General features: G+C 73.2%; 46 protein-coding genes and 1 tRNA gene (2 of these 47 running past the window's edge). 14 read left to right on the top strand and 33 right to left on the bottom strand.

Annotated elements, in window-relative coordinates; genetic code table 11:
- A protein-coding gene (locus ACQYWQ_RS26810) for a WhiB family transcriptional regulator (RefSeq protein WP_431039362.1) crosses the window boundary here: on the bottom strand, window positions 1-117 show its start. 153 nt of this gene lie to the left of the window's left edge; only the first 117 of its 270 coding nucleotides appear in the window; its start codon is at window positions 115-117; its stop codon lies off the left edge, out of view.
- A gap of 104 nt (window positions 118-221) precedes the next feature.
- A complete protein-coding gene (locus ACQYWQ_RS26805; protein WP_431038169.1) occupies window positions 222-908 on the bottom strand; it encodes an NAD(P)-dependent oxidoreductase in 687 nt (228 codons plus the stop codon).
- A gap of 113 nt (window positions 909-1,021) precedes the next feature.
- Here ACQYWQ_RS26805 and ACQYWQ_RS26800 point away from each other — a divergent pair, with 113 nt between their 5' ends.
- Entirely contained in the window at window positions 1,022-1,426 is a 405-nt protein-coding gene (locus ACQYWQ_RS26800) for a winged helix-turn-helix transcriptional regulator (protein WP_431038167.1), read from the top strand.
- Here ACQYWQ_RS26800 and ACQYWQ_RS26795 read toward each other — a convergent pair.
- From ACQYWQ_RS26795 to ACQYWQ_RS26785, 3 genes are all read right to left on the bottom strand, one after another.
- Window positions 1,423-2,655 carry a cytochrome P450 gene (locus ACQYWQ_RS26795; RefSeq protein WP_431038166.1) on the bottom strand — a complete coding sequence of 411 codons (1,233 nt, stop codon included), beginning with the start codon at window positions 2,653-2,655 and terminating at the stop codon, window positions 1,423-1,425. The two genes, ACQYWQ_RS26800 and ACQYWQ_RS26795, sit on opposite strands and share 4 nt — an antisense overlap.
- A 55-nt stretch (window positions 2,656-2,710) precedes the next feature.
- Window positions 2,711-3,499, bottom strand: coding sequence for a VOC family protein (locus ACQYWQ_RS26790; protein ID WP_431038164.1), 789 nt, complete (start codon window positions 3,497-3,499; stop codon window positions 2,711-2,713).
- A 239-nt stretch (window positions 3,500-3,738) separates the two neighbouring features.
- The gene (locus tag ACQYWQ_RS26785; protein ID WP_431038163.1) at window positions 3,739-4,788 is read right to left on the bottom strand and encodes a multicopper oxidase domain-containing protein; all 1,050 of its coding nucleotides are present in this window, start codon (window positions 4,786-4,788) and stop codon (window positions 3,739-3,741) included.
- A gap of 197 nt (window positions 4,789-4,985) precedes the next feature.
- Between ACQYWQ_RS26785 and ACQYWQ_RS26780 the strand changes: the two genes are divergently transcribed.
- The gene (locus tag ACQYWQ_RS26780) at window positions 4,986-7,544 is read left to right on the top strand and encodes a ThuA domain-containing protein (RefSeq protein WP_431038160.1); all 2,559 of its coding nucleotides are present in this window, start codon (window positions 4,986-4,988) and stop codon (window positions 7,542-7,544) included.
- 3 nt (window positions 7,545-7,547) lie between these two features.
- The gene (locus tag ACQYWQ_RS26775; protein WP_431038158.1) at window positions 7,548-9,818 is read left to right on the top strand and encodes an OmpL47-type beta-barrel domain-containing protein; all 2,271 of its coding nucleotides are present in this window, start codon (window positions 7,548-7,550) and stop codon (window positions 9,816-9,818) included.
- 72 nt (window positions 9,819-9,890) lie between these two features.
- Here ACQYWQ_RS26775 and ACQYWQ_RS26770 read toward each other — a convergent pair whose 3' ends face one another.
- Both ACQYWQ_RS26770 and ligD read right to left on the bottom strand, forming a co-directional pair.
- Window positions 9,891-11,057 (bottom strand): ABC transporter permease, encoded by a 1,167-nt coding sequence (locus ACQYWQ_RS26770; RefSeq protein WP_431038157.1) that lies wholly within the window; start codon window positions 11,055-11,057, stop codon window positions 9,891-9,893.
- Window positions 11,058-11,060: 3 nt separating this feature from the next.
- Window positions 11,061-12,074, bottom strand: a complete 1,014-nt coding sequence (gene ligD / locus ACQYWQ_RS26765) for a non-homologous end-joining DNA ligase (RefSeq protein WP_431038155.1) — start codon at window positions 12,072-12,074, stop codon at window positions 11,061-11,063.
- A 94-nt stretch (window positions 12,075-12,168) separates the two neighbouring features.
- Between ligD and ACQYWQ_RS26760 the strand changes: the two genes are divergently transcribed.
- Window positions 12,169-13,263, top strand: a complete 1,095-nt coding sequence (locus tag ACQYWQ_RS26760; RefSeq protein WP_431038153.1) for an ATP-dependent DNA ligase — start codon at window positions 12,169-12,171, stop codon at window positions 13,261-13,263.
- Window positions 13,264-13,338: 75 nt separating this feature from the next.
- Here ACQYWQ_RS26760 and ACQYWQ_RS26755 read toward each other — a convergent pair whose 3' ends face one another.
- Window positions 13,339-14,505 (bottom strand): PP2C family protein-serine/threonine phosphatase, encoded by a 1,167-nt coding sequence (locus ACQYWQ_RS26755; protein WP_431038151.1) that lies wholly within the window; start codon window positions 14,503-14,505, stop codon window positions 13,339-13,341.
- Window positions 14,506-14,604: 99 nt separating this feature from the next.
- On the opposite strand from ACQYWQ_RS26755, the gene ACQYWQ_RS26750 reads away from it, so the two are divergent.
- Both ACQYWQ_RS26750 and ACQYWQ_RS26745 read left to right on the top strand, forming a co-directional pair.
- Window positions 14,605-15,114 carry a MarR family winged helix-turn-helix transcriptional regulator gene (locus ACQYWQ_RS26750; RefSeq protein ID WP_431039361.1) on the top strand — a complete coding sequence of 170 codons (510 nt, stop codon included), beginning with the start codon at window positions 14,605-14,607 and terminating at the stop codon, window positions 15,112-15,114.
- A gap of 320 nt (window positions 15,115-15,434) precedes the next feature.
- Window positions 15,435-15,800, top strand: coding sequence for an STAS domain-containing protein (locus tag ACQYWQ_RS26745; protein ID WP_431038150.1), 366 nt, complete (start codon window positions 15,435-15,437; stop codon window positions 15,798-15,800).
- Between the two features lie 739 nt (window positions 15,801-16,539).
- Here the strand turns inward: ACQYWQ_RS26745 and ACQYWQ_RS26740 are convergent.
- The 7 genes from ACQYWQ_RS26740 to ACQYWQ_RS26710 all read right to left on the bottom strand — a co-directional run bounded on the left by ACQYWQ_RS26740 (window position 16,540) and on the right by ACQYWQ_RS26710 (window position 24,945).
- The gene (locus ACQYWQ_RS26740) at window positions 16,540-17,769 is read right to left on the bottom strand and encodes a cytochrome P450 family protein (RefSeq protein ID WP_431038149.1); all 1,230 of its coding nucleotides are present in this window, start codon (window positions 17,767-17,769) and stop codon (window positions 16,540-16,542) included.
- Window positions 17,733-19,004, bottom strand: coding sequence for a cytochrome P450 (locus ACQYWQ_RS26735; RefSeq protein WP_431038147.1), 1,272 nt, complete (start codon window positions 19,002-19,004; stop codon window positions 17,733-17,735). The genes ACQYWQ_RS26740 and ACQYWQ_RS26735 overlap by 37 nt, the downstream gene beginning before the upstream one ends.
- Window positions 19,001-19,630, bottom strand: a complete 630-nt coding sequence (locus tag ACQYWQ_RS26730) for a GTP-binding protein (protein WP_431038146.1) — start codon at window positions 19,628-19,630, stop codon at window positions 19,001-19,003. The genes ACQYWQ_RS26735 and ACQYWQ_RS26730 overlap by 4 nt, the downstream gene beginning before the upstream one ends.
- Window positions 19,611-19,961 (bottom strand): DUF742 domain-containing protein, encoded by a 351-nt coding sequence (locus ACQYWQ_RS26725; RefSeq protein ID WP_431038144.1) that lies wholly within the window; start codon window positions 19,959-19,961, stop codon window positions 19,611-19,613. Before ACQYWQ_RS26725 ends, ACQYWQ_RS26730 begins: the two co-directional genes overlap by 20 nt.
- Entirely contained in the window at window positions 19,958-20,398 is a 441-nt protein-coding gene (locus ACQYWQ_RS26720) for a roadblock/LC7 domain-containing protein (protein WP_431038143.1), read from the bottom strand. The genes ACQYWQ_RS26725 and ACQYWQ_RS26720 overlap by 4 nt, the downstream gene beginning before the upstream one ends.
- Window positions 20,395-21,930 carry a histidine kinase gene (locus ACQYWQ_RS26715; protein ID WP_431038141.1) on the bottom strand — a complete coding sequence of 512 codons (1,536 nt, stop codon included), beginning with the start codon at window positions 21,928-21,930 and terminating at the stop codon, window positions 20,395-20,397. The genes ACQYWQ_RS26720 and ACQYWQ_RS26715 overlap by 4 nt, the downstream gene beginning before the upstream one ends.
- A 294-nt stretch (window positions 21,931-22,224) precedes the next feature.
- Window positions 22,225-24,945, bottom strand: a complete 2,721-nt coding sequence (locus tag ACQYWQ_RS26710) for an ATP-binding protein (protein ID WP_431038139.1) — start codon at window positions 24,943-24,945, stop codon at window positions 22,225-22,227.
- Between the two features lie 196 nt (window positions 24,946-25,141).
- Here ACQYWQ_RS26710 and ACQYWQ_RS26705 point away from each other — a divergent pair, with 196 nt between their 5' ends.
- Window positions 25,142-26,335 carry a DUF2510 domain-containing protein gene (locus ACQYWQ_RS26705; protein ID WP_431038138.1) on the top strand — a complete coding sequence of 398 codons (1,194 nt, stop codon included), beginning with the start codon at window positions 25,142-25,144 and terminating at the stop codon, window positions 26,333-26,335.
- A gap of 207 nt (window positions 26,336-26,542) precedes the next feature.
- Here ACQYWQ_RS26705 and ACQYWQ_RS26700 read toward each other — a convergent pair whose 3' ends face one another.
- Window positions 26,543-27,202 (bottom strand): TetR/AcrR family transcriptional regulator, encoded by a 660-nt coding sequence (locus ACQYWQ_RS26700; RefSeq protein ID WP_431038136.1) that lies wholly within the window; start codon window positions 27,200-27,202, stop codon window positions 26,543-26,545.
- Window positions 27,203-27,470: 268 nt separating this feature from the next.
- Between ACQYWQ_RS26700 and ACQYWQ_RS26695 the strand changes: the two genes are divergently transcribed.
- From ACQYWQ_RS26695 to ACQYWQ_RS26680, 4 genes are all read left to right on the top strand, one after another.
- On the top strand, window positions 27,471-28,268 hold the full coding sequence (locus ACQYWQ_RS26695; protein WP_431038135.1) for a phosphatase PAP2 family protein: 798 nt from the start codon (window positions 27,471-27,473) through the stop codon (window positions 28,266-28,268).
- The gene (locus ACQYWQ_RS26690) at window positions 28,265-29,251 is read left to right on the top strand and encodes a DMT family transporter (protein WP_431038133.1); all 987 of its coding nucleotides are present in this window, start codon (window positions 28,265-28,267) and stop codon (window positions 29,249-29,251) included. The genes ACQYWQ_RS26695 and ACQYWQ_RS26690 overlap by 4 nt, the downstream gene beginning before the upstream one ends.
- Window positions 29,252-29,403: 152 nt before the next feature.
- A complete protein-coding gene (locus ACQYWQ_RS26685) occupies window positions 29,404-30,108 on the top strand; it encodes a TMEM175 family protein (protein ID WP_431038132.1) in 705 nt (234 codons plus the stop codon).
- A 179-nt stretch (window positions 30,109-30,287) separates the two neighbouring features.
- Complete coding sequence (locus ACQYWQ_RS26680; protein WP_431038130.1) at window positions 30,288-31,919, top strand: ABC-F family ATP-binding cassette domain-containing protein; 1,632 nt, start codon at window positions 30,288-30,290, stop codon at window positions 31,917-31,919.
- 230 nt (window positions 31,920-32,149) lie between these two features.
- On the opposite strand, the gene ACQYWQ_RS26675 is transcribed toward ACQYWQ_RS26680, so the two are convergent.
- From ACQYWQ_RS26675 to ACQYWQ_RS26595, 17 genes are all read right to left on the bottom strand, one after another.
- Window positions 32,150-32,234 (bottom strand) — tRNA-Leu (locus tag ACQYWQ_RS26675).
- 136 nt (window positions 32,235-32,370) lie between these two features.
- Window positions 32,371-33,453, bottom strand: coding sequence for a sugar phosphate isomerase/epimerase family protein (locus ACQYWQ_RS26670; RefSeq protein WP_431038128.1), 1,083 nt, complete (start codon window positions 33,451-33,453; stop codon window positions 32,371-32,373).
- 63 nt (window positions 33,454-33,516) lie between these two features.
- On the bottom strand, window positions 33,517-34,917 hold the full coding sequence (locus ACQYWQ_RS26665; protein WP_431039360.1) for an alkaline phosphatase family protein: 1,401 nt from the start codon (window positions 34,915-34,917) through the stop codon (window positions 33,517-33,519).
- 17 nt (window positions 34,918-34,934) lie between these two features.
- On the bottom strand, window positions 34,935-36,104 hold the full coding sequence (eboE, locus tag ACQYWQ_RS26660) for a metabolite traffic protein EboE (protein ID WP_431039359.1): 1,170 nt from the start codon (window positions 36,102-36,104) through the stop codon (window positions 34,935-34,937).
- Window position 36,105: 1 nt separating this feature from the next.
- A complete protein-coding gene (locus ACQYWQ_RS26655; RefSeq protein WP_431038127.1) occupies window positions 36,106-36,954 on the bottom strand; it encodes a TatD family hydrolase in 849 nt (282 codons plus the stop codon).
- Window positions 36,954-37,544 carry an EboA domain-containing protein gene (locus tag ACQYWQ_RS26650; RefSeq protein ID WP_431038125.1) on the bottom strand — a complete coding sequence of 197 codons (591 nt, stop codon included), beginning with the start codon at window positions 37,542-37,544 and terminating at the stop codon, window positions 36,954-36,956. Before ACQYWQ_RS26650 ends, ACQYWQ_RS26655 begins: the two co-directional genes overlap by 1 nt.
- Window positions 37,541-38,419 carry a sugar phosphate isomerase/epimerase family protein gene (locus ACQYWQ_RS26645; protein WP_431038123.1) on the bottom strand — a complete coding sequence of 293 codons (879 nt, stop codon included), beginning with the start codon at window positions 38,417-38,419 and terminating at the stop codon, window positions 37,541-37,543. Before ACQYWQ_RS26645 ends, ACQYWQ_RS26650 begins: the two co-directional genes overlap by 4 nt.
- On the bottom strand, window positions 38,416-39,432 hold the full coding sequence (locus ACQYWQ_RS26640; protein ID WP_431038122.1) for an SCO3242 family prenyltransferase: 1,017 nt from the start codon (window positions 39,430-39,432) through the stop codon (window positions 38,416-38,418). The genes ACQYWQ_RS26645 and ACQYWQ_RS26640 overlap by 4 nt, the downstream gene beginning before the upstream one ends.
- Complete coding sequence (locus ACQYWQ_RS26635) at window positions 39,429-40,592, bottom strand: inositol-3-phosphate synthase (RefSeq protein WP_431038121.1); 1,164 nt, start codon at window positions 40,590-40,592, stop codon at window positions 39,429-39,431. Before ACQYWQ_RS26635 ends, ACQYWQ_RS26640 begins: the two co-directional genes overlap by 4 nt.
- A gap of 141 nt (window positions 40,593-40,733) precedes the next feature.
- Window positions 40,734-44,411, bottom strand: coding sequence for a ThuA domain-containing protein (locus ACQYWQ_RS26630; protein ID WP_431038119.1), 3,678 nt, complete (start codon window positions 44,409-44,411; stop codon window positions 40,734-40,736).
- Window positions 44,412-44,789: 378 nt separating this feature from the next.
- Window positions 44,790-45,794 (bottom strand): sugar phosphate isomerase/epimerase family protein, encoded by a 1,005-nt coding sequence (locus ACQYWQ_RS26625; protein WP_431038117.1) that lies wholly within the window; start codon window positions 45,792-45,794, stop codon window positions 44,790-44,792.
- A 13-nt stretch (window positions 45,795-45,807) separates the two neighbouring features.
- A complete protein-coding gene (locus tag ACQYWQ_RS26620; RefSeq protein WP_431038116.1) occupies window positions 45,808-47,028 on the bottom strand; it encodes a Gfo/Idh/MocA family protein in 1,221 nt (406 codons plus the stop codon).
- Between the two features lie 72 nt (window positions 47,029-47,100).
- On the bottom strand, window positions 47,101-48,141 hold the full coding sequence (locus ACQYWQ_RS26615) for a substrate-binding domain-containing protein (RefSeq protein WP_431038114.1): 1,041 nt from the start codon (window positions 48,139-48,141) through the stop codon (window positions 47,101-47,103).
- A gap of 106 nt (window positions 48,142-48,247) precedes the next feature.
- Window positions 48,248-49,291, bottom strand: coding sequence for an ABC transporter permease (locus tag ACQYWQ_RS26610; RefSeq protein ID WP_431038112.1), 1,044 nt, complete (start codon window positions 49,289-49,291; stop codon window positions 48,248-48,250).
- Complete coding sequence (locus ACQYWQ_RS26605; RefSeq protein ID WP_431039358.1) at window positions 49,288-50,775, bottom strand: sugar ABC transporter ATP-binding protein; 1,488 nt, start codon at window positions 50,773-50,775, stop codon at window positions 49,288-49,290. The genes ACQYWQ_RS26610 and ACQYWQ_RS26605 overlap by 4 nt, the downstream gene beginning before the upstream one ends.
- A gap of 363 nt (window positions 50,776-51,138) precedes the next feature.
- Window positions 51,139-52,320, bottom strand: a complete 1,182-nt coding sequence (locus tag ACQYWQ_RS26600; RefSeq protein ID WP_431038110.1) for an ROK family protein — start codon at window positions 52,318-52,320, stop codon at window positions 51,139-51,141.
- A 265-nt stretch (window positions 52,321-52,585) separates the two neighbouring features.
- Window positions 52,586-53,533, bottom strand: a complete 948-nt coding sequence (locus tag ACQYWQ_RS26595) for a beta-ketoacyl-ACP synthase III (protein ID WP_431038108.1) — start codon at window positions 53,531-53,533, stop codon at window positions 52,586-52,588.
- 473 nt (window positions 53,534-54,006) lie between these two features.
- Here ACQYWQ_RS26595 and ACQYWQ_RS26590 point away from each other — a divergent pair, with 473 nt between their 5' ends.
- From ACQYWQ_RS26590 to fdhD, 3 genes are all read left to right on the top strand, one after another.
- The gene (locus tag ACQYWQ_RS26590) at window positions 54,007-54,615 is read left to right on the top strand and encodes a TetR/AcrR family transcriptional regulator (protein ID WP_431038107.1); all 609 of its coding nucleotides are present in this window, start codon (window positions 54,007-54,009) and stop codon (window positions 54,613-54,615) included.
- A gap of 208 nt (window positions 54,616-54,823) precedes the next feature.
- Entirely contained in the window at window positions 54,824-56,323 is a 1,500-nt protein-coding gene (locus tag ACQYWQ_RS26585) for an MFS transporter (RefSeq protein ID WP_431038105.1), read from the top strand.
- 141 nt (window positions 56,324-56,464) lie between these two features.
- Window positions 56,465-56,630, top strand: partial view of a formate dehydrogenase accessory sulfurtransferase FdhD gene (gene fdhD / locus ACQYWQ_RS26580; RefSeq protein WP_431038103.1) — the start only. 686 nt of this gene lie beyond the right edge of the window; the window shows 166 of its 852 coding nt (coding positions 1-166); the start codon lies at window positions 56,465-56,467; its stop codon lies off the right edge, out of view.

Here is a 56,630-nt window from a genome sequence, read left to right as displayed (position 1 = left end):
GCCCGGCTCCGGAAAGAAGAAGTCAGGGCCGATCTGCGCGCACAGGGCCCCCTCCTTCCAGTCCTCGGGCTCCTCGCCCGTGCTCGTGCTGTCCCCGTGATCGTTCATGCCGAGCATGGTGCCGTGCACCCGGAAACAAACGATCGACGAACGATCAACGCGCGTGCGACGCCGGGCCCGGGGCGGCGTGTCGAGGTTGGACACCCGGGGGCGGGGGGGGCTCAGCCCGTCACCGCGACCGCCTGCCGGTGGTACGCCGGCCGCTCCACCTCGTCGAGCAGGGCCAGGGCGAGATCCGCGTACGCGAGCCGTCCTGCCGGGTCCTCGGGGGCCCGTGCGGCGGGGCCCACGCGGTACGTACCGCGCGCGGGGGCCTCGGGGTCGAGGTGCGCGGGCGGGACGAACTGCACCCAGTCCGGGGTGTGCCCGCCCCGTTCCGCGAAGCGGTCGAGACCGGCCTGATGGGCGCGGGCGAAGGGCAGGTACGCGGGCGGGAAGAGGTCGGCCCGGTCGCGTACGTACCCGCCGTCCGCCGTCCGCAGGAGCGCGAAGAGGCCGAGCGTGAGGAGCCGGTCCACGCCTGCCGCGGCGAGTCCTTCGCACAGCACGTCGGCGGTACGGGCGAAGAAGGCGGGGTCCAGGCGGGTGAAGCCCGCCGTCGCCGCCTCCGTCTCGGTCATGGGACTCACCGCGTGCACCGCGGCGACGGCGCCCCTGGCGGTCCCGGCGACCGAGGCCGCGTCGGTGATGTCGCCCCGTACGAGCCGCACTTCCGCCCGCTCCCCCAGTGCGGCGTGCCGGAGCGGGTCCCGCACCACCGCCGTCACCCCGAAGCCGCGCCGCAGCGCCTCGGCCGTCACCGCGCGCCCCGCCCGGCCACCGGCCCCGAAGACCACGATCCGTGTCATGCCCGTCCCCTTCCCGCTCCGTCCGTGTCGTCCCCCGTCAGGAGCCGCACCGTAGCCGCCCGGGTGCCGGTTCCCGCAAGGAAACCAGCGGCGACGCGGGCTAACCTCCCCTCATGACGAGCCCGTTGGAAGCGGACATGTTCGACCCGCGCTGCCCAGGCATCGGCACCCCGCTGCGCGGTGGCGGGAAATGGACCGTCATGGTCCTGCTGTGCCTCGCCGAAGGACCGCGCCGCTTCGGCGAGATGCGGGTACCGCTGCGGCGCGTCACGGCGAAGGTCCTCGCCGAGACCCTCCGCGCGATGGAGCGCGACGGCCTGGTGACCCGCACCGCGTACGAGGAGAACCCCCCGCACGTCAGCTACGCCCTCACGCCGCTCGGCCGCAGCCTCCTCCCGCTCGTGGCGCACGTGCGGGAGTGGACCCTGGCCCACCTCCGGGACCTGGACGCGGCACGGTCCGCGTACGACGGGAGCGAGGCCGTGCACGGGGACCTCGGCGGCCCCGGCGTCCCCTAGACACCCACCGGCAGCGCGGCGAAACCGCGCATCACGAAGTGCGGCCGTCGCCTCGGCTCGCCCGCGAGGTGGAGCCCGGGGGCGCGGTCGAGCAGCGCGGCGAGGGAAGCGGTGAGTTCGAGGCGGGCGAGCGGGGCGCCGACGCAGTAGTGGATGCCCGCGCTGAAGGAGACGTGCGGGTTGGCCCGGCGGGTGAGGTCGAGGCGGGCGGGGTCGGTGAAGGCGGCCGGGTCGTGGTTCGCCGCGCCGAAGAGGAGGGCGAGTTCCGCGCCGCGCGGGATCGTGACGCCGTCGATCTCGATGTCGTCGAGCACCCAGCGTTCGAAGAGCTGCAACGGCGTGTCGTAGCGCAGGAGTTCCTCGACGGCGGAGGGGACGAGGCCGTGGTCCGCGCGGAGGGCGGCGAGCTGGCCGGGGTGGGTGAGGAGCGCGTGCCAGCCGTTGACGGTCGAGCCGACGGTGGCCTCGTGCCCCGCGTTGAGGAGCAGCGCGCAGGTCGCGACGGTCTCCGCCTCGCTGAGCCTGTCCCCCGCCTCGCGCGCGGCGACCAGCGCCGAGACGAGGTCGTCGCCTGGGCGGCGCGCGCGCTCGGCGATGAGGGCGCGCAGGTACGCGGAGAACTCGGCGGAGGCGGTGACCGCGCGCCGTGCCGTCTCCGCGGACGGGTTCAGCTCGTACATCGCGCAGATCGCGGCCGACCAGGGGCGCAGCAGCGGGCGGTCGGCCTCCGGCACGCCGAGGAGTTCGGCGATGACGGCGACCGGCAGCGGTTCGGCGATCTCGGCGAGCAGGTCGCCGCCGCCCCGCTCGACGAGCGCGTCGGCGAGGTCGCGGGCGAGCCCGGTCACGTACGGGCGCAGGGCCTCGACCCTGCGCGGGGTGAAGGCGTGCGAGACGAGGCGGCGGATGCGGGTGTGGTCCGGGGGTTCGCGTTCGAGCATCCCGAGGTCGTTCAGCTCGTGGAAGGGCGCGTGCGCCGCGGGCGGCGCGGTGCGGCCGAACTCCTCGTGCGTGAAGCGGTGCTGGTAGGAGCGGCCGAGCCTGCGGTCGCGCAGGAGCGCGGAGACGTCGGCGTGGTGCGGGACGAGCCACTGGCGGCTCGGCGCGTAGTACAGGACGCGGCCCGCCGCGCGCAGCCGGGCGTAGACCGGGTAGGGGTCGGCGAGGAAGGCGGGGTCGCTGTGGTCGAAGGCGGCGGGCGCGAGAGGGCGCGGAGCGGCGGGTGGCATGGCAGGACGGTAGAGCGCGCCGGGCCCGGTGACCAGGGGCCCTTCCGCGGCCGCCTCAGCTGCGCGGATTCGGCGTCATGACCGCGAAGACCGCCCCGTGCGGGTCCGTGAGGCGGGCCATGCGGCCCACGTCGGGGATGTCGAGCGGCTCCACCTCGGCGCTCGCGCCGCCCGCCACGGCCTTCGCCGCCGTAGCGTCGCAGTCGGCGACGTTGAAGTACGGGAGCCAGTGCGGCCCGCGGTCGCTCGTCGCGGTGTCGAGCGGGGCGATCCCGGCGAACATGTCCTCGGGGGTGCCCCCGGCGGGGTGCGGCATGAGGTAGTCGTTGCCGCCCTCCATGTGCATCGTCGTCGTCTCCCAGCCGAAGACCCTGCCGTAGAAGGTGACGGCGGCCGGGGGCTCGGGGGTCTCCAGTTCGGCCCAGAAGAAGGCGTTCGTGTCGGTGACGAGTTCGAGGCCCTTGTTGGTGCCGGGCTCCCAGACGGCGAAGGCGGCGCCCTGCGGGTCGGTGCAGGCGGCGAGTCTGCCGAGGTCCATGACGTCCGTGGCCGCGGCGGTCACGGTGCCGCCGTTCTGCTCGACGGTCTGCGCGCTCACCGCGGCGTCGGGGGTCTTGAAGTAGAGCGTCCAGGCGGGCGGGACCTTGTCGGCCGGGGCCGGCATGACGGCGGCGACCGTCCTGTCGTGGAGCGTGAACAGCCCGTAATCGCCCATGTCCGGGCCCATGCGCCGGAGCGACCAGCCGAAGAGGCCGGTGTAGAACTCCTCGGCCCGGTCGAGGTCGGGCGTGGACAGTTCGAGCCAGACGGGCTCGCCGTCGGCGTAGCGTGCGCTGTTGAGCATGGCGGACTTCCCTCGCTCGCTTCGTGGCCCGCCGCCGCGGGGTACGGGCACGGCGGACGCCCTCCTTCCGAGTCTGGCACCGGCGCCCGTGAGGCGCGCGACGAGGAGCGGCACGCCCTCGCCGGCCCCCGTCCCCCCGTCGGCCCCGTACGCACCCGTCACGCGCCACCGGCCCCCGCCCGGCCCCAGGCGGCCCCGGGGCGGCCGCACGCGCGGCCCACGTCGTACCGGCCTCGTGCTCAGCCCCCGTGCCCCGCGTGGTCCCCGGCCGCGCTCTTCCCCGGGTCCGCCCCCTTCGCCGTGCCACCGCTCCTCTTCGCCGTGTGGCCCTCGTGTCCCGGTACCGTGCCGTCCTCCTTGGCGACCAGGAACATCCCCGCCATGCCCATGTCGGAGTGCGACTGGACGTGGCAGTGGTACATCCACGCCCCCGCGCCCACGCCCTCGCCCGCGATCACCTGGAAGCCGAAGGAGTCGGCGGGGCCGACGATCTTGTTGTCGATGACGGCGGAGGGGTCGTCGGGCCCGGTGAGCAGGCCCGTGCGGTTGTCCGCCCAGCGGTGACCGTGCATGTGGAAGGTGTGGTAGTACTCGCCGTGCGTGATCATGACGATCTCGACGCGCTCCCCGACGACCGCGTCGAAGTCGGGGCCCTCCTTGAGGTTGTTGATCGTCATGTCGTTGAAGACGATCGTGTGCGTGCGGTCCGGGAGCAGATCGCCCTTGCGGCGCACCACCACTCCCCCGTAGAGCCCGTTGCGGATGCCGCCCGTGCCGTGGTCGGTGCCCACGACGTGGTCGTGGTAGTGCCAGTAGCCCGCGCTGCCCGGCCGGTAGGTGCCGTCGGCGCGGGTGCCCGGCTTGTGGGTGCGCCAGGTGTACGTGCGGTGGCCGCCCGGCGGGACGTGACTGCCGCTCATGCGGGTGCCGTCGCTCGTGATCTCGTAGTCGAGGCCGTGGACGTGGAGACTCGCGTCGACGTCCATCGTGTTCTCGAAGTCGATGTGCAGCGTGTCGCCCTCGTTCAGCTCGATGAGCGGACCGGGGACGCTCGCCCTGCCCTTCTCCAGTCCGTAGCCCATCCGGCCGTCCGCGAGGCGTTCGGCGTACATCGTGACGCGGCGCACCTCACCCCCCGCGGGCGCGGTCGGCGCGGTCACCGCGGCCTGCGCCGTCCCGCTCGTCGCACTCGCGCCCACCACGCCGAGGCCCGCGGCCGCGGCCGCTCCGCCGAGCAGATAGCGCCGTCCGATGCGCCGTCCTCCCGAGCCCTCGTCCGTCGAAGCCATTACGAACTCCTTTGTCGATGCGGGGACTTGCCGGACCACAGGGGCCCCAGGGACGGGCACACGGTAGCCGGGACGCCGTCGTTTATCCACGGTGAGGACAAAGTTTGTGCCATTCAGGTCATAGGTATTGGCCTCCCGTGCAAAGGGGTCTAGCTTCAGCGGCGCTGTTGCTGCGACTGACGAGGGTGGAGGACCACATGCGGTTCACACCGCACCACCGGACACCGGCTCAGGTGTCCGGCACCGAGAGAACAGCCCGACACTCCGCATCCCCGACGACGACCGGCGCCACCAGAACGTCCCCCGCACGCACCCGGGCCCGTCGGCGAGCACGCCTCGCCGGGGCAGCGGTCCTCGCCTCGGCCGCGCTCGCGACCGGGCTGCTCACGGGACCGCCCGCGGGGGCCGCGGGCAAGGCCACGCTCGCCCTGCCCTCACCGCCCGGCGGGGACGAGGTCAAGGTGCTCGTCTACACCGGGAGCACCGCCCCCGAGTCCCCGGCCGTCAACGCGGGGATCGAGGCCATCGAGAAGATCGGCCAGTCCGGGCCGGCCGGCCAGCGCTTCACGATCGAGGCGACCGACAAGGCGAAGGTCTTCACGAACGCGACCAAGCTCGGCAGGACCAACGCGGTCGTCTTCCTCACGGGCCCCGGCGACGTGCTCAACGCCGAGCAGGAGGCCGGACTTGAGTCGTACATCAAGGCCGGGGGCGGCTTCATCGGCCTGAACGACGCGGCCCGCACCGAGCCGTACTCCGACTGGTACACCGGGCTCATCGGGGCACGGCCCGTCGAGGGCAGCGGGACGAAGACCCAGCGCGCCACCGTCGAGGTCGGCGACCGGACCCACCCGGCGACGAAGGACCTGCCGCTGGAGTGGAAGCACCCCGACAGGTGGTTCAACTGGGAGACGAACCCGAGCGGCACGGTGCACACCGTCGCACGGGTCCGCGAGTCCACGTACAGCCCGGGCGAGGGCGCCAACGGCGCCGACCACCCGGTCTCGTGGTGCCGTGACTACGACGGCGGGCGGTCCTTCTACTCCGCGATGGGCGGTACGGCGGAGAGCTTCGCCGAGACCGACTTCCGCGCCCACCTGCGCGGCGCCCTGCTGTGGACGACCCGCCTCGTGCAGGCCGACTGCAAGGCGACGATCGAGTCCAACTACGTCGCCGAGCGGCTCACGCAGGCGAACAAGGCCGGCGAGAACGACCAGATCGGCGAGCCGCACGGCCTCGTCACCGCCCCCGACGGGCGCGTCTTCTACATCGGGCGCGGCGGCAAGGACGCGAGCCAGCCCGTCGTGACCGACTGGAACGACCCCGACGTCGGCAAGGGCGAGGGCGAGATCCACATCTACGACCCGAAGACCGAGCAGGTCACGCTCGCCGGGACGCTCTCCGTCTTCGGCAACAAGGGCGGCGGCGACGAACTCGTCAAGGTCGAGGAGGGGCTGCTCGGCATCGAGCTGGACCCGCGCTTCGAGGACAACGGCTGGGTGTACCTGCACTACACGCCGCACTCCAAGCTCGACCGCGACAAGCAGATGGCGACCCGTCAGGTCTCGCGCTTCACGCTGAACAAGAAGACCAACAAGCTGGACCTCTCCTCCGAGAAGGTCCTGCTCTCCTGGCCGGTGCAGGTGCACTCCTGCTGCCACGCGGGCGGCGGCATGGCCTGGGACTCCCACGACAACCTGTACATCGCCGTGGGCGACAACAACTCCTCGCAGTTCAGCGACGGTTACTCGGGCAACAACCCGGAGCCCAACTACAAGGGCGTCTCCTTCGCCGACGCGCGCCGCACGGCGGGCAACACCAACAACCTCAACGGGAAGATCCTGCGCATCCACCCGGAGCAGGACGGCACCTACACGCTCCCCGAGGGGAACCTCTTCACCGGCGAGGAGACCGCCGAGGGCGGCGGCAAGACACGCGGCGAGATCTACGTCATGGGCGTGCGCAACCCCGCGCGCATCTCCGTCGACAAGAAGACCGACACCCTCTACGCGGGCTGGGTCGGCCCCGACGCGGGCGCCCCGAGCGAGACGTGGGGCCCGGCCAAGTACGACACCTTCGCCGTCATCACGAAGGCGAGCAACCGCGGCTGGCCGTACTGCATGGGCAACAAGCAGCCGTACCGCGACCGCAACCTGCCCGACCCGAGCAAGCCGCTCGGCTGGTACGACTGCGACCACCCGAAGAACGAGTCCCCGAACAACGACGGACTCGTCAACCTGCCGCCCGTCACCGGCAACAACATCTGGTACTCGCCCCAGGGCGGCGGCCCCGACTACCCGCGCGACGCGGACGGAGTGCCCTCCTACAAGGAGAGCGAGGCCACGTACACGCTGCCGTGGCTCAAGGGCGGCGGCCAGGCGACCATGAACGGCCCGGTCTACCGGTACGACGAGAACAACGCCAGCGCCGTCAAGTGGCCCCAGTACTGGGACGGCAAGTGGTTCGTCGGCGACTTCTACGACGACACGCAGCCCCGGCACGCCGTGCTCATGGACCCCAAGACGCAGGGCGACGGCGGGCTGCCCATCCACGCCGAGTCCCTGAAGAAGATCATCCCGGTCGGTGAGGACGGCATCCGCAACCTGATGGACTGGAAGTTCGCCCCGGACGGCTCGCTCTACGTCCTCGACTACGGGCGGGGCTTCTTCACCTCGGACAGCCACTCCGCGCTGTGGCGCGTGACCTACAAGGGCGGGGGCCCCACCCCCGCCGCCGACCAGCTCGTGAGGAGGTAAGCGGTGCGACCACGACGGCGTACGAGAGCGCGGCACCGGGCTCCCCGGCTGCTGCTGACCCTGCTCGCCGCGTTCGGGCTCGTCCTCGGACTGAGCGCGACGAGCGCGACCGGCGACACGGGGGCCAGGACGACGGCCGCCCAGGAATCCGCCAAGCCGGAGAAGGATGCCGCGCCCAGGGCGGCCCAGGTGCTCACCTGGACCGCGGGCGACGACATCACGCACTACGTCTCCGCCCCCGAGAAGGCGGTGGCGGGACCCGCCACGATCGTCTTCGAGAACAGCGCGGCCACCGGCAACACCACCGGGATGCCGCACACCCTGACCTTCGACGTCTCCAGCCCCGACTACAACAACGACGTCAACGTCAACATCCTCGCCAACCCCTCGGACGCCGAGGGCGGCAAGCACAGCGTCGACGTCGTCCTCACCCCGGGCACGTACCGCTTCCACTGCACGATCCCGGGGCACCTCTCGATGGAGGGCACCCTCGTGGTGACCGACGGCGGGGGCGGCGAGGACACCACGGCGCCCACCACGTCGGCGACGGTGAGCGGCGACCAGAACGCCGACGGGGCCTACGTCGGCTCCGCGTCCGTCGCGATCGAGGCGAGCGACGAGGGCTCGGGCGTCGACACCGTCGAGTACGCGCTCGGCGCCGACGGCGCCTGGCAGCCGTACACGGCGCCCGTCGTCGTCGACCAGGTCGGCGAGCACGTCGTGCGCTACCGCGCGACCGACGCGGCGGGCAACGCGGCCGAGGAGAAGTCCGTCACCTTCACCGTCGCCGCCCCGCCGACCGACGACCAGGACGCGCCGGAGACCTCGGCGACCGTCACGGGCGAGCAGGACGACGACGGCGCCTACCTCGGGATGGCGACCGTCACCGTCACCGCCTCCGACACCGGTTCGGGCGTCAACAAGATCGAGTACGCGCTCGGCGCCGAAGGGGCCTGGCAGGAGTACACGGGGCCCGTCATGGTCCACGAGCCGGGCGAACAGGTGGTGCGCTACCGGGCCACCGACAAGGCGGGCAACACGGCGGCCGAGAAGTCCGTCTCGTTCACCGTCGTCGAGCCCCCGGCGGAGGACACCACGGCACCGGTCGTGGGCGCGGAGGTGACCGGTACGAAGAACTCGGACGGCGCCTACCTCGCCTCGGCGAAGCTCACCCTGAACGCGACCGACGAGGAGTCGGGCGTCGACAAGGTCGAGTACTCGCTCGACGCCGGTCCCTACCTCGCGTACAGCGCGCCCGTCGTGATCGACCGCGTCGGACGGCACACCGTCGACTACCGCGCGAGCGACAAGGCGGGCAACACCTCCGAGGCACGGCAGGTGGCCTTCACCGTCGCCGCGGGGGGCGGTGTCCCCGCGCCGGGCTGCGCCGAGTTCGACGAGCGCAAGACCGTCTTCGTCGGCACCGTCGACTCCGGCGTGCCCAACCGCATCACGGAGAACCGCTGCCGGATCAACGAGCGCATCGAGGACGAGAAGGACTGGTCGTCGAACGCCCTGTTCCTCAAGCACGTCACGCAGGTGCTCGACGAGCTGCGGGCGGAGAACGTCATCGACAAGCGCGAGCGCAAGGCGATCAACCAGGCCGCCAAGGCGTCCGGGATCGGCAAGCCGGGGCAGACGACCGGCTACAAGGACCTCATGGACGGCTCGCAGGCCCAGTTCGACAAGTGGGAGCAGGTCGGCGGCGGCAAGTTCGCGCTGAACGACGACGGCTCGATCACCAGCTCCACGGACGTCGACGGCATGGGGATGCTGTGGTTCCCCGAGCGGAAGTTCGACGACTTCTCGCTCAAGCTCCGCTTCCGTGACGACGGCCCCGGCACCACGAACGCCAACGGCGGGGTCTTCGTCCGCTTCCCGAACGTCCACGACCACCCGGAGGAGTCGCGGCCCGAGTGGGTCGCGATCAACTACGGGCACGAGATCCAGATCTTCGACTCGCCCTCGGGCGACATGTACAAGACCGGGTCCGTGTACGGCTTCGACAGGGTCGGCCTCGCCGGAGCCGGGGTCACCGAGAAGGGGACCTGGAACGACTACGAGATCAGGGCCGTCGACCAGCACTTCCAGATCTTCCGCAACGGGGCGCTGATCAACGAGTTCGACAACACGGGCGGCCAGTTCTTCGAGCCGCCCAGGGCCGGTGACCCGGGCACCGACGGGCGGCGCTACGCCTCGGGCTACGTCGGTCTCCAGGTGCACAGCACGTCCGACGTGATCTCCTACCGGGACATCCGCATCCAGGAGCTGTAGCCGCGCGGGCGTCCGGCGGCCCGGATACGCGGCGCGCGACGCCCCGTATCCGGGCACCCGGTGCTCGGCGGTTCAGCCGGGAGCGGTGGCAGTGGCACCCCCACCGCCACCGCTCCCCTTCCCGTGCGTGGCCCGCTCCCCTTCCCGGGCGCGCCCGCCCGGGTGCCGGTGGCGCCAGATCCAGAAGACCGCGCAGGAGACGAGGGCCCACGCGGCGAGCACGAGGTAGGGGAAGAGGTGCTGGTGGCCCCGGAAGTACACCGCGGTGTGCTGCGCGTTGACCGAGGCGCCCGGCGGCAGCCACTGCCCGATGTGCCCGAGCACCGAGGGCAGCAGCGGCCAGGAGACCGCGCCACCGGACGAGGGGTTGCCGAGCAGCACCATGACGCCCCACGTCGGGAGCATCGCCCAGCGCCCGACGAGGGTGTTGAACATCGTGAAGACCATGCCGCACGTGAACATCGTGAGGGCGAGGATGAGCCAGGACTGGGTGAAGGGCAGGTGCAGCGCCCCGAGCCACCAGTCCACGACGGCCGCGATCGTGAACCCGCCGAGCAGCGCGTACCCGGCCGTGCAGGCGATCCGCTCCAGCGGGTCCAGGCCCCGCGCGTGCACGCTGAGCTGGATGGCGCCGACGAAGCCGACGATGACGGCGGCGAGCGAGATGTAGAAGAGCGCGAGGCCGCGCGGGTCCCCGGACTGGAGCGGATTGACGTCCCGTACGGTCACGGGCGTGCCCGTCTCCTCGCCGACCTTCGGCGCGGCCTCGGCGAGCAGCTGCGCGACCGAGGCACCCGAGGCCCCGGAGAGGTCGAGCCGGGCACGCTCCCCGTCGCGGCTCAGCACCGCGAAGACCTTCTGCTCCTCGATCGCCTCGCGCGCCGACCCGTAGTCGCGGTACGTGTGCAGGCTCAGCCCCGCGTCGAGCGCGCGCTCCATGCCGTCCACGAACCGCAGCCCCTGCGGCCAGCGGTGCTCTCCGACGACGGCGACCGGCACGTGGCGGGGCGTCGGCTTCGCCATCTGGTACGTGTACGAGCCGGCGAAGAGTCCGGCGGCGGCGGCGACGATGAGGCACAGCACGAGGGCGGGCCAGTACGCGGAGGTGCGGAAATCGGCCCAGCGCTCGCCGAGGGAGGGGCGGCGGGCGTGGGCGGGGTGGGCGCCCGAGGGGCCCGCGGTGTGCTGGTCCGGGCCTGGGGTTCCCCCGTGAGGCCCTGGGCTGCCGGGGTCCGCCATGACTCAGCCCGTCTCCTTCTTCGCGCGGCTCGGCTGCACCCGCGAGGGCTCCCCCGGCATCTTCGGGTAGTCCGGCGGGTACGGCAGCTCGCCGAGCCCTTCGCCCTCGTCGCGCGCCGCGAGGTCGAGGAGCGGTTCGAGCGAGTAGCGGCGCTCGTCCATGTCCGCGTGCACGTCGCCGCGCTCGCGGTAGCGGCCCACCATCGTGCGCAGGTCGAAGTCGCGCGGGTCGGCGTCGGGGACCTCGTCCCAGGTGAGCGGGGCGGAGACGGGCGCGTGCGGGCGGGCACGCAGCGAGTAGGCGGCGGCGATGGTGCGGTCGCGGGCGTTCTGGTTGTAGTCGAGGAAGATGCGCTCGCCGCGCTCCTCCTTCCACCACTGCGTCGTCACCTTGCCCGGCATCCGGCGTTCCAGCTCGCGCCCCACGGCGATCGCCGCGCGCCGCACCCCGGTGAAGTCCCAGCGCGGCTCGATGGGCACGAAGACGTGCAGTCCGCGCCCGCCCGAGGTCTTCGGGAAGCCGCGCAGGCCCAGCTCGTCGAGGAGTCCGCGCAGCTCGACGGCGACGGCGACGGCCTCGGCGAAGCCGGTGCCGGGCTGCGGGTCGAGGTCGAGGCGCAGTTCGTCCGGGTGGTCGGTGTCCTCGGCCCGTACGGCCCAGGGGTGGAAGACGAGACCGCCCAGGTTCGCCGCCCACAGAATCGCCGCGGGCTCCTCGGGGCACAGCTCGTCGGCGTACCGGCCGCTCGGGAAGGAGATCCGCGCGGTGCGCAGCCAGGAGGGGTGGTTCTTCGGGGCCCGCTTCTGGAAGAAGGAGTCGCCCTCGACGCCCTCCGGGTAGCGCTCCAGGGTCGTGGGCCGGGCGCGCAGGGCGCGCGTCATGCCCTCGCCGACCGTGAGGTAGTACTCCGCGACGTCGCGCTTCGTGTACCCGGGACGCGGATAGTAGATCTTGTCGGGGTGGCTGATCCTGACGGTGCGCCCGCCCGCCGTCAGCTCCTCCGCTTCGTCCGCCATGCCGCCACGGTAGGCGCGGGCGCGTACCTCCGCATATCGGTGCGCACCGGCACTCACCGCGCGCACGACCGGCGGACGGGCACACAATCGGCTCATGCGCCTGCCTGTCATGCCTCCGGTGAAACCGATGCTCGCGAAGGCCGTGCCCGAGATCCCGGCCGGGATGCACTACGAGGCGAAGTGGGACGGCTTCCGCTGTCTCGTCTTCAGGGACGGCGACGAGGTGGTGCTGGGCAGCCGCACGGGCAAGCCGCTCGGGCGGTACTTCCCCGAGCTGGTCGACGCGCTGCGGGAGCGGCTGCCCGAGCGGTGCGTCCTGGATGGGGAGGTCGTCGTGGCGCGCGAGGGGCGGCTCGACTTCGACGCGCTGAGCGAGCGCATCCACCCGGCCGCCTCGCGAGTGCGGCTGCTCGCGGATGCGACGCCGTCCTCGTACATCGCCTTCGACCTGCTCGCCCTCGGCGAGGAGTCATTGACCGACCGCCCGCAGCGCGCCCGCAGGGAACGGCTCGAAGCGGTGCTCGCCGGGGTCTCCGCCCCGGTGTACCTCGCGCCGGCGACGGGGGACCGCGCGGTGGCCGAGCGGTGGTTCGGGCAGTTCGAGGGGGCGGGTCTGGACGGGATCGTCGCGAAGCCGCCCGAGCTGCCGTACCGCGAGAACCAGCGGGTCATGTTCAAGATCAAGCACGAGCGCACCGCCGACTGCGTCGTGGCCGGGCTGCGCTTCCACAAGAGCGGCCCCGTGGTGGGCTCGCTGCTGCTCGGGCTGTACGACGAAGCGGGCGCGCTCCAGCACGTGGGGGTCTGCGCGGCCTTCCCGATGAAGCGGCGCGCCGAGCTGATGGCGGAGCTGGAGCCGCTGCGGATGGACGGCTCCGGCGACGGGTTCGGGGACCACCCGTGGGCGCACTGGGCCGAGGCCGAAGCGCAGGAGGCGGGGCGCCTTCCCGGGGGGCCGAGCCGCTGGACAGGCACGAAGGACCTGTCCTGGGTGCCGCTGCGTCCCGAGCGGGTGTGCGAGGTGGCCTACGACCACATGGAGGGGTCCCCGGCGACGGGCAGGGCCCGCTTCCGGCACACCGCGCGCTGGCGCCGCTGGCGCCCGGACCGCACCCCGGAGAGCTGCACGTACGCGCAGGTCGACGAGCCGGTGCGGTACGCGCTCGGGGCGGTGCTCGGCGGGGCCTGAGCCCCGCCCGTACCGCCGCGCACCGCCCGTACCGCCGCGCACCGCCCCGCCCCCGGGTACGGCTCCGTGCCGCCCCTACAGCTGCTGCCTTCCGTGCCAGTCCAGGCACAGCACCATCGCGTCGTCGTCCTGCGTGACGGTTCCCCGGTGCGCCGCCAGTTCCTTGAGGACGGCGTACGGGACCTGCGCGGGCGGCAGCAGCCGGGTGCCGGTCATCGCGGCGACGAGCGCCCGCCTCCCGTACCGCTCCCCGGTCGGCGACAGCGCCTCGTACACGCCGTCGCTGAAGAAGAAGAGCCGGTCCCCGGGCCTGACCCGGAAGCGCTGGGCGACGTAGACGCTGTCCTCGAACATGCCGAGCGGGAGCTGCGCGTCGAGTTCGATCCGCTCGGTGACCCCGTCGCGCTGGCGCCACAGCTGGGGCGAGCCCGCGTCCACGACGTCGACGTCGCCGCTCGCGAGGTCGAAGCGGAGCAGCAGCGTGGACAGGTGCACGGCGCCCTGGTGGTGGCCGTAGATGGCCTGGTCCGCCAGGGCCGCCTGGTCGGCGAGGCCGAGCCCGGCGCGGCGCGCGTTGCGCAGCGCGTTGACGGCGAGGTTGGTGAGCAGCGCGGCCTCGATGCCCTCGCCCATGCCGTTGGTGACGGAGAGGTGCAGCGTCTCGGCGGAGCCCGACCAGTCGAAGTTGTCGCCGCGGATCGCGTACGCGGGCTCCAGCTGGGCGCCGAGCGCGTACTCGGGGCGCGAGCAGGAGCGCCCGGGGAGCAGCTGCCATTGCAGCTCGGCCGCGAGCGTGAGGCGGCGGGCGCGGCGGGCCTGCTGGTAGAGGTCGGTATCGCGTTCGGCGACGAGGATCTCGTGCCCGAGCACCTCGCCGATCTCGGCCATCTCGCCCGCCATCCCCTCGTCGTAGCCGCCCTCAGGCAGCCGGACGGTGAGGATGCCGAGCCGGTCGCCGCGCACGGTCACGGGGACGTGGACGAGGGTGTAGTCGCCGGAGTTCTCGGCGTACGGCTGCTGGGCGCCGAAGGCGCGTCCCGGGGCTCCCAGATGGGCGGACAGCGGCTCAGGCGGCAGCGGGGGAGGCTCGACGGGCTGGAGTATGGTCATGGCGTAGTCGGCCATGAGCAGATCCACGCCCGCGGCCCCGTAACGGGCCCGCAGCGCCGTGCGCAGCGCGTCGAGCAGAGCGTGGGGCGGGGCCTTGCGCAGGGCGCGTTCCACCGCCGCGAATCTGTCCACCGTACGTGTACCACCTGTCTCGGAGATCGGGAGAAGGGAAGCCGGACCGTCATGCCTCAGCGACTGACAGGAGCCTTGCGAAGTGTCAGAGTCGAGGACATGCATCGCGAGGCGGCGACCCAGGAGAACCGGGCTGCCGCGGCGCGGGTGGCCGGAGAGGTCATCGAGCTGCTGGAAGTGATGTGGCACAAGGGCCGCGACCTGGCGCCGACTGCACCGGTCTCAGTCTCGCAGCTGCGCGTGCTGTACATCCTGGACCGCGGGAACGGGATCAACCTGCGCACCCTCGGCGAGGAGCTGGGGGCCGCGCCGTCCTCGGTGAGCCGGCTGTGCGACCGGCTCCAGGCGCTCGGGTACGTGGAGCGCGCGGCGAGCCAGTCGAGCAGGCGGGAGGTCGAGCTGCGGCTCACCCCGCCGGGCGCCCGGTATCTGGACGAGCTGCGGGCGCGGCGGCAGAGCGCGCTCCTGGAGATCCTGGAGCGGGTGCCGCGGGCCGACAGGGACGCGCTGGCCCGCGGGCTCAGCGGATTCCTCGACGCCGCCGACTGGGGCGAGGCCGATTCCCCGCGCGAGCGGCCCGCGCGGGACGGGACGGCGGACTCCGCCTGAGCACCGCGCCCCGACGCGCGGGAACGGCCCCCTGGACCAGTACACGCTTGTGACCTCCGGTTCGCCTCGGCCCGCACGCCACTGTTCGGGCCGGGCGGTCCTGTCGGGGCTCAGATTGTTTCCTCGGGCGCACTGTTGTCAAACGGCAAGTGTCGCGAAGGCGCGACGGGGACTGACGCCCGGTCAGTGAGCGGGTCGCCGTTCACGATGACATGCGGGTACCCGCTACCGGGCGCCACGACGCTCGGCTAATGTTTGCCGCAAGGCAACAGTTGCCGACGCCGCGCGCCGCGCGTGACGTGACCAGGAAGGGCGCCACCATGCCGGACGAGGCCGTCAGTCACGCGGACACCCCCGGGGCGCGGGTGGTACGGCTGGTGGGAGAGGCGGACCTCGACACGGCGGAGGCACTCGACGCCGCGCTCACCGGGGCCCTGGCCTCCGGGCGGCCGCTCACCGTGGTCGACCTCTCGCGCACGACCTTCGCCGACTCCACGGTGCTCGGGGTCCTGCTCCGGGCGCACGCCCTGCACGAGGAGGCGGGCCTGCGCCTGCTGCTCGCGGGGCCGCTCGACGACGTGCTGCGGCGCCTCTTCGAGGTGACGGGCACCGACGCGCATCTGCGCTTCGCGGCCCATGTGGACCAGGCACTCGACGACGGCGACCGGCACCCGGAGCGGGGCTGAACCACGAGCGCGGGAGGGCGGGGCACGACGCCCGGACAGACCGGGCGACACCGGGCGGCGGGGCGAGGCGGGCCACGTCATCCGGACCTCACCGCCACGTGCCGGGCAGGCACGCGCAGGGGCGCATGGCACGGGGGCGCATGGCATAGGGGCGCACCGGGAACCGGCGCGCGACCGTGGGAGTGCGGAGCGTGCGGCTCAGCGCACCGGAAACCGGCGGCCTCGGCGGGACGGACAGGCGAGCCGGACGGACAGGCTAGCCGGACGGGCCGGGCCTCCGGACGGAGCAGGGAAGCGAAGCGCGCACAGGCGGGAAGTGAAACCCGCACAGGCCGAGCCGACGCGAACACCGAGCAGAGGCCACCCCGGAACCGGCAAGGCGGCCCCGTGAACGCGGAACGGGCGAGCCGGTGCACCAGGAACCGGCGGCCCCGGCGGGACGGGCCAGCGGCACGGGCGGGCCGGGCGGAGCCGGGAAGCGGTGCGCCTGCGGGCCGCGCAGGGGGCGCGAGGGGGCGGGCGCGGTGGGGCGGGCGCGGTGGGGCGGGGGGCGAGCCCGGCGAGGTGCCTGGTGAGCGGGAGCGGAAGGGCGGCGGCCGGGGGCGCCCTGGGGAGGCGAGCCGGTGCAGCAGGGGCGGGGGGACGGCGCGCTTGTACGGCCGCGCGGTCGGGCGGGCCCCGTGCGGGCGGGGACGCGGCGCGGCCGGCGAGCCGGGTGTGGGGCCCCGGCCCGTGTCCGTCAGGCCGTGCGGTAGGCGGGCAGCTCCGCCCAGCCGTGTGCGATGAAGGTCGGCACCTGCTGCGGGTCCGGGTCCGCGAGGCGCAGTTCGGGGAAGCGGGCGAAGAGCGCGGGGAGCGCGACCCCGGCCTCCAGCTGGGCGAGCGGCGCGCCGATGCAGCGGTGCGCGCCGATACCGAAGGCGAGGTGGTCGCCGGAGTCGCGGTGCGCGTCGAAGAGGTGCGCGGTGGGCCCGTAGTGCTCCGGGTCGTGGTTGGCGGCCGCGTACGTCGTGAGGATCGCGCTGCCCTTGGGGATGAGGACGCCACCGGTCTCGGGACCCTGGATGTCCTCGATCGCGAAGCGCATCGGCAGGTTGGCGATGCTCGGCGCCCAGCGCAGGGTCTCGGTGACGACCTGTTCCCAGGGCAGTTCGCCCGCCCGCGCCTGCGCGAGCTGCTCCGGGTGGGTGAGCAGCGCGAACGCGGCGTTGCCGATGAGGTTGACGGTCGTCTCGACCCCCGCGCCGATGACGAGGAGGAGCGTGTCGCGCAGCTCGTCGTCCGAGAGCCGGTCGCCGTCCGTGTCGCGCACGGTGACGAGGTCGCTCGCGAGGTCGTCACCGGGCTCGGTCCGCTTGGTCTCGATGAGTTCGCCGAGCACGGCGTAAAGGCGGGCGAGCGTCGCCATCGCCTCCTCGACCGGGCGGGACGCGTCCATGAAGTCGTCGAGCAGCGTGACGAGTTCGGCCTTGTGTGCCCCGCTCACGCCGAACAGCTCGCAGATGATCTCCATCGGCAGCTGCCGCGCGAAGGCGGAGCGCAGGTCGACGGCCTCGCCCTCGGGCACGGCCTCCATCTCGTCGAGCAGGCGCGTGACGATCTCCTCGACCCTGCCCCGCAGCCGCTCGGTGCGGTGGTGCGTGAAGGAGGGCGCGACGAGCTTGCGCAGCCGGCTGTGGTCGACCCCGTACGTGCTGAGCATGTTGATGACGCCGACCCAGCCGAGTATCCAGCCCCACTCCGGGTTGGACGAGGCCTCGGGCCAGCGTGCCCAGTGCTTGCGCGGGTCCTTGCTGACGCGCGGGTCGAGGATGAGGGTGCGCAGGTTCTCGTACCGCGTGACGGCGAAAGCGGGGATGCCGCCCGGCAGGGTGATCTCCACGACGGGGCCGCGCTCGCGCAGACGCGCGGCCTCGGCCGGGATGTCGGCGCCTACCGGGTCGAGAGTGACGGCTTGGAGCTGGTCCACGGGGTGACTCCTGGCTGATCGGGACGGACGGGGCGGAAGGTGACGGGCAGCGCCGCGAGGGCCCGGTGGAAGGGCCCGGGGCGCCAGGTCAGTTCGGCGAAGGGGACCGCGAGTTCGAGCCCGGGCAGCAGGGTGAGCAGCCGGTCGATGGCGGTCGCCGCGATCAGCAGCGCCGGGTCGGCGGCCGGGCAGCGGTGCTCCCCCGCGCCGAAGCCGAGGTGCGCGCCGCCGTCCGAGCGCTCGTCGGCGTGCGCGGGCAGCCCCGTGGGGTCCGACCCGGCTCCCGCGTACGAGACCAGGACCAGCTCGGCCGGCTGTATCCACGTGCCGTGGAAGTGGACCGGCCGCGTCGCGAAGTACGGGCCGTAGTTCGCCATCGACGGGTCCGTGCGCAGGACCTCGGCGAGCGCCTCGCGGGTGGAGAGCGCGCCGTCCGTGAGCGAGGAGTAGTACCGCTCGTCGGTGAGCATCCGCGCCGTCGTGTTGCTGATGAGGTTCGCCGACGGCTCGTTGCCCGCGCCGAGCGTGAGCACGACGTGCTGCACGACCTCCTCGGGGGCGAGCTGGGCGGGGTGCCCGATGAACCAGGAGGGGAGGTCGTCGCCCGGGCTCTCGTACTTCGCCGTGATGAGTTCGTTCATGTAGCGGCCGAACTCCTCGTTGGCCCCGACCGCTTCGGCGCCCACCGCGTTCGCGAGGGTCGTGAGGATACGGTCCAGGTCGCGGCCCGAGGCGTCGGAGCGCCCGTACAGGCGGTTGATGACACGCGCCATGAGCGGGCGCGCGTACTGCCCGACGAGGTCGGCGCGGCCCTCGGTGGCGAACTCGCGCACGAGGTCGTCGGCGATCTCCGTGACGGTCGCGCGCAGCCGGTGCGGCTGGATCATGCGGAAGCAGTCGCTCACCGCCTGCCGGAAGCGGTCATGGACCTCGCCGTCGGTGAAGAGGGCGTTGGGCCGGTAGCCGATCATGCCGAGCACGCCGTGCGCCTCGGGGGTGTTCGGCAGGGTCGCCTCCCAGGGGCGCGGGTCCTTGGACCAGTGCCCGTCCTGGTCGGTGAGGATCTCCCAGGCAGCGCGGTAGTCGAGGACGAGGTGCGCTCCCACGCCGGGGGCGACCTCGACGGGGGCGACGGCGCCGTGCCGCTCGCGCAGCCGCGCGTAGGCGGCGTGCGGGTCGGCGGCGAACTCGGGCTCGTACAGCGCCGTGGCGCCGGGAACGTATCGGTTGCTCAACTCTCCACCAGCTCACGGATGTGCTCGACGAGCATGATCAGCATGTCCCTGGCCGAGCGCGGATCGCGCGCGTCGCACACCGCGAGCGGCGTGGACTCCTCCAGGTCGAGTGCGGCACGCAGGGCCTCGGGTCCGTGCGCGGGCGAGTCATCGAACTGGTTGACCGCGACGGCGTACGGGATGCCGCGCCGTTCCACGAGGTCGAGCACGTCGAAACTCGCGTCCAGGCGCCGCGTGTCGGCGAGGACGAGGACGCCCATCGCCCCGTACGTCAGCTCCTCCCACAGCAGCCGGAAGCGCTCCTGCCCCGGCGCGCCGAAGAGGTAGAGGACCGCGCCGGGGTGGGCCGAGGGCTCGGGCGGGCGCAGCGTGAGGCGCCCGAAGTCGACGCCGACGGTCGTCGTCGTCTTGCCCCGTACCCCGCTGAGGTCGTCGACGCTCTCACCGGCCTGCGTGAGGACTTCCTCGGTGGTGAGCGGGGCGGTCTCCGATGCGGCGGCGACGAAGGTGGTCTTGCCCACGGCGAAGGGACCCGCGACGACGATCTTCACGGGGATCGGCAGCTCCGGCGCCGTGGGAGCCGGGGTGCCGGGCGCGGGGGCCAGGTCAGAGGGCGCGGAGGCCATGAAGCACCACATCCAGGAGTGCGGGGTCGGGGAGCTGGGCGGGGGCCGGGGGCTCGCGGGTGATGACGGCGCCGCTCGCGGCGAGCGCGGCGGCCATCATGCGGACGACGGCGTAGGGCAGGCCCAGCTGCGCCGCGCACTCGTAGACGGAGAGCATGCCCTCCTCCTCGACGAGCGCGAGGAGCCTGCGTGCCGCCGCGTCGAGCCCCTCGGCGGGGGCGCCGGGCTCGGCGTGCAGCAGCGTCGTGCGCTCCACGCCGATCCGTGCGGGGACTTCGAGCCCGGCGGTCGCGACGTAGTCCGGCACGAGGCGCCTGCGGGGCGGGGTCATGCGCCGGCGGTCCTGCTCTTCGCGGCCTCGCTGAGCGCCGCGACCAGCTTGCCCACCTGTACCTGCACCTCGTACGCGATCCGCCCCAGGTCGGCCTCACGGCCCGCCCACAGGACGAGTCCCGCGCCCTCGCCCGCGGGCGCGACGTAGTAGAGGCCCTGCGGGGTCGAGACGACGACCTCGTCGATCGTGCGGTCGGCGCCCTGCGCCGCGCGGTCCACGAGCGCGCGGACGCTGCCGAGCGTCGAGCTGGTGACCGCGGCGACCGCCTCGCCGTCCTCGGTCGCGATGCCGGGTGCGGCGCCCAGGATGAGGCCGTCCCTGCTGAACACGACGCCGCCCTCCACGTGCGGGAGTTCGAGCAGGGGCTCCAGTACCCACGACAGGTTCCGGGCGAGCGGAGCGCCCTTCACCGGCGGGGTTCCCTGGCTGTTCACAGGTCGTGTCCTCTCTGCTGCGCGGGGGCCGCCGCGGGGGCGCTGCGCGGCCCCTCGTGCGGTGCGCGTTCCGTGGGGGGTACGGGGGTGTCATCGGGCTCTGCCGCCCGCGCGTCCTCGGGCGGGCGGCTGTGGGGGGTCTCCAGGGGGGTGCGGCGGGGTGCCGCTTCGGTGCTCTCGCGCTCGACGGCCTCGACGGCCTCGCGCCCCTTGTCGCGGCCCGCCTGCCAGCCGCCCCAGCGGGCCCTGGCCTCACGGGGTTCCACGCGCGGGAGTTCGGCGACGGGGGCGACGGGCCCTGTGCCGCGCTCGCGGGTCTTGCGGCGCCGGCGCGGCAGCGCGGTGGCCTCCCCGGCCTCGGCGGCGCGGGGCACGCTGCGCACCCCGGCGGGCAGCGGCGGGGCGGCCGCCTCCTGGCCGCGTACGGGCGCGGGCGCGTGCACCGAGGGGGCGTGGCCCTCGGGCATCTCGACGAGGAGGGCGGCGGGAACGCTCACGACGGCGGCGACGCCCCCGTAGCTGCTCTTCTTCAGCGAGACCTGGAAGCCGTACTGCCGCACGAGTGCGCCGATCGCGGCCCAGCCGGTCTGCGGCGGGTCGCCGAGTTCGACGAGCCGCACCGGGTGCGTACCGCTGAGCAGGCGTTCGGCGCGGGCGAACTGCTCCGCGTTGAGGCCGACGCCCGCGTCCTCGACGATGACGCTCGCGCCGGTCTGCGTCTCGTGCAGCGAGACGTCGACCCGGAGGGTGCCGTGCGAGAAGTGGACGGCGTTGGCGAGGAGTTCGGCGAGGACCGCGCGCAGGGGCTCGACGCACTGCGCCATGACGCCGACGGGGCGGGTCAGGTGGTTGACGGGTTCGCCGACGCGCTCCTTGAAGTCGCGGACCCGGCTCGCGGCGCTCACCGCGATGTCCACGAGGTGCGTGTCGTCGCGGAAGAGCATCGGCGTGGAGCCGGTGGCGAGGGCCGGGGTCTGCGCGGCGCGGCCGATCAGCTCGTTGAGCATGTCGAGCGCGAGGATGTCGGCCATGAGCGCGGGCTCGGCGTCCGGGTGGCGGCGCTGGATCTCGCTCAGGCCGTCCTGGAGACGCAGTTGCAGCGCGTGCACGCGGCTCATCGCACCGCGCACCACGGCCCGGCCTGCCTCGTCGACCCGTTCGCCCTCGGCGGCGACGCCTTCCGCGACGGCGTCGAGCAGCGCGCGGTGGAGCCGGTCGACGGGGGTGCCCGCCAGCTCGGGCGCGAGCAGTCCCGGGACGGTGACGTGCGGGGTGCGCAGGTGCGAGAGGAGCGCGGGGAGGCGCTGTTCGAGAAGGTGGCGCGTCTCGCGCTCGACCGTCTCCTCGCCGGTACGTGCCCGCGCGCGCACGGCCTCCGCGTCGGCGAGCGCCGCGTCCCGTGCCGCGTGCGCCTCGCGTATGTCCTCGCCTGCCCGTCTGGCGCGTCGGCGCGCGGCGACGAGAGGGCCTCCGGTCGCCGCAGCGGTGGCCCCGCCGGCGACAACGGCTGCGGCCACGACCTCTATCAGCATGTGGGAAGTCCCTGAATTTCGGTGTGCTTGCGTACCGCGACGCGGCGTGCCGTCGCTCGCCGCACCACCGTAGGCGCAAGATCGTCACATGCCTAGTTCTGACCGGAAGTTGACGGGTTTTTTGATGAATCAGTGATCTTCATGACCGGAGTGCCCACCTTCGGGCAGAACCGGCCACGGAATGCGGGATTCCGCCGATTCCTCCGGGCACACCGGCCCCCTCGACACCGGCCCCCTCGGCACCGGCCCCCTCGGCACCGTCCCCGCCGTACCTCCGGGGGCGCACGGCCCCCGTCAGTAGAGCCCCCTGCCCTCCTCCAGCGTGGTCGCGGCGAGGCGTGCCAGGCCCGTGGCCCCGCAGCTGCGGGCGAGCGTGAGGCCGTGGTCGAGTTCCTTGCGGGAGCGCGTGACGAGCCCGTACTCGACGCGGGCGCGGGCGTGCTCGTAGGAACACGGCGAGTGTTCGAGGTAGGTCACCGCGCGGGCGAGCAGCGAGGCGGCGTGCTGGCCCTCGCTCACCGCGGCGGCCTGGCGCAGCGACTCGCCGACCGCCGTGTCGGTGCCGAAGCGCTCGGCCGAGGCACGCGCGGTGGCCACGAGCGCGGCGGCCCTGTCCGGGTCGTCGGGAGCGACGGCGACGGCGAGTTCGCCGTGCACGGGGGCGAGCACCGTGTTGTGCCAGCCCCGCGAGGTGAGCGAGAGGAGCCCGGCCTCCAGTTCGTCGACGGCCTCCTTGCGGCGCCCGAGCGCGAGCAGCAGCCGTCCCCGTACCGCCGCGGCGTCGGGCAGCACGATGACGTCGGGGTAGGGCGGCCGGAAGGCGTACTGCTCCATCAGTTCCTCGGCCTCGCGCACCTCGCCCTGCGCGAGCAGCGTGTCCGCGAGCATGCACACGATGTCCCAGTGCAGCGGCATCCGCGAGCCCACCCGGTCCGCGAGCCGCAGTGCCTCCTTGAGCATGCCCCGCGCGTCGCGCAACTGCCCGCGCCGCCGCTTCACGTACCCGACGAACGCCTGGGCCACGCCGAGGTGGTTGCCGCTCCAGCCCTGCCGCCTGTAGACGTCGAGCGCCTCGGTGAACAGGCTCGACGCGCGGTCGAGCCGGTCCGAGAAGATGTACGCGCCGCCGAGCATGACGAGGAGTTCGAAGCTCCACTCGGTGTCGGTCCAGCCGAGCCCGGGCGGGAGCTGCCCGTTGACGAGGGCGCGGTCGCACAGCTCCACCGCGTGCTCGGCGTTCTCACCGCGCGCCATGACGTCGAAGGCGCGCAGGATGAGCAGGGCCCGCTCGGAGGTGTCGCGCCCGGTGAGCGGGTCGGCGAGGGCGGCGAGCCGGGCCGAGCGGCCCTCCGCGTCGTCCTCGCGCGCGAAGATGCCCTCCCACATGAAGTGCACGCCCTGGAGCCGCATCCGGTCGGGTCCCTCGCCGAGCAGGGCCGCCTCGCGGTCCACCGCGTCGACGGCCTCGCGCAGCCGGTCGAGGTGTACGAGCGCCTGCGAGAGGCGGCAGACGGCGTCGATCCTGTCCTTGCCCGTCAGCCCGTCGGGCAGTTCGAGCGCCGCGCGCAGATGTCGCACGGTGCTCTCCAGGTCGGTGAGGAGCGTCGCACAGCCCAGTTCGTAACTGACCTGGGCGTGCACGCCGGGCGCGGGCGGCTCGCGCAGCGCGCGCTCCAGACAGAGCCTGGCCGCCTCGGGGGCGCCGACGGCGAGGTGTTCGCGGGCGGCGGCGCGCAGTTGCGCCACGACGTGCGGATCGTCGTCGGGGACGAGCTGGAGCAGGTGGCGCGAGGCGGCGGCGGCTCCGCGTCCTGACTCCGTGAGGAGATCGGCGGCCCGTCCGTGCAGGGCGGTGCGGTGGAAGGGGCGCATCGACTCGTGGACGGCGGTGGCGATGAGCGGGTGGACGAACTGGAGGTCGTCGTCGGGCCCGGTCAGGACGCGCGCCGTACGGAGCCTGGCGAGGTGCGCCGCGGCCTCGTCGAGCGGCATGTCGCTGAGCCGCGCGGCGAGCGGGAGCGTGATGTCGGTGCCGAGCACGGCCGCGGACCAGCTGAGCTTCAGGGCTCCCGCGCCCAGCGCCTCGATCCGCTCGACCAGGCCGACACCGCGCGAGGCCGCGTTGAGCCCGCGCAGCTGCCCGGCCTCGGACTCGACGGCCCTGACGCCGTTCTCGCGCGCCTTGCTGAGCAGTTCGACGGTGTCGTACGGGTTCCCTCCGGTCACCGCCCACACCTCGCGGCAGAAGCCGTCCTCCGCGAGCGAGCCGAAGGCCGCGCGGGTCAGCTCGGCCGCGGCGACGGGGCCGAGGGGCTGGAGCCTGTTGCCCGCCGGGCGCGCCTGGTCCACGAGGCTCTTGAGGTACTGGGCCGTGCGTCCCGTGGCCTCGTCCTCGCGCAGCGCCACGACGAGCAGCACCTTCGTCGAGTCGAGCGTCTTGGCGAAGGCGGCGAGCCAGTCGAGGGTCTCGGGGTCGGCCCAGTGCACGTCGTCGACGAGGACGACGACGGGCCAGTCGGCCTCGACGAGCCGCGTGACGACCGAGACGAGCGAGTCGATGACGCCGCGCGGGTCGGCGGTGCGCCCGCCCGGGTCAGCTATCCCGAGCGCGGGGCCCACGACGTCGTAACGTTCGCCGAGGTAGGCGCGGGCCTCGTCGGGGGTCATGGCGAGCAGGCTGTGCTGGAGCAGCTGCCGTACGAGGTGGAAGGGCACCGAGCTGACGGTCTGCCCGCCGCGCGCGCTCCACACCGCGGCCCGCGCGGTGGCCCGCTTGCGCACCTCCTGGAGCAGCCGGGTCTTGCCGATGCCGGCGACCCCGCTGAAGACGAGGAGGCTGCCGCCGCCCTCGCGGTCCTCGCAGAGGCGCTCGATGGCCTCGTCCACGAGCCGCAGCTCCCGCTCGCGTTCCCACAGCGCCTCACCGCCGTGCGAGCCTTCGCCGCCGCTCGCGGGCAGCTCGCCGTACGGGGAGTCGCCGTGGTCGTGAGCACCCTGCCGCGCGTTCGCCGTCATCCTGCCCGCTCCCTGCCCGTCCGCCGCTGCCAGGACCGGGAGTTGGTCGGCAGTTCGGCCGCCGGGCCCGGTCCGCACGGAGGCGAGCCTAACCGCAGGGCCTGGATATGACACGGATTCAGGCGGCCCCGAGCCCGAACGGCTATCATGCCTGCCTCTCATCCGATTTTCAGCACCACGGCCTAGGGTGAGCCGCATGACCCCACAGACTCCTCCCGGCTGGTACCCCGACCCCGGGCACTCGGGCGAGGGCCCACGCGGCGAGCGCTGGTGGGACGGCACGGCCTGGACCGAAAGGACCCGGCAGGCCGCGCCCGCACAGCCCGCGGACACCGCCCCCGCCGCAGGGACACCCGCCGAAGCGCCCCCCGGGGGCCGGGGCGCGCAGGACCAGGACGGCGCGGCGCAGGACGCGGCGGCGGCGCAGAACACGGCGGCCGCGCAGGCCCCGCCCGTCCCGCCGGGCCCGTACGGCACCCAGCCCCCGTACCCCCCGTACGCTCCCTACGGCGCGAGCGGCCCGTACGGCGCGCCGCTGCCGGGAACGCCCGGCCCGTACGGCGGCTACGGCCCGTACGGAACACCGCCCGCGCCGCAGCGCAAGCGCGGGCGCTGGATCGCCGGGATCTCGGTCGGTGTCGTGCTGCTCGCCGTGCTCGGCGTCGGGAGCTACGCGCTCGTCGCGGGCGACGACGGCGACGACGCGAAGAGCCCGGCCGCCTCCGCGCCCCGCGAGCAGCGCGGCGAGACGCCCTCCGCGCCGCCGCGGCAGCGCGGCGAGGGCGGCGGGAGCGGCGGGAGCGAGGAAGGGAACGGCGGAGGCGGCACGGTGCGTTCCGGCACGGTGCCCGACCTCGTCAACGGCCTGCGCATCCCCGTGCCGAAGGGCTGGGAGGGCCAGAGCGTCAGCACGGGCGCCTCCGTCAACGCGGGTTCCTACGCCTGCCCGGTGCCCGACCCGACCGCGGGCGACGAGGACAGCTGCGTCCACGGCGGCGTCCAGTCGGTGCCCGCCGTCGCCCTCGGCATCACCTCGGGGACCGCGGAGCAGGTGGCGAAGGCAGACATCGAGAAGAACGCCGAGGACTCCTACGGCGGCGGCGCGTACGGGGACATCACCTCGCACAGCGTGGACGAGGCGAAGAGCGTGAAGATCGCGGGCAGCGAGGGCTACCTGGTGCGCTGGAAGGTCGTCACGAGCAAGGGCCCGGACGGCTACGCCGAGACCGTCGCCTTCCTCTCCCCCACCACGAAGCAGATGGTCGTCCTGCGCGTCGGGCTCGACATCAGCGACGACGCGCCGAAGCTCTCGGTGCTCGACACACTGCTCACCGGGATCAAGGCGGGCGCGGCCGGCGCTTCGGGCGGCGGCGCGGGCGAGAACGCCTGAGCCGCGGGACCCGGCGCCCTCGCGCACGCCGCGGGACCCGGCGCCTCGCGCGCCCCGCGAAGGCGCGCGAAACGCGAAAGAGGCCCGGTGGCCCTTCCCACCGCTCATGAGGAAGGGGCACCGGGCCCGGGTGCGCCGCCCCCGTCCCCACGGTGCGGCGCGGGCGCGTCGTCGTCCTTCATCCGCCGGTACGACGACCGCCGGTCTCTAGGGGCTCACGCCCGTTCCCCGCTCCCGCGCCTCTTCCGGGGCCTCCAGGCCGAGCACGGGCAGCAGCACGGCGCGCACGAAGCGCTCCATGTACGCCGTGTCCGCGTGCTTGCCGTCGATGAAGTTCCGCATCCGCAGCACCCCGAGAAGCTGGGAGGCGACGTAGGGGCGGGCGGGGTGATCGGCGCGCAGTTCCCCGCGCGCGACCCCCCGGTCGAGCATGGCGCCGATGGCGGCCAGCTCGGGGTCGACGAGCGTCTCGCGCAGGACCTTCTTCAGGTCCGGGTCGTGGAGCGCCGCCTGGGTCAGCGCCTGGACGAGCAGCGTGTCGCCGAAACCGCCGCTCCCCGCCGCGTGGGCCGCGGCGAGCAGGTCGCCCGACAGGCTTCCCGTGTCGATACCGCTGAAGCGCTCCTTGCTCTGGGCGCGCAGCGCGGCGGCGACGAACTGCTGCTTGGTGCGCCACTGCCGGTAGAGCGTGGACTTGCTGCACCGGGTGCGCAGCGCGATGCCCTCCATCGTCAGTGCCTCGTAGCCGCAGCGCCTGATCTGGTCGAGCACGGCCGCGTAGAACTCCTGCTCGCGCTCGGGCGTGAGCTTGGACCGGCGCGAGGTGGCAGGGGTCTCGCCGGTGACTTCGGCGGCTTCGGCGGTCATCGCGCTCTCCTCGTCCTCCGGCTGCGGTCCCTGGCGGTCGTACGGCGCCACAGGCGTGCTGCGGGACGGCGGGAAAATCCGCTCGTCCGGTACGCCAGTGTACCGGTACGCTAGCGTATCGATACTTCATAGTACCGGTACGCTGGTGTACCGATACGAAAGTGTACCGATACGACGTCGTACCGGTACTATGGCGTACCGCTGGGCTCCAGGGGTCACCCCTGCCCCCGCCGCACCACCAAGTCGTCACGTCAAAGGGGCCCCGGGCATGAGTACCGCCCGTTCCAGGTCCGCGACACGGGAGCCGGACACCACTGCCCGACCGCCCCTCGTCCGCGAACTGCTGCTCGTCGTCGGGCTCTTCCTCCTCTACAAGCTGGGGCGGAAGCTCGCGAACGGGCACATTTCGGAGGCATACCGCAACGCGGATCACATATGGGATCTGGAGCGGTACCTCCACCTTCCGCGCGAGACGGACATACAGGCGCTGCTGCTGCACAGCGACAGCGTCGTGCACATCGCGAACACCTATTACGCGACGGTGCACTTCCCGCTCACGCTCGCCTTCCTCGTCTGGCTGTACTGGAAGAAGCCCGCGCACTACGTGTGGTCGCGCCGCGTCCTCGCGGTCGTGACAGGGATCGCGCTCGCCGGGCACCTGCTCTTCCCGCTCGCGCCGCCGCGGATGCTCGCCGCGACCCACCTCATGGACACCGGGCTCGTCTACGGGCCCTCGGTCTACGGCTCGACACCGCAGACCGACTCGGTCTCCAACCAGTTCGCCGCGATGCCCTCGCTCCACTTCGGCTGGGCCCTCATGGTCGCGATCGGCTTCATCGCCGCGGGCCGCCACCGGGCCCGCTGGCTGTGGCTCCTGCACCCCGCGCTCACCCTCCTGGTGATCGTCGGCACCGCGAATCACTACTGGATGGACGTGCTCGTGGCGAGCGCGCTCCTCGGTCTCGCGCTGCTCGTCGTCCCGCGCCCCTCGGCCCACGTCGCCCGTCCCCGCCCCGTTCCCCGCCCGCCCTTGCGACGGCTCCTCCCGCACGGCGCCAGTCGATGACCGCCACCGTGCTCGCGGTCGCGCTCTCGCTGATCTCGGCCGTCGCCTACGCGGCGGCGGCCGTCGCGCAGGAGCGCCTCGCGGCGCGCACAGCGGCGCAGGGCCACGGCGGCGGGCTGCGTCTGCTCGCCAACGGCGCGTGGTGGGCGGCGGTCGGGCTCAACGCGGGCGGCGCGCTGCTCCACGTCGCCGCGCTGCGGTACGGGACCCTCACCCTCGTCCAGCCGCTCGGCGCGCTGACCCTCGTCGCCGCCGTCCCGCTCGGCGCGCACCGCGCGGGACGCCGGGTGGGGCGCCGCGAGTGGCAGGGCACCGTCCTCACCCTCGCGGGCCTCGCCGTCCTCCTGCTCACCGCTTCGGGTCCGGCCCCCGACGACGCGCTCTCGCTCCCCGAGGCGCTTCTCGTCGCGGGCGCGACCTCCACACTCCTCGCCCTCCTCGCCCGCCCCGGCGGCCGTCCGGGACTGCGCCACGCGACGGCCTCGGGCCTCGCGTCCGGCATCGCCTCGGCCCTCACCCAGACCCTCACCGTCTCGGCGGGCGGGCCGCACCTGCCGCTGTGGCAGGCCGGGATCGTCGCGCTCCTCGTCGCCGTCTTCGCCGCCGGGGGACTGCTCCTCGCGCAGACCGCCTACCGCGGCGGGCTCGGCGCCCCGCTCGCCGTCCTCACGCTCGCCAACCCCGTCGCCGCTGCCGTCGTCGGCCTCAGCCTCCTCGGCGAGCACCTGCGCGGCGGCGCCCCTGGGCTCGGCCTCACCCTCGCGGGGGCGCTCGTCGCCGCCTGGGGCGTCGTCCTCCTGAGCCGCGCGTCGGCCCAGCAACCGGGCACATCGACGGTCGTACGCGGCTCCGCCTCCGTACCGCCCCCACCCGAGGCGGCACCCCTGCGTCACACGCCCCCCGTCCCCGCCGCCCGCGAGCCGGGCCCGCCCCGCCCCGCGGACGAGCCGGCCCGCGCCCGCGGAGGCCCGCGCGCGGCGTAGCGACCGCCGCCACGCCCCCGTACCGGCACCAGGGGCACCCCGCTCACCCGCCCGATGGACCCCCCGGCCCCGGCACCCGCCCGCCGCGCCCCGCGCCCGGCATAGTGCGGCCCGGCCCCGGCGCGCGACCGGGCCCGAGGGGAGCCGCCGGCGTGCCGCACGAGCCGACTCACGGACCGCACGGGCCGGGCCCCGGGGCGCGCGCGGAGCCCGACCCGTCGGCACGCTTCAGGCGCAGCGACACCTCGCGCCTCGAAGCGATCAGCGACGGCGTCTTCGCCGTCGCGCTCACCCTCCTCGTCCTGGAGCTGACCGACCCGCCGCACCGCTCCGACGGGCTCGAACACGCCCTGCTGCACCAGTGGCCCGCCTACGTCGGCTACGTCGCCTCGTTCTCGTACGTGGGCGTGATCTGGCTCAACCACCACCAGGCCTTCGCGCGCATCCGCCGCGTGGACCGTGCCCTCTCGGGCTGGAACCTCGCGCTCGTCGGCATCACCTCCGCGCTCGCCTTCCCCACCTCGGTCGTCTCGGAGACGCTCAGCGAGTCCGTGACCGGGCGCGACGCGCGCACCGCCGTGGCCCTGTACGCGCTCGTCGCCGCGCTCATGTGCACGGCGTGGCTCGTCCTCTACCGCTTCCTGCTCGGCCGCCCCGACCTCATGGAGCCGCACGTCGAGCCCGGCTACCTGCGCCACGGTGTGACGCGCTCGGCTGTCGGGGTCGTCGCGTACGTCCTCGCGGGGCTGCTCGGCGTCCTCGTGACGCCGCTCGTGGCGCTCGGCGTCTTCGTCGTCCTGCCGGTCTTCTACTTCCTCACCACCGAGGGCATGACGAAACGGGGGGCGGCGGGCTGAGCGGGGCTTGTTAGGCTGCCCGGACACGTAGCCGTACGGAGGTTGTGGCGTGGCAGCGGGAGACGACGACATCTCCGGATGAGCCCGGAGCACCGGGCCACCGGCGGCGCGAGGTGCGCCGGGCCGGGTGGCCTCTTCGTCCTGCCCCCGCCGTACCGCGACTCCTTGGTGGTTCCCCCGTGTCCTCCCCCGCTCCCGTCCTGCGCGCCCAGGACCTCGTGCACGTGCTCGGCGGCCGTCGTGTCCTCGACGGCGTCTCGCTCACCGTCGCTCCCGGCCGCCGCCTCGGTGTCATCGGCGAGAACGGCGCGGGCAAATCGACCCTGCTCCGTCTCCTCGCCGGCGCGGACCGTCCCGTGTCCGGCACCGTGGAACGCCCCGCCGACCTGGGCTTCCTCCACCAGGAACTGCCGTTCACGGCACGCGAGACGATCACCGACGTCCTCGAAGCCGCGCTGCGCGAGGCCCGCGCCGACCTCGCGACGCTCGACAGGCTCGGCACGGAGCTCGCCACGACGGACGAGGAGAGCACGGCGTACGCGGACCTGCTCGCCGCGTACGAGCGGACCCTCGCCCGCGCGCAGGCCCGCGAGGTGTGGGACGCCGACCGCCGCGCGGCGCTCGCCCTCGACGGTCTCGGCCTCGGCCACCTCGCACCCGCGCGCACGCTCGGTTCCCTCTCCGGCGGCCAGCGCGGCCGTCTCGCCCTCGCCGCGCTCCTCGTGCGCCGCCCCGCCGCGCTGCTCCTGGACGAGCCGACCAACCACCTGGACGACGCGGCGGCGGCCTTCCTGGAGGAACGCCTGCGCGAACTGCCCGGCGCCGTCGTCCTCGCGAGCCACGACCGCGCCTTCATCGACGCGGTCTGCACCGACCTGCTCGACCTCGACCCGGCCGTCGAAGGCCCTGTCAGGCACGGCGGCACGTACACGGAGTACCGCGCGGTGCGCGCGGCGGCGCGGGCCCGTTGGGAGGAGCGGTACGCGGCCGAGCAGGAGGAGGTGGAGCGGCTGCGCGAGCGCGCCGGGGTCTCCGCGCACCGCGTCGCGCCGAACCGCTGGCGCTCCGACAACGAGAAGATGGGTTACGGGCGCCGGGGCAACCGCGTCGAGCACCAGATCTCGCGCCGGGTGCGCGACGCGCACCGCCGCCTCGCCGAGCTGGAGCGCACCCGGGTCCCCGCTCCCCCGTCCCCGCTGCGTTTCAGGGCCGCGCGCGGGCTCGCCCTCGCGAGCGGGGAAGGCGGCCCCGTGCTCGCCCTGCGCGACATCCGTGTCCCCGGCAGGCTCGCGCTCGACCGGCTCGACGTGGCTTCGGACGAGCGCCTGCTCGTCTCGGGCCCGAACGGCGCGGGCAAGTCCACACTCCTCGCGGTCCTCGCCGGTTACCTGGAGCACGAGGGCACGGCGGAGGCCGCCGAAGGGCTCACCGTGGGACTGCTGCCGCAGGACACCGTCTTCGCGGAGGGCGAGCGCACGGCGGCGGAGTTCTGGGCACGCCGCCTGGGCGAGGCGCGCGCGGAACGCGTACCGCTCACCGCGCTCGGCCTCTTCGCCGCGCGCGACCTGGACACGCCGGTCGCACGCCTCTCGGCGGGCCAGCGCCGCCGCCTCGCGCTCGCCCTCCTCGTCGCGAACCCGCCGGGCCTGCTGCTCCTCGACGAGCCGACCAACCACCTCTCCCCCGCGCTGTGCGACGAACTGGAGGAGGCCCTGGCCCCCGGGCCCGGCGCGATCGTCCTCGCGAGCCATGACCGCTGGCTCCGTCGCCGCTGGACGGGCAGGGAACTGCGGCTGACGCCTGCGGAGTGAGGCGGGTACGGAGCCTGGTACGGGGGGCGGGGCCGGGTACGGGGGGCGGGGCCGGGTACGGGGGGCGGGGCCGGGTACGGGGGGGCGGGGCCGGGTACGGGGGGGGCGGGGCCGGGCGGCGCGCGGCTCCGCCCCAACACCGCCCGAGGAGCACGGTGCCGCGCGGCCGAAAACGCTCGCGCACACGGAAGAGGCCCCTCCAGGATCTCCCCTGGAGGGGCCTCGCTCTGTGTCCGAGGGGGGACTTGAACCCCCACGCCCGATAAAGGGCACTAGCACCTCAAGCTAGCGCGTCTGCCATTCCGCCACCCGGACAAGGTGTCTGTCGTTCTTCCGGCGTTTCCCCCGGCGACATGGATAACTCTACCAGGTCTCCGGGGTGCTCCTCACCTCCATAAGGCGTGGTCAGGCGGGGTGGCCGGGGCGGCCGGGCGGTCGCCCCGGCCGCAGGTCAGCGGTGCTTCTTCTCGCGGAGGGAGTGGAGGTGCGCGGAGGACTTCTGGGCGAAGAGGATGGAGTCCACGGGGTTGTCGTGCTCGACCTGCCAGTGGTGCGCGCGGCGGGCGTCGCGGGTGCGGTGGTTCACGGCGGTGAGGAAGCTTCGGTAGTCGATGTCGCCGTCACCGACGTCCGTCATGTCGTAGCCGTCGCTCGCCTGGTCGTTGTGGGTGCCGTCCTTCACGTGGAAGAGCGGGTAGCGGTGGGGCTGCTTGAGGACGTAGTCCAGCGGCTCGAAGGGGGCGGGCTTGCCGTCGGGGGTCTTCGAGAAGCGGAACTGGCCGGTGTACGCCCAGTAGATGTCCATCTCCAGGAAGACGAGGTCGGGGTCGGTCTCGGCGAGCAGCACGTCATAGAGACGCACGTGCGGCTGGTCGGAGGCGAAACGGAACTCGTCCCCGTGATTGTGCTGGTAGAACTTCAGGCCACGCCTGCGGGCGGCGGCGCCGTACGTGTTGAAGTCGGCGGCCGCGCGCTTCCAGGCGTCGACGGTGTCGCCGTAGCGGAAGGGGCCCGAGGCGGTGCCGATGTGGGGCAGGCCGAGGGTCTGCGCGTCGTCGAGCACCTGCTCCAGGTTCTGGGCGAAGGAGTACGCGTCGGGGTTGTTGTCGTCGTAGTAGTTGACGTGGCTGCCGATGCCCTTGAGGCCGTGGTCGCGGGCGAGGCGGGCGAGCTGGGGCAGCGTGAGCGAGCCGGTGCCCTGCGTGTAGCCCGCGTACTCGACCTCGTCGTAGCCGAAGCGCTCCAGCTCGTCGAAGACCTTGGCGAAGCCGAGCGAGGCGACCTTGTCGCGCAGCGAGTAGAGCTGGATGCCGAGCCGGCCCTTGGGCAGGGCGGGGACGCCGCCGTTGCCGTGCCCGCCGTGCCCATGACCGCCGTGCCCGTGACCGTGGCCGTTGCCGCCGCCGTGCGCGGCGGCCTGCCCGGCGCCGAGACCGAGGAGCGCGGCGGCACCGAGACCTGCGCCGACGCCGAGCATTCCTCGTCTGCTGAGGCGGGCGGAGAGTTCCTCGTCGACTGTCTTCTTGCGGCTCATGCGGGGCTCCCTGGGAGGAAGAGGGGGTGGGGTGGTGGTGCGGTGGCGCCGGAGAGGACGGGGTCAGGACCCGTCCAGACCGGCGAGTCGGAGGAGGAGGGGCTTGACGTCGGTCGCCGCGAGGCGCCCGGTGACCGCCGCCGGGTCCGAGCTGAGCAGGACCGGGCCCTCCTCGTCGTTCTCGGGCAGCCGCCCGTGGCTGCCCCGCACGGGCGCGGCGTCGAGCGGGACGACGGCCATGCGGTAGCGCATTCCGAGCTTCTTGCGGGCGAGGGCGCCCGCCGCCTTGAGGCGGACGTAGGGGTCCTCGGGGTCCATGAACAGCTCGACGGGGTCGTAGCCGGGCTTGCGGTGGATCTCGACGAGCTGGGCGAAGTCGGGGGCGCGCGCGTCGTCGAGCCAGTAGTAGTACGTGAACCAGTGGCCGGGCGCGGCGACGGCGACGAGTTCGCCCGCGCGGGCGTGGTCGATGCCGTGCGCCTTCTTGCCCTCGTCGTCGAGGAGTTCGCCGATGCCCTCGACCCCGGCGAGCGCGGCGCGGGTCGCGTCCAGGTCCTCGGGCCTGCGGACGTAGAGGTGGGCGATCTGGTGGTCGGCGACGGCGAAGGCGCGCGAGGCCATCGGGTCGAGGTACTCCATGCCGTCCTGCGTGTGCACCTCCAGGAGCCCGGCCTCGCGCAGGGCGCGGTTGAGGTGCACGGGGCGGTCGGCCTTGGTGATGCCGTACTCGGAGAGGACGACGACGGTCCGGCCCTCGCGGCGGGCGTCCTCGATCAACGGGGCGAGCGCGATGTCGAGTTCGGCGGCTGCCGCGTGCGAGCGGGGGTCGTCGGGGCCGAAGCGCTGGAGGTCGTAGTCGAGGTGGGGTACGTAGGCGAGGGCGAGGTCGGGCTTGCGGGTCGCGAGGAGGTGGCGGGTCGCGCCGATGATCCAGCGCGAGGAGTCGAGGCCGGCACCCGGGCCCCAGAACTGGAAGAGGGGGAACGTGCCCAGTTTCTCGGTCAGTTCGTCGTGGAGGTCCGGGGGCCTGGTGTAGCAGTCGGGTTCCTTGCGGCCGTCGGCGTAGTAGACGGGGCGCGGGGTGACGGTCCAGTCGGTGTCCGCGCCCATCGCGTACCACCAGCAGATGTTGGCGACGGTGTAGCCGGGGTGGGCGCGGCGCGCGGCGTCCCACAGCTTGTCGCCGGCGACGAGTCCGTTGTGCTGGCGCCACAGGAGGACGTCGCCGAGTTCGCGGAAGTACCAGCCGTTGCCGACGATGCCGTGTTCGGCGGGGAGGGTCCCGGTGAGGAAGGTGGACTGGGCCGCGCAGGTGACGGCGGGCAGCACGGTGCCGAGCGGGGCGCGGCTGCCCGATGCGCCGAGGGCGGCGAGGCGGGGCATGTGGGCGAGGAGGCGGGGGGTGAGCCCGACGACGTCGAGGACGAGGAGGGGGACGGGCTTCTTGCCGGTGGGTTCCGTCATACCGGTCGCTTCGCTGGTCACGGCAGCTCCTTGAGGCCCAGTTCGGTGAGCAGATCGCGGGCGAGGACGAGTTCCCGCGCGATGCCGTCCGCGAGCTGGGCGCGGCTGCGCGGGCGCAGGCCCTCGGGCAGGGCCTGCCAGGTGTACGTCTCGACCTCCAGGTGGCGGGTGCGCGGGTGCTCGCCGCCGACGAGGCGGCGCAGGCAGTCGCGCAGGACGTCGAGCGTGGAGGTGAGGGGGGCCGCGGGCGGGGCGTGGAGGGGGACGTGGAAGTGGGCGCGCCACGGCTGTGCGGCGGGGAGCACGTCGCCGCCGAGGGCTTCGGCGAGGTCGTCGGTGCCGCGCAGCCCGGCGGGCGTGAGGGTGCGGGTCTGGTGCAGGAAGCGGGGTTCGGCGAAGGCGCCGAGTGCTTCGCGCACCTCGGGGCGGTCGGGGTGCTCGGCGTGCAGGGCCGCGCTGAGCTGGGTCTTGATGACGGGGACCCCGGCGGCTTCGAGGGCGTCGAGCGCGGTCGCGGGGTCCTCGAAGGAGGTGGCGAGGTGGCACGTGTCGACGCAGATGCCGATGCGGTCGCGGGCGATCTCGGTGAGCGGGGCGATCGCGTCGGCCGTGGTCTCGACGGTGCACCCCGGTTCGGGTTCGAGGCCGACGCGCAGGGAGCGCCCGGTGGTCTCCTCCAGGGCGTCGAGGCGCTGGGCGAGGGTCGTGAGCGCGGTGCGCGCGGCGCGTGCGGCGTCCTCGTCGTAGGCGGTGCGCCAGGCGAGCGGGAGCGTCGAGATGGACCCTTCGGGCATGTCGTCGGGAAGGAGTCCCGCGAGGAGACGGGCGAGGTCCGTGGTGTGTTCGAGGCGCTGCGGGTCCGCCCAGTCCGGCTTGTACACGCGGTACTTGACCTCGTCGGAGCCGAAGCCCCGGTAGGGGAAGCCGTTGAGCGTGACGACTTCCAGGCCGCGCGCTTCGAGGTCGGCGCGCAGTCCCCGCAGGGCGACGGGGTCGGTGATGAGGGACTTGGCCGCGTCGCGCGCGAGCCACAGGCCGATACCGAGCCGGTCGCGGCCGAGGAGGCGGCGGACGGGTTCGCAGTGGTCGCGGAGCTGGGCGCGGACGCCTTCGAGGGTCTCGGCGGGATGGACGTTGGTGCAGTACGAGAGGTGCAGGACGGAGCCGTCCGGGTGGCGGAAGCGCACCTCACTCACCCCCGCGCAGGATGGAGTTGCCCTCGTGGAGCGCGGCCGGGGCCTCGCGGTCGAGATCGAGGCGGCCCGAGAGCCCGTAGAAGGCGACGGGGTTGCGCCACAGGACCTGGTCGACGTCGTCCTCGGTGAACCCGGCGGCGAGCATCGCCTCGCCCGTCGTGCGGGTGAGCAGCGGGTCGCTTCTCCCCCAGTCCGCCGCCGAGTTCACGAGGACCTTGTCCGTCCCGTACTCCTGGAGGATCGCGACCATGCGGTGCGGGTCCATCTTGGTGTCGGGGTAGATGGAGAAGCCGGTCCAGGCGCCCGAGTCCTTGGCCTCCTTGACGGTGGTCTCGTTGAGGTGGTCGAGGAGGACGCGGTCGGGGGCGAGCGGGGACTCGCGGACGACGTCGATCGTGCGGCGCAGTCCGGCGAGCTTGTCGCGGTGCGGGGTGTGGACGAGCGCGGGGAGGCCGAACTCATGGGCGAGCGTGAGCTGGTGGGCGAGGGCGTGGTCCTCGGCGGGGGTCATGGAGTCGTAGCCGGTCTCGCCGACGGCGACGACGTGGTCCTTCAGGAGGTAGCGCGGCAGCGCGTCGAGCACGGGTGCGCACCGCGGGTCCCCGGCCTCCTTGGGGTTGAGGGCGAGGGTGCAGTGGTGCGCGATGCCGTACTGGGCGGCGCGGAAGGGTTCCCAGCCGAGGAGGGCGTCGAAGTAGTCGTAGAAGCTCTCGGGGCTGGTGCGGGGCTGGCCGAGCCAGAAGGCGGGTTCCACGACGGCGCGCACTCCGGCCGCGTGCATCGCCTCGTAGTCGTCGGTGGTGCGCGAGGTCATGTGGATGTGGGGGTCGAAGATGCGCATCAGTTCTCCTCGCCTTGGGGGGCGCCCGCGGTGGGGGCGGCGGCGGTGTGTGCGAGCACCGTGCGCAGGTCCTCGGGCACGGGGCGCCCGGCGGCGGTGCGTTCGGCCGCGAAGTCGCCGAGCATCCGGGCGAGTTCGGTATCGCCACCGGCGCGGGACGACAGGTCGTGCACGGCGGTGACGGGGACGCCGGTGAAGAGGCACTTGAGGACGGCGTGGCGCCAGGCGTGCGCGTCGAGGTGCCGGGCGGCGTAGGGGCCGAGCGCGGCGGCGACGAGGTGCGTGTCATTGGTGCGCAGGGCGTCCTCGACGAGCGCGAGCGCGGAGCCGTCGGGGACGAGGTCGTCGAGGACGGCGAGCACCGCGCGGCGTTCGGCTCCGGTGCCGTGGCGGTAGACGCGGGCGAGCGCCGCGGTGTCCGGGCGGGCCGCGCGCAGGAGCGCGGCGCGGGCCTCGTCGGCGCGGCCGGGGCCGCAGGCCCGCCCGGCCTCGGCGAGCCTGACCTCCCACAGCGGGAGCCCGCCGGGCCCGGTCGCCGTGGGATCGGCGGCCTCGTCGAGTGCGGTGGCGAGCCAGGTGTCGGTGCTCATGCGGGGACACCTCCTTCGGAGGCCGCGGCGGCACGGCGGGCGGCCTCGCGCAGGAACGGCAGGGAGCGCGCGGCGTGGTGGGGTCCGGCGTGGGAGTGGCGGGGCAGTTCGACGACGGTGAGGCCCTGGTAGCCGGTGGCTTCGAGGGCGGCGAGGACGGGCGGGAAGTCGACCTCGCCGTCCCCGAAGGGCAGGTGCTCGTGCACTCCCCTGCGCATGTCCTCGATCTGTACGTGCCTGAGCCAGGGCGCCGCCTCGGTGACGCAGTCGGCGGGCGACTCGGGTTCGAGGCACTGGCAGTGGCCGATGTCGAGCGTGAGGCCGAGCGGCGCCGGGTCGCCGAGGAGTCGGCGCAGGCGGTGGAAGCCCGCGAGATCACCGACGAGGTGCCCGGGCTCGGGCTCGATCGCGAGGGGCACTCCCGCCGCTTCGGCCGCTTCGAGCACGGGCGTGAGCGCCCCGCGCAGCCGCTCCCAGGCCGCGCCCTCGTCCTGCCCATCGGGGAGCACGCCGCTGAAGCAGTGCACGGCGTGCGCGCCGAGGTCGGCTGCCACGCGCACGGCGGTCAGGAGCAGTCCGGTGCGCAGGGCACGGCGGTCCGCGTCCGGGTCGAGGAGCGAGGGGCCGTGCTTGACGCGCGGGTCGAGGACGTAGCGGGCGCCCGTCTCGACGGTGACGGAGAGGTTCAGCTCCCCGAGCAGTCCGCCCACGCGGGAAGTGCGGGCGGGCAGGTCATCGGCGAGCGGGTCGAGGTGCATGTGGTCGAGGGTGAGGCCGACGCCGTCGTAGCCGAGGTCGGCGAGGAGGCGCAGGGCCTCGGGCAGGCGCACGTCGGTGAGGCCGTTGGTGCCGTATCCGAACCTGAGGGCGCTCATGTCGGGCTCACCCGCCTGGAGAGGGCCTTGGCGAGCGGCGCGAGCGCGGCGGTCGCGAGCGCGCCGCCGAGGGACCCGGTACGGGCGGCGAGGGCGCCTTGCAGCGGGATCATCGCGCGGATGCCGCCGCCCACGGCCCGCCCGGTGAGCTGCGGGGACGGGTTGAGCGCCGCGTGCAGGAGCGGGCGCCCCGCGCTCAGCGCGTACCCGGCGGCGAGCGCGGCCGTGAGGATGGTGCCCGGCGGGCCGGGGGCGGCTGCTGCCACCCGGCCCGCCGGGGGTGCGGGGGGTACGGGACCGCGCGCGCCCGTACGCGGGCGGCCCGCCTGGAGCGGCAGGCCCCTCGTACGGCCGCGTGCGCCCCGTACCAGCGCGCCGCCGAGCGCCGTGCTCGCGGCGAGCGCGGCGAGCGGGGCGCGCACGGAGCCGCCGCGCACTTCGTGGCGCGAGACGGCGGTGACGGCGGTGGTGTGCGCGGTGAGGGTGCTCGCGGCGGCGAGGGCGCTGCGGGTACGGGCCCCGGGTTGCGCCGTCGCGCCGAGGAGTACGTCGAGGCCCCGCGCGGCGCCCATCGCGAGGGGGCCCCACGGGGTGTGCTTGAGCCGCAGGTCGTAGGCCCACACGGTGCCGGCCAGGGCGCTCGCGACGAGCAGCGCGGGGCGGCCCGCGCGGGCGGCGAGCGCGAGCCCGGCCGCCGTGAGCGCGCCTGCCGCGAGGAGCGCCGCGCGCGCGGTGATCCGGCCCGAGGGAAGGGGGCGGTGGGGGCGTTCGGCGGCGTCCTCGGCGCGGTCGGCCCAGTCGTTGAGCGCCATCCCCGCCTCGTACAGGCACAGTGAGCAGCCGATGGCGAGCGCGGTGGTGCGGGGCCTGCCCACGCCGCTCGCGGCGGCGCCCGCGACGGCGTCGCCGGGGACGGTGAACAGCGCGGAGACGCGGAGCAGTTCGGCCCAGGCGCCGAGGCGTTGACGGGTGCCGGCCGCGGGCGCGGGGGGCGGGACGAGCGCGGGGGTCACCGGGTCTCCCCCAGTCGTCCCGCGAAGGCGAGGAGTGCCGTGTACTGCTCGCCGAGCGAGGAGGACCCGCCGTCGGGGTCCTTGAAGAAGAAGCCCAGTTCGGGGCGCGGCCCGCTGAGCCCGGCCTCATGGGCGCGGGCGAGGAGCCGGGCGAGGTCGAGGACGAGGGGCGCCGCGAGGGAGGAGTCGACACCCTGCCAGATCGTCTGGAGGATCATGCGGGTGCCGAGGAAGCCGTCGAAGGCGATGTGGTCCCAGGCGGTCTTGAAGTCGCCCATCGCGGGGACGTCGTCGATGTGCACCTCGCCCTCGGGCGCGGTGCCGAGCGTGTCGGCGAGTACCCGTTCCTTGCCCGCGTTCTTGGCGGCCGCGGCCGCCGGGTCGGCGAGGGCGGCGCCGTCGCCGCCGCCGAGGAGGTTGCTCCCCGACCAGGCGCGCACGGCGAGGGCGCGCTGGTGGAACATCGGGGCGAGCACCGAGCGCAGGAGTGTCTGCCCCGTCTTGCCGTCGCGGCCCGCGTACGGGAGGCCGCTCGCCGCCGCGCGGTCGGCGAGCGCGGGGTGGTGGAGCCCGGTCGACGGGGTGAAGTTGACGTAGGGGCAGCCTGCCGCGAGCGCGGCGGCGGCGTAGAGCGAGCTGGTGGGCAGGCGCGCGGCGCCCGGCTCGGGTGCCGCTTCGGTCGAGGCGACGTTGACGACCACGACGCGGGCGAGACCGTGCCTGTCGCGGAAGGCGGTGAGGTCGGCGGCGAAGGCCGCGATCAGTTCCTCGTCGCTTCTCGTGTCGCCGGGTCCTGGGCCGCCCGGCCTGATGTCCGCGTCGGCGGCGGCGAGTTCGGCGACGAGCGCGGTGGGCAGTCCGTGCGGGAGCACCCCGGCGGCGGCGAGTTGCTCGGCGCGCTTGGGCAGCGGGCACGCGGTGGTGTCGTGCCCGCCGAAGACGAGTGAGGAGAGCGGGGGCAGGCCCGCCGCGGCGAAGGCGGGTGTCTCGGTGACCATGCCGGTGGCCGGGTGGAGTCCCGCGGCGACGGCGGCGGCACCGGTGACGGTGGTGGTGGCGACGGAGCCTCTGGCGCCGATGAGCCAGACACCGGTGCGGGTCCCCGCGGAAGACGGAGGGGTGGGGGGCGTGGTGGGGGTGGGGGTCGGTTCGGCGGACATGGGCAGCCTCCTGTCATACGAACCTGCGGGTGCGCCGGGGTGGTGGGGGGAGCGGTGGGCGGGGGTCCGGCGTCCCCCGCCCACCGCCGTTGCGGGGGGCGGGACGTCAGGCCGCGGGGCGGCCGGGCGTCCCGCCCGTGCTCAGGGAAGTTCCTTGATCTGGATGTTGCGGAAGGACACGTGGTCGGCGTCGCTGTGGTTCTGGATGCCGATGTAGCCGTCCGTGAGGGAGCGCTCGGGGTCCTTGTTGGTGAAGTCGTTGATCTTCGTGCCGTTCAGGTACACCTGGACGCGCTCGCCCTTGACCTTGATCTCGTAGGAGTTCCACTGGCCCGGCGGGCGCAGTGCCTGGTCGCGGAGCTTGATGTTGGCGGATTTGAAGGTGTAGATCGCGCCGGTGGTGCGGTCGGGTGCGTCGGTGGCGTCGATCTGGACCTCGTAGCCCTTGTCCACGGCCGACCAGGGGTCGTCCGACGCGGGGAAGCCGATGAAGACACCGGAGTTGTCGTCACCCCGCATCCGCCAGTCGAGCTTGAGGGAGTAGCTGGTGAACTCCTTGGCCTGGTACCACAGCAGGCCCATGCCGCCCTCGGAGTGCAGGGCGCCGTCGGAGACCGAGAAGGTGCCGGGGCCTGCCTGCTTCCAGCCGTCGAGGGTCTCGCCGTTGAAGAGCGGGCGGTAGTCCTTGTTCGGCTTGCAGTTCGCCTTGACCTGGCCCGTGGCGTACTTCATGCCGCCGAGCAGGTGGGCGCGGAAGTCGGCCTCGGCGTAGGACTCCTTGGTGTGGCCGAGACCGGTGTAGAAGGCGCGCCCGCCCTCGTACGGCTGGCACCAGGCGATCGGGTGGTCGCCCTTCATGGTGCCGCCGCTGTAGCTGGTCTCGTCGAGGCTCGCGAGGACCTTGGCCTGCTCGCGCGGGTTGGTGCGGTAGTTGTACCACTCGTCGGTGCGCTCCCAGGAGTCCTTGAGGCTCTCGGTCGCGGGGTGCTCGTGGTCCTCGACGCGCACGGTGGCCTGCTGGATCTGCGGGTGCGAGTCGAAGTAGGCGCCGACGAGGCCGCCGTAGAACTCCCAGTCGTACTCGGTGTCGGCGGCCGCGTGGACGCCCATGTAGCCGCCGCCGCCCTTGACGTACTCCTCGAAGGCGGCCTGCTGGTCGGCGTTCAGGACGTCACCGGTCGTCGAGAGGAAGGCGACCGCGTCGTACTTGGCGAGGTTGTTCTTGGTGAACTGCCCGGCCTCCTCGGTCGCGTCGACGGTGATCCCTGCCGGGGTGCCGAGTTCCTTGAGCGCCTGGATGCCCTCGGGGATGGAGTCGTGGCGGAAGCCCGCGGTCTTGGAGAAGACCAGGAGCCGCTTGCTGCCCTTGACGACGGCGTCCGAGGTGATCTCGAAGTCGTCGACGTCGAAGAGCGCGCCCTGTCCTGTGGTGCCCTTGAAGACGAGGTAGAGCGAGGTGGTCTTCTTGGGCACCTGGGCGAGCTTCACGTCGACGTTCTGGAAGGTCTCCCAGCCGCCGGTCTTCGGCACGGTGGTGGAGCCGAGGAGGGTGCCGGTGGGCGAGCCCGTACGGACTTCGAGGTAGCCGCCCGCCCCGCCCGAGGCGACGCGCGCGGTGAGCTTCTTGGCACCTGTCAGGTTGTACGGGGTGAAGGCGATCCAGTCCCCGTCGTCGATGTCCCCGACCGTCTTGCCCCCGTTGGCCTGCGCCTTGTCGTAGGTCTTGACGCCCGAGGAGGTGTTGAAGTGCTCGGCCTGGCGGTGCCTGGGCTGGAGCTGGACCTGCGCGTGCCCGGTCAGCTTGGCCTGGCCGCCGCCCCCGTTGTCGGTGTACTCGGCGTCGATGACGCCGAAGATGTTGGCGTTGGGGTCGTGCTCGGCGTCGGCGGGCGCGGTGATGGTGCCCTCGCAGCCGGTCGTCGAGGTGATCGGGTGGCCGTGGCTGTCGTGGCCGAGGATGTAGCGCACGGTGACCTTGGCGCAGTCGATCTGGCCGTCCTCGGGGTCGGTGACGGTCACCTTGAACGGGATCGTGTCGCCGAACTTGAAGAGCGTGCCGTCCGCGGGGGCCTCCAGCTTGACCGTCGGCGCGGTGTTGCCGACGACGACCTCGACGCTCGCGGTCGCGGTGAGCCCGGTGGCGTCGGTCGCCGTCACGGTGGCGGTGTAGGTGCCGTCCGTACGGTAGGTGTGGGCGGCGTCGGCCCCCGCGACCTCCTTGGAGCCGTCGCCGAAGTTCCAGCTGTAGCTGATCGCGTCGCCGTCGCCGTCACTGCCCTTCGCCGAGAAGGCGACGCGCAGCGGGGACTGCCCGGAGGTCTTGTTGGCGCTCGCGTCGACGACGGGGGCGCGGCCGTCGGTGACGTTCTCGATGCGGTAGAGCGCGGAGTTCTCGTCGCCGCCGAACCAGGAGAGGCCGTAGTCGAGGACGTAGAGGGCGCCGTCGGGACCGAAGGCCATGTCCATGACCTGCGTGCCCGACCACGGGAAGTCGTTGATCGACTGGACCGTGCCGTCGGCGTCCTGCTCGATGCGCTTGATCCACTGGCGGCCGAACTCACCGGCGAAGAAGTCCCCGTCGTACTCCTTCGGGAACTTCACGGGCGAGTCCAGGTTCTCGTCGTAGTGGTAGACCGGGCCGCCCATCGGGGACTCGGAGCCGTCACCGAACTCGGGCACGGAGTTGCCGTCGTAGGGAATCCACGCCTCCTGCGCGGGCGGCAGGTCGGTGAGCCCGGTGTTGTTCGGCGAGTCGTTCTTCGGCGCGGCGCAGTCGAAGGTGGCGCCCGACTGCCCGGTGGCGAAGTCGTAGTCGTTGTACGCGTCGTTCTTGCCGGTGCAGTACGGCCAGCCGAAGTTGCCCGCCTCCGTCACGCGGGCGAACTCGACCTGTCCCGCGGGTCCCCTGCTCGACGAGGCGGCACCCGCGTCGGGGCCGTAGTCGCCGACGTAGACGATGCCGGTCTCCTTGTCGACGTTGAGCCGGAAGGGGTTGCGGAAGCCCATCGCGTAGATCTCGGGGCGGGCCTTGTCGGTGCCGGGGGCGAAGAGGTTGCCCTCGGGGATGTCGTAGCTGCCGTCCTCGTGGACCTTGATGCGGAGGATCTTGCCGCGCAGGTCGTTGGTGTTGCCCGCCGAACGCTGGGCGTCGAAGGCGGGGTTGCGGCTCGCGCGCTCGTCGATCGGGGTGTAGCCGTCGGAGGCGAAGGGGTTGGTGTCGTCACCGGTCGACAGGTAGAGGTTGCCGTCGGCGTCGAAGTCGATGTCGCCGCCGACGTGGCAGCAGGTGCCGCGTGAGGTCTTGACGTCGAGGATCTTCTTCTCGCTCGCCGTGTCGAGGGTGCCGTCCTCGTCGAGCGTGAAGCGCGAGAGCTGGTTGATGCCGTCGAAGGGTGCGAAGTCGGCGGCGGTGCCGTTCTCGGGGGCGTCGCCGTCCGGGGTGTCGAGCGGCGGCGCGTAGTACAGGTAGATCGCGCGGTTCTCGGCGAAGTCCGGGTCGACGCCGACGCCTTGCAGGCCCTCCTCGTCGTGCGTGTACACGTCGAGCTTGCCGGCCACCTTGGTCGTGCCGTTCTTGTCGGTCAGGCGCAGCGTGCCGTCCCGCGAGGTGTGCAGGACGCTGCGGTCCGGGAGGACCGCGAGGGACATCGGTTCCCCGGTCTCGGCGGCCCCCTTGGCGAGGGTCACCTGCTGGAACTCGGGGGTCTCGGGCTCGTCGGCGCCCGCGGGCTGCGCGACGAGGGTGAGGGATGCGGCGGTGAGCAGGGTTCCGGTGAAGAGCGCGAGGCTTCTTCGGAACCCCTGACGTTTCCTGTGCACGAGAGTGCCTCCACAGGGGGCCGGTCGTACGGGCGGGTGACCCCGGGCGCGCCGTCGTCCGGGGCGTGCTACGTCGTGCGTACTGCGGGCGGTGCGTACTGCGCGTGGTGCGGGTGGTGCCCTGGTGCGCGTGGTGCGTGGTGCCGTGTGTACCGCGAGGTCCTGTACACGCTCAGGGACGGTAGTAGAGCTTTGTCCGTGCGGCATAGCCCTTGGACACAGGCTAGTTCGTCTTTTTCCCGCCACAGGACAAAGACACGTGCGGGCAGCCCTGACCGGCCCGTGGCGGGTGGGGCCACGGGCCGGGCGGAACCGGGCGTACCGCCGCGGGACACGGTGGCCGGAAGGCCGGGGGTCCGCCGGGCGGTCGTGCCGGGGTCAGTCCTTCGTGCTGAAGGCCGCGTCGAAGGAGGCGGTGGGCCGCTCGTAGTCGTACGCGCGCATGCGGGCCAGCGCCTCGGGGGCGCCCTGGAGCCGGTCCATCCCGGCATCCTCCCACTCGACGGAGATGGGCCCCTCGTAGCCGATGGAGCCGAGCATCCGGAAGACGTCCTCCCAGGGCACGTCGCCGCGTCCGGCCGAGACGAAGTCCCAGCCGCGGCGCGGGTCGCCCCAGGGCAGGTGCGAGCCGAGCCTGCCGTTGCGGCCGTCGAGGCGCTTGCGGGCCTCCTTGCAGTCCACGTGGTAGATCCGGTCGCGGAAGTCGTAGAGGAAGCCGACCGGGTCGAGGTCCTGCCACACGAAGTGGCTCGGGTCGAAGTTGAGGCCGAAGGCCGGGCGGTGGCCGACGGCCTCCAGGGCGCGCACGGTCGTCCAGTAGTCGTAGGCGATCTCGCTCGGGTGCACCTCGTGGGCGAAGCGCACGCCCTCCTGGTCGAAGACGTCCAGGATCGGGTTCCAGCGCGCGGCGAAGTCCTCGTACCCGCGGTCGATCATGCCGTCGGGGACGGGCGGGAACATCGCGACGAGGTGCCAGATCGACGAGCCGGTGAAGCCGATGACGGTGTCGACGCCGAGCGCGGCGGCGGCCCGTGCGGTGTTCTTCATCTCCTCGGCGGCGCGCTGCCGCACGCCCTCGGGCTCGCCGTCGCCCCACACGCGCGCGGGCAGGATGTTCTGGTGCCGCTCGTCGATGGGGTGGTCGCACACGCCCTGCCCGGCCATGTGGTTCGAGACGGCGAAGACCTTGAGCCCGTACTTGTCGAGCAGCGCCTTGCGCGAGGGAATGTAGCCGGGATCGCTGAGGGCCTTGTCCACCTCGAAGTGGTCGCCCCAGCAGGCGAGTTCGAGGCCGTCGTAGCCGAAGTCCCGGGCCAGCTCGCAGACCTTCTCCAGGGGCAGGTCCGCCCACTGGCCGGTGAAGAGGGTGTAGTCACGTGACATGCGGGGCCCTTTCTCAGGAGGTCTGCTGCGGTACGGGGGTGTAGACGGAGTTCTTCGCCGCGCTCTCCTCCACCGCGGCGAGCACCCGCTGCACCTGGAGCCCGTCCTCGAAGGTGGGCACCGGCTGCTCGCCGCTCGCGAGGGCGTGCACGAGGTCGCGGGCCTGGTGGACGAAGGTGTGCTCGTAGCCGAGGCCGTGGCCCGGCGGCCACCAGGCGTGCAGGTAGGGGTGTTCCGGCTCGGTGACGAGGATGCGGCGGAAGCCGCTCGTGGGGGCCGGTTCGGTGTGGTCGTGGAAGGACAGCTCGTTGAGCCGCTCCAGGTCGAAGGAGAGCGAGCCCTTGGAGCCGTTGAGTTCGAGCGTCAGCGCGTTCTTGCGCCCGGCGGCGACGCGTGTCGCCTCGAAGGAGGCGAGGGCCCCCGAGGCGGTGCGGCCGATGAAGAGCGCGGCGTCGTCCACGGTGACGGGGCCGAGGCGCCCGCCCGAGCCCGTACTGCCGAGCCAGGCCCCGGCGCCTTCGGGCACGGGGCGCTCGGTCGTGAAGGTCTCGGTGAGCGCGGAGACGCCGACGAGGGGTTCGCCCGTGAGGTACTGCGCGAGGTCCACGACGTGCGCGCCGAGGTCGCCGAGCGCGCCCGAGCCGGCCTTGCTCTTGTCCAGGCGCCAGGTGAGCGGGGACGAAGGGTCGGTCAGCCAGTCCTGGAGGTAGGTGACACGGACGTGCCGCAGGGTGCCGATGCGGCCCTCGGCGACGAGCTGCCGGGCGAACGCCGCGGCGGGCACACGGCGGTAGTTGAAGCCGACCATCGCGAGCTGACCGCGGGCGCGGGCCGCGCGGGCGGCTTCGGCCATCGCCTCGGCCTCGGCGACCGTATTGGCGAGCGGCTTCTCGCACAGCACGTGCTTGCCGGCCTCCAGGGCCGCGACGGCGATCTCGGCGTGGCTGTCGCCCGGGGTGCAGATGTCGACGAGGTCCACGTCCTCGCGGGCGATCAGCGCCCGCCAGTCGGTCTCGGCCGCCGCCCAGCCCAGTTGCCCGGCCGCCTTCCTCACGGCTGCCTCGTCGCGGCCGCACAGGGCGGCGAGTTCGGGCCGGAGCGGGAGCGCGAAGACCCGCCCCGCGGTGCGCCAGCCCTGGGAGTGGGCGGCGCCCATGAAGGCGTAGCCGACCATTCCCACGCCGAGGCGCGGCGGGCTCGTGGCCGACTCGTCCTCGTGCTCCGTAGTGCTCATGCGGTCATTCCTCCTTGGCGAGATACGGGTGGGGGTTGGCCCCCGCCGGGGCCAACCCCCCGCTGCGGCGGCCTACTTGAAGCCGCTCGACAGGTACTGGTCGATGTTGGTCTTGTCGACCACCGCCGAGTACAGGGTCAGCTGGGTGGGGATCTCGGACTCCGAGAGGCCGGAGATCCCCTTGCCCTGACCGAGGGCGCGGGCGAGATCGATCGCGGACGCCGCCATCGTCGGCGGGTAGAGGACGGTGGCCTTCAGCACGCCGTCGTCCGCCTTGATGTGGTCCATCGCGGAGCGGGCACCGGCGCCGCCGACCATGATGAAGCCGTCGCGACCCGCCTGCTCGATGGCCTGGAGGGCGCCGACGCCCTGGTCGTCGTCGTGGTTCCAGCAGGCGTCGAAGGACTTCTGCGCCTGGAGGAGCTGGGCCATCTTGGCCTGGCCCGACTCGACGGTGAACTCGGCGGCCTGGCGGGCGACCTTCTTGATGTTCGGGTAGTTCTTGAGGGCGTCGTCGAAGCCCTTGGTGCGCTGCCGGGTCAGTTCCAGGCTGTCGGTGCCCGCGAGTTCGATGACCTTCGCGTTCTTCTTGTCCTTGAGCTGTTCGCCGATCCAGTGCCCGGCGTTGAGGCCCATCCCGTAGTTGTCGCCGCCGACCCAGCAGCGGTACGCCTGCGGGGTGTCGAAGATGCGGTCGAGGTTGACGACGGGGATTCCGGCGCGCATCGCCTTGAGCCCGGCCTGTGTGAGGGCCTTGCCGTCGGCGGGGAGGATGACGAGAACGTCGACCTTCTTGTTGATGAGGGTGTCGATCTGGCCGATCTGGGTGGCCGTGTCGTTGGAGCCCTCGGTCTTCTCGAAGGTGATGTCGGAGTACTTCTTCGCCCGCTCGTTGGCCTGGACGTTGATGGCGTTGAGCCAGCCGTGGTCGGCCTGCGGCCCGGCGAAGCCGATCGTGACGTGCTTGCCGGTCTCCTCGGCCGCCGGGGCCGCTTCGGTCTTCTCCTCCTTGGCCTCGGCCGGCTCGTTGCTGGTGCAGGCGGCGAGCAGCGCGGTCGCGCCGACCGCGGCACCGCCGAAGAGGAGTCCTCTGCGGCTCGTGGCGTGTGACATGGCGGTGACCCTTCCCGTAGGGCGTGTACTGCGAGGGTGGTGGGGTGGTGCGGGACGGTGCGAGGGGAGTGGGGGGTGGCTGCCGGGGCGCGGGGGTCCGCGGGGCTCAGGTGTCGCGTGCGTCGCGGCGCTGGACGAGGACGGCGATGACGATGATGGCGCCCTTGGCGATCTGCTGAACGTCCGTCTGGAGGTTGTTGAGCGCGAAGATGTTGTTGATCGTGGTGAAGATCAGCACGCCGAGCACGGAGCCGACGATCGTGCCGCGTCCGCCGCTGAGCAGGGTGCCGCCGATGATCGCGGCGGCGATGGCGTCGAGTTCGTACAGGTTGCCGTTGGTGCTCTGGCCCGAGCCCACCAGGATGACGAGCAGGAAGGCGGCGATGCCGCAGCACAGCCCGGAGAGCAGGTAGAGGTAGAGACGCTGGCGGCGGACGTCGATCCCGGCGAGGCGGGCCGCCTCGGGGTTGGAGCCGACCGCGACGCTGCGCCGCCCGAAGGTGGTGCGGTTCAGGAGGAGCCAGCCGATGACCACGACGGCGAGGAAGACGAGGACCAGGGGCGGGATGCCGAGCACGTAGTTCTCGCGGCGGCCGAGGTCGAGCACGGACGTGACGGAGACGATCTGCGTCTGGCCGTCGGTGATCTGGAGGGCGAGCCCGCGCGCGGAGGCGAGCATCGCGAGCGTCGCGATGAACGGGACGAGCCGCCCGTACGCGACGAGTACGCCGTTGATGAGCCCGCAGGCGAGGCCGACGAGGAGCGCGGTGAACAGGATGCCCCAGAAGCCGTACTCCTGTGTCGCCACGGTCGTCGCCCACACCGAGGCGAGCGCGACGATCGCGCCGACCGAGAGGTCGATGCCGCCGGAGATGATGACGAAGGTGACGCCGACGACGACGACCCCGATGACCGAGGACTGGGTCAGGATCAGCTGGAGGTTCGAGGTCGCGATGAACTGGTCGGGCTTGGTGATCGCGCCCACCAGGGCGAGCGCGGCGAGGACGCCGACGAGCGTGAGGGTACGCCCGTCCCAGCGGACCAGGCGCTTGGCGGGGACGGTCTTCGGGGACGTCCCCGGGGACTTCTCGGGGGGTGCGGCCGTGGTTCCCGCACCGTCTTCGCGCGCGGGTGAGGCGGGCTGCGTCATGACGTCGGGCTCCCTTCCATGACGAGGTCGAGTACGCGGGATTCGTCCAGTTCCTGGGCGGGCGCCGTGTGCACCACGGTGCCTTCGCGCAGGACGAGGACACGGTCGGCGAGCCCCAGGACCTCGGGGACCTCGCTGGAGACGAGCAGGACGGCGAGACCGTCGTCGGCGAGCCTGCGGATGACGGCGTACAGCTCGGCGCGCGCCCCGACGTCGACGCCGCGCGTCGGTTCGTCGAGCAGCAGCACCTTGCAGCCGCGCAGCAACCACCGTGCCAGGACGGCCTTTTGCTGATTGCCGCCGGAGAGGGTGCGCACCTGCGCGTCGGGGTTGTCGGGGCGCAGCGACAGCTCGCGGGTCGCCGCGCGGGCCGCCGCACGCTCCTTGCCACGCTCGATCCAGCCGCCCTTCGAGAAGCGTGAGAGCGTCGAGACCGAGACGTTGCGCGTGACGGATTCGAGGCCGAGGAGCGCCTGCGCCTTGCGCTCCTCGGGCGCGAGCCCGATCCCCGCGCGTACGGCGGAGCGCACGCTGCCCGGGCGCAGGGCCTGTCCGTCGACGGTGACGCTGCCGCTCGTGGCCTTGCGCGCCCCGTACACCGTCTCCAGGATCTCCGAGCGGCCGGAGCCGACGAGGCCCGCGAGACCGACGATCTCACCGGCCCGCACCTCGAAGTCGACGGGTGCGAACTCCCCTTCCCTGCTGAGGTTTTCGACCTTGAGGACGGCGGCCCCCGGGGCGACGGCCGGGCGCTCGGGGAAGACGTACTCGACCTTGCGGCCCGTCATGAGCGAGACGACCTCGCTCGTCGGCGTGGACTCGGCGGGCAGTCCGCCCGCGACCGCGCGGCCGTCCTTGAGCACGGTGACGCGGTCACCGATGCGGCGGATCTCCTCCAGGCGGTGCGAGATGTAGACCACGGCGACGCCGTCGGCGGTGAGGTCGGCGACGATGCGGAAGAGGTTCTCGACCTCGTCGGGGTCGAGCGCTGCCGAGGGCTCGTCCATGACGATGAGCCGTACGTCGTGCGAGAGCGCGCGGGCCATCGAGACGATCTGCTGGTGTGCGGCGGAGAGCTTGCCGACGAGGACGCCCGGGTCGATCTCGGGGTGCCCGAGGCGCGCGAGGAGTGCGCTCGCCTCGGCACGGGCGGAGCCGGGGCGCACCACGAAACCGGCGCTCGTGCGTTCGTGGCCGAGGAAGATGTTCTCCGCGACCGAGAGGTGCTCGACGAGGTCCAGTTCCTGGTAGATCGTGGCAATTCCCAGCGCCATAGCGGCACTTGGGGACCTGAGGACCACGTCCTCGCCGCGCCAGGCAATGGTCCCCTCGTCGGGCTGGTGGGCGCCGGCGAGCACTTTGATGAGGGTGGACTTGCCCGCGCCGTTCTGGCCGAGCAGGCAGTGCACCTCGCCCGGGCGTACGTCGAGGTCGACGCCGTCGAGTGCGCGGACGCCGGGGAAGGCCTTGGTGATCCCGGTCATCGTGAGGAGCGCCTGCGGCGGGCTCTCGGGTGGGTGGTGCGCTTGTGCCATGACGGTCCCCTTGGGTGACGTGCCGCTGCCGGGGCCCCCGGGCCCCGGATGCGTGGGGCTCCGCCCCGCGCCCCGCTCCGCGAACGCCGGAGGGGCCGGCTCCTCCCGGCGCGGGCGGATGTCGGGGTGCGGGTGTTGCGGGGTGCGGCAGGTTTCAGGCGTGCGGCAGGTTTTGGGCGTGACTGATTGCGGCGCGGCTCTTGCGGTGGTGCGGGTCGTGCGGCTCGTGCAGTCGTGCGGCTCGTGCGGTGGTGCCGGTGCTCGTGCTGTCGAACGGGTGGCGCTGTACGTGCGGAGGCGGGCCTATGCGGGTCAGGCCGGGGAGAAGAGGTGGTCGCTGATGAGGCGGGCGCCACCGATGACTCCGGAGGCCGGGCCCAGCTCGCCCAGGACGATGGGCAGATTGCCCGTGGCGAGGGGCAGGGACTGGCGGTACACCTGGGTCCTGATGGCGGCGAGCAGGGTGTGGCCGAGGCCGGTGACCCCGCCGCCGATCACCACGAGTCCCGGGTTGAAGAAGCTGACGAGCGAGGCGATCACCTGTCCGGTGCGGTTGCCCCCGGAGCGGATGAGGTCGAGGGCAGCGGGATCGCCCGCCGCCGCTGCCGCCGCCACGTCGGCCGCGCTGAGCGCGCCCTGCGTGCCGAGGCGTTCGGCGAGCACGGCCGAGCGGCCCTCACGGGCGGCGTCCTCCGCGTCCCGGGCGAGCGCCGCACCGCTGAAGTGGGCTTCCAGGCACCCCTTGTTGCCGCAGGCGCAGGACCTGCCGTCGGGCTCGACCTGGATGTGCCCTATGTCGCCCGCGCTGCCGGTGGTGCCCCGGTAGACCTCGCCGCCGACGACGATCCCGCACCCTATGCCGGTGCCGATCTTGACGCACAGGAAGTCGCCTGCCGAACGGGCCACCCCGGCGTGCTGCTCACCGAGCGCCATGAGGTTCACGTCGTTGTCGACCATGACGGGGCAGCCGAGTTCCTGGCTCAGGACCTCGCGGACGGGGTAGCCGTCCCAGCCGGGCATGATCGGCGGCGCCACGGGGACGCCTTCGGGGAAGCGGACCGGCCCAGGGACGCCGATCCCGGCGCCGTCGAAGCCCTCGGCGAAGCCCGATGCCCGCAACTTCGCCGCCATAGCGAGGACTTGCTCGAAGACCGCGACGGGCCCCTCGCGGACGTCCATCGGGTGCGTGATGTGCCCGAGGATCTCCAGCTCGGCGTTGGTCACGGCGACGTCTATCGAGGTGGCCCCGATGTCGACGCCGAGGAAACGGAGTTCGGGCGCGAGCCGGATGTTGTGCGAGCGCCGGCCGCCCCGCGAGGCGGCGAGCCCGTCGGCCACCACGAGCCCGGTCTCCAGGAGCCGGTCCACCTCGACGGCCAGTTTGGAACGCGAGAGGTCGACCTGATCACCCAGCTGCGCGCGGGAGTTGGGTCCTCCGTCGCGCAGCAGTCGCAGCAACCGGGCCTGATGCGTGTTGGCGGGTCGTGCCGTCATGCGTCTCACGCGCCCCTCCCCGCCTCACCGGCCGTCCGATTCCTCGCGCCGCCGCCCGCCGCCGTGCCCCGCTTGCGGCGGGTCGCGGCGTTTTCGCGCTCACGGGCGTTCGCGCTTTCGACGTGGAACGTAGCAGTGGGGTACGGGAAGGGGAAGGACTTGCGCGGGAATTGGCCCCTACTTTCTCCCGGCTCAGGACAAAGGAGCGGGCGGCAGGGGTCAATGAGCGCGCGGGGCGGGCGGATCGCCCCGGTAGCAGCCGGTTTCAGGGGCAGCGGACGACCTGGCCCCCGTACGAGAGGTTTCCGCCGAAGCCGAAGAGGAGCACCGGGTCGCCGCTGCTCAGCTCGCCGCGCTCGACGAGCTTCGAGAAGGCGAGCGGGATGCTCGCGGCCGAGGTGTTGCCGGAGTCCACGACGTCCTTGGCGATCACGGCGTTGACGGCGCCGAGGCGGCGTACGACCGGTTCCACGATGCGCAGGTTGGCCTGGTGGAGCACGACGCCCGCGAGGTCCTCGGGGGTGAGCCCGGCGCGCTCGCACACCTGCCGGGCGATGGCGGGCAGCTGGGTCGTGGCCCAGCGGTAGACGGTCTGCCCCTCCTGCGCGAAGCGCGCCGGGGTGCCCTCGATGCGTACCGCGTTGCCCATCGCCGGGTTCGAGCCCCACAGCACGGGGCCGATGCCCTGCTCCTCACCCTCCGGGGTGGCCCCGACGACGGCGGCGCCCGCCCCGTCCCCGACGAGGACGCACGAGCTGCGGTCGGTCCAGTCGGTGACCGCGGACATCTTGTCGGCGCCGATGACGAGGGCCTGCCGGGCGGTGCCCGCGCGGACGGTCGCGTCGGCGAGGGCGAGGGCGTGCGTGAATCCGGCGCAGACGACATTGACGTCGAGCACGGCGGGCGAGGGCATCCCGAGCCGCGCGGCGACGCGCGCGGCGGTGTTGGGCGAGCGGTCGACGGCCGTGGAAGTCGCGACGATCACCATGTCGACGGAGCCGGGGGCGAGCCCGGCGGCGGCGAGTGCCTTGGCGCCCGCGTAGGCGGCCAGCTCGTCGACCGGTTCGTCGTCACCCGCGATGTGCCTGGTCCTGATGCCGACGCGGGACCTGATCCACGCGTCGTTGGTGTCGACCATCTCGGCGAGGTCCTCGTTGGTGAGCACCCGGCCGGGCTGGTAGTGACCGAGCGCGACGATCCGTGAACCGTTCATGGGGGTCTTGCCCTCCGTAGCCGTGTTCCGTTGTCGAGAGACGGATTGTTCCAGCGTGATCACTTACCGACGGGTACGGAGGTGGGTAAAGCGACAGGATTCGGGCGGCGGGCTTGGAGAGTTCACCCAGAACCACGGGGCGCCAGGGGCGCGCGAGGCGAAAGGGGGGCGCCAAGGAGCGCGGAACACCTCCGGCGACGGGAGGCGACGGGGCCACGGGGAGACGACGGGGGTCGCGGCGAAGCGACGGGGCCGGGGCGAACCGGTGAGGCCGTGGAGAACCGGTGAGGCCGTGGAGAACCGGTGGCGGCCGCGGGGAGCCGGTAGCGGTCGACAGGGGCCTCGGCAGCCGCGTCCGGTGCGAACGGACCGGTTGGGAAACGTTTGCGTTTTTCCCGCGCCACGGGCTACGGTACGTCCGGTAAAAACGTTACCGTTTCTCCCGCGCGGGAGGTGTCGGCGGGGAGGCCGTGGTGACCGGAGAGCCGGAGCAGGACGCGACGGGGCGCAAACCCGTACGCCGTCCCCGGCTGACCCCGGCGCGCGAGTCGGAGTTCCTGCGGGCCACTCTCGACGTCCTGCGGACCGCCGGGTACGAGGCCCTGAGCATGGAGGCCGTCGCCGCGCGCGCCCAGTGCAGCAAGGCGACGCTCTACCGGCTCCACGGGACCAAGCAGCGCCTCGTGGCCGCCGCGGTCTCCAGCCAGCGCCCGCACAGGGACACCCCGCTCGACACCGGTTCGCTCCGGGGCGACCTGCTCGCGCACGCGCAGCGGGACGCCGCGGCCGTCGAGGACTCGGCCGCCGTGTTCTGGGCAGTGGCGCACGCCTCGCTGCACGACGCCGAGCTGCGGGCCGCGCTGCACACCGTCTTCATCGACCCGGAGACCGCCGAGCTGGACGCCGCCGTCGAGCGGGCCGTGGCCAGGGGCGAGCTGCCCCGGCGCCCCGCAGCCGCCGCGCACATCGGGCGCCTCGCCTTCGGCTCGGTCCTGGCCCGCAGCCTGGAAGGCCAGATCCCGCCCACGTACCTCGCCTCGCTCGTCGACGAGGTCCTGCTGCCCGCGCTGCGGCACAGCTGACCCCGGCGGCGGTACGGGCCCGGGCGGCAGGGACACCCGGGCGGCAGGGACAAGGGTGTCCCCGCCGCGCCCGGCCCCGTACCGGCACGTACGCCCCACCCCCACCGGCGCCTGGCGTGCCGGTCCGTTCCGGCGCCTCCGCGCGCCCCGCTCCACCCGGCGCCCCCGCGCGCCTCCTATCGACTCGACGCAAGGAAGTAAGCACCGCATGTCATCCCCCACCACCGACGCCGCTCCGGCGCGGGCCGGAACCGCCCCGGGGCCCGTGCCGCACCGCTGGCTGATCATGGTCTTCATCGCCGTGGCCCAGCTCATGGTGGTCCTCGACGCGACGATCGTGAACATCGCGCTGCCCACCGCGCAGATCGACCTCGGCTTCTCCGACGCGGACCGCCAGTGGGTCGTCACGGCCTACTCGCTCGCGTTCGGTTCGCTGCTGCTGCTCGGCGGCCGCGTCGCCGACCTCTTCGGCCGCAAGAACGCCTTCCTCATAGGGCTCGTCGGCTTCGCGCTCGCCTCCGCGCTCGGCGGCGCGGCCGGGAGCTTCGAGGTCCTGATCATCGCGCGCGCCGTGCAGGGCCTCTTCGGCGCGCTCCTCGCGCCCGCCGCGCTCTCGCTGCTCACGACGACCTTCACCGACCCCGCCGAGCGCGGCCGCGCCTTCGGCATCTTCGGCGCGGTCGCGGGCTCGGGCGCGGCGCTCGGGCTGCTGCTCGGCGGCATCCTGACCGAGCACCTCGACTGGCGCTGGACGCTCTACGTCAACATCGCCTTCGCCGCGATCGCCTTCGTCGGCGGCCTGCTCCTGCTGCGCCGCACCGCCCGCGACCGTACGAAGAGGCTCGACGTGCCGGGGACGCTGCTCGCGAGCGCGGGGCTCTTCTGCCTCGTCTACGGCTTCGCGAACGCCGAGACGCACGCGTGGTCGTCCGTCAGCACGTGGGGCTTCCTCGTCGCGAGCGCCCTGCTGCTCGCGGCCTTCTGCTCCTGGCAGACGCGTACCGCGCACCCGCTCCTGCCGCTGCGCATCCTCCTGCACCGCGACCGGGGCGCCGCGTACGTCGCGATGCTCATCGCGGGTGCGGCGATCTTCGGCATCAGCCTCTTCCTGACGTACTACCTCCAGCAGGTCCTGGGGCTGTCCCCGGTGCGGACCGGGCTCGCGTTCCTGCCGATGAGCTTCGCCATCATGGTCACGGCGACGACCGGGGCGAGCGTCCTGCTCCCCCGCTTCGGCCCGAAGCTCGTCGTGAGCGCCGGGATGCTGCTCGGCGGGATCGGCGCGCTGTGGCTCTCGCGGCTCGGCGTGGACAGCGGGTACGCGGCCGACGTGCTGCCGCCGCTCATCATCGCGGGGCTCGGCATGGGTGCCGTGATGGCGACCGCGATGAGCCAGGCCACGGCAGGGGTCGCGCACAGCGAGGCGGGCGTGGCGGGCGCGCTCGTCAACACGATGCAGCAGGTCGGCGGCTCGCTCGGCACGGCGCTGCTCAACACGATCGTCGCGAGCGGCGCGGCCGACTACCTCGCGGGCCACGACGCGCGCGCCCCCAAGGCGCGGCTCGCGGCCGGGGTGCACGGCTACTCCGACGCGTACGTCTGGACGGCGGTCTTCTTCGCCGTCGGCCTCGTCTCCGCCGGTCTCCTCTTCCGCCGCCGCCGCGCGCACCGCGCCGAGGAGCACGCGGCGCCGGTCGTCCACATGTGAGCGGTACGGGCCGGGGCCGACCGCTCCTGATCGGACCCCTCCCCGTACCGTCCGCCCGAGGGCCGTGGCACGCTCGTACAGGCGTGTCGCGGCCCTCCCCGGGCAGGCGGCGGCCACAGGACACGAAAGGGCGGGCTGCTCATGGGACGCGTGACGGAACGACGGCGGGTCACCCGCGTACGGGCGGGCGTGGTGTCGGCACGTCCTGACACGCTCGTCGCCGAGGAGCCACTCGAAATACGCCTCGCGGGCAAGCCGCTCGCCATCACGATGCGCACGCCGGGCGACGACTTCGCGCTCGCGGCCG

It is taken from the genome of Streptomyces sp. P6-2-1 (assembly GCF_050613165.1).
Lineage (GTDB): Bacteria > Actinomycetota > Actinomycetes > Streptomycetales > Streptomycetaceae > Streptomyces.
The sequence above is the reverse complement of the archived record's forward strand: the minus strand, read 5'-3'. Positions and strand labels throughout refer to the sequence as shown.

Bases quoted from the DNA above. Each gene is read 5' to 3' on its own strand.
- ACQYWQ_RS26805 (WP_431038169.1), bottom strand. From the start codon at position 908: ATGACACGGATCGTGGTCTTCGGGGCCGGTGGCCGGGCGGGGCGCGCG.
- ACQYWQ_RS26800 (WP_431038167.1), top strand. From the start codon at position 1,022: ATGACGAGCCCGTTGGAAGCGGACATGTTCGACCCGCGCTGCCCAGGC.
- ACQYWQ_RS26795 (WP_431038166.1), bottom strand. From the start codon at position 2,655: ATGCCACCCGCCGCTCCGCGCCCTCTCGCGCCCGCCGCCTTCGACCAC.
- ACQYWQ_RS26790 (WP_431038164.1), bottom strand. From the start codon at position 3,499: ATGCTCAACAGCGCACGCTACGCCGACGGCGAGCCCGTCTGGCTCGAA.
- ACQYWQ_RS26785 (WP_431038163.1), bottom strand. From the start codon at position 4,788: ATGGCTTCGACGGACGAGGGCTCGGGAGGACGGCGCATCGGACGGCGC.
- ACQYWQ_RS26780 (WP_431038160.1), top strand. From the start codon at position 4,986: ATGCGGTTCACACCGCACCACCGGACACCGGCTCAGGTGTCCGGCACC.
- ACQYWQ_RS26770 (WP_431038157.1), bottom strand. From the start codon at position 11,057: ATGGCGGACCCCGGCAGCCCAGGGCCTCACGGGGGAACCCCAGGCCCG.
- ligD (WP_431038155.1), bottom strand. From the start codon at position 12,074: ATGGCGGACGAAGCGGAGGAGCTGACGGCGGGCGGGCGCACCGTCAGG.
- ACQYWQ_RS26760 (WP_431038153.1), top strand. From the start codon at position 12,169: ATGCGCCTGCCTGTCATGCCTCCGGTGAAACCGATGCTCGCGAAGGCC.
- ACQYWQ_RS26750 (WP_431039361.1), top strand. From the start codon at position 14,605: ATGCATCGCGAGGCGGCGACCCAGGAGAACCGGGCTGCCGCGGCGCGG.
- ACQYWQ_RS26745 (WP_431038150.1), top strand. From the start codon at position 15,435: ATGCCGGACGAGGCCGTCAGTCACGCGGACACCCCCGGGGCGCGGGTG.
- ACQYWQ_RS26730 (WP_431038146.1), bottom strand. From the start codon at position 19,630: ATGGCCTCCGCGCCCTCTGACCTGGCCCCCGCGCCCGGCACCCCGGCT.
- ACQYWQ_RS26725 (WP_431038144.1), bottom strand. From the start codon at position 19,961: ATGACCCCGCCCCGCAGGCGCCTCGTGCCGGACTACGTCGCGACCGCC.
- ACQYWQ_RS26715 (WP_431038141.1), bottom strand. From the start codon at position 21,930: ATGCTGATAGAGGTCGTGGCCGCAGCCGTTGTCGCCGGCGGGGCCACC.
- ACQYWQ_RS26710 (WP_431038139.1), bottom strand. From the start codon at position 24,945: ATGACGGCGAACGCGCGGCAGGGTGCTCACGACCACGGCGACTCCCCG.
- ACQYWQ_RS26705 (WP_431038138.1), top strand. From the start codon at position 25,142: ATGACCCCACAGACTCCTCCCGGCTGGTACCCCGACCCCGGGCACTCG.
- ACQYWQ_RS26700 (WP_431038136.1), bottom strand. From the start codon at position 27,202: ATGACCGCCGAAGCCGCCGAAGTCACCGGCGAGACCCCTGCCACCTCG.
- ACQYWQ_RS26695 (WP_431038135.1), top strand. From the start codon at position 27,471: ATGAGTACCGCCCGTTCCAGGTCCGCGACACGGGAGCCGGACACCACT.
- ACQYWQ_RS26690 (WP_431038133.1), top strand. From the start codon at position 28,265: ATGACCGCCACCGTGCTCGCGGTCGCGCTCTCGCTGATCTCGGCCGTC.
- ACQYWQ_RS26670 (WP_431038128.1), bottom strand. From the start codon at position 33,453: ATGAGCCGCAAGAAGACAGTCGACGAGGAACTCTCCGCCCGCCTCAGC.
- ACQYWQ_RS26665 (WP_431039360.1), bottom strand. From the start codon at position 34,917: ATGACGGAACCCACCGGCAAGAAGCCCGTCCCCCTCCTCGTCCTCGAC.
- ACQYWQ_RS26655 (WP_431038127.1), bottom strand. From the start codon at position 36,954: ATGCGCATCTTCGACCCCCACATCCACATGACCTCGCGCACCACCGAC.
- ACQYWQ_RS26650 (WP_431038125.1), bottom strand. From the start codon at position 37,544: ATGAGCACCGACACCTGGCTCGCCACCGCACTCGACGAGGCCGCCGAT.
- ACQYWQ_RS26645 (WP_431038123.1), bottom strand. From the start codon at position 38,419: ATGAGCGCCCTCAGGTTCGGATACGGCACCAACGGCCTCACCGACGTG.
- ACQYWQ_RS26635 (WP_431038121.1), bottom strand. From the start codon at position 40,592: ATGTCCGCCGAACCGACCCCCACCCCCACCACGCCCCCCACCCCTCCG.
- ACQYWQ_RS26625 (WP_431038117.1), bottom strand. From the start codon at position 45,794: ATGTCACGTGACTACACCCTCTTCACCGGCCAGTGGGCGGACCTGCCC.
- ACQYWQ_RS26620 (WP_431038116.1), bottom strand. From the start codon at position 47,028: ATGAGCACTACGGAGCACGAGGACGAGTCGGCCACGAGCCCGCCGCGC.
- ACQYWQ_RS26615 (WP_431038114.1), bottom strand. From the start codon at position 48,141: ATGTCACACGCCACGAGCCGCAGAGGACTCCTCTTCGGCGGTGCCGCG.
- ACQYWQ_RS26610 (WP_431038112.1), bottom strand. From the start codon at position 49,291: ATGACGCAGCCCGCCTCACCCGCGCGCGAAGACGGTGCGGGAACCACG.
- ACQYWQ_RS26605 (WP_431039358.1), bottom strand. From the start codon at position 50,775: ATGACCGGGATCACCAAGGCCTTCCCCGGCGTCCGCGCACTCGACGGC.
- ACQYWQ_RS26600 (WP_431038110.1), bottom strand. From the start codon at position 52,320: ATGACGGCACGACCCGCCAACACGCATCAGGCCCGGTTGCTGCGACTG.
- ACQYWQ_RS26595 (WP_431038108.1), bottom strand. From the start codon at position 53,533: ATGAACGGTTCACGGATCGTCGCGCTCGGTCACTACCAGCCCGGCCGG.
- ACQYWQ_RS26585 (WP_431038105.1), top strand. From the start codon at position 54,824: ATGTCATCCCCCACCACCGACGCCGCTCCGGCGCGGGCCGGAACCGCC.